Origin of the sequence: Microcoleus sp. S13_C5, assembly GCF_036700845.1 — a bacterium.
GTDB lineage: Bacteria > Cyanobacteriota > Cyanobacteriia > Cyanobacteriales > Microcoleaceae > Microcoleus.
Genome location: NZ_JAUBPR010000002.1, coordinates 6944 through 64614 on the forward strand (window position 1 = coordinate 6944; position 57671 = coordinate 64614).

At 45.3% G+C, this 57671-nt stretch carries 51 protein-coding genes and 2 pseudogenes (1 of these 53 cut by a window edge); 36 read left to right on the top strand and 17 right to left on the bottom strand.

Annotated features, from left to right (window positions below):
* On the bottom strand, nucleotides 1-1106 hold a 1106-nt coding region (locus QUA04_RS01045; RefSeq protein ID WP_333252934.1), incomplete at its 3' end, for a hypothetical protein.
* Nucleotides 1107-1942: 836 nt separating this feature from the next.
* Between QUA04_RS01045 and QUA04_RS01050 the strand changes: the two genes are divergently transcribed.
* The 7 genes from QUA04_RS01050 (at nucleotide 1943) to proB (ending at nucleotide 9508) form a co-directional block, all read left to right on the top strand.
* Nucleotides 1943-3124, top strand: a complete 1182-nt coding sequence (locus QUA04_RS01050; RefSeq protein ID WP_333253096.1) for a F420-0:Gamma-glutamyl ligase — start codon at nucleotides 1943-1945, stop codon at nucleotides 3122-3124.
* Between the two features lie 191 nt (nucleotides 3125-3315).
* On the top strand, nucleotides 3316-4647 hold the full coding sequence (locus QUA04_RS01055; protein WP_333252936.1) for a GNAT family N-acetyltransferase: 1332 nt from the start codon (nucleotides 3316-3318) through the stop codon (nucleotides 4645-4647).
* A gap of 248 nt (nucleotides 4648-4895) precedes the next feature.
* Nucleotides 4896-5357, top strand: coding sequence for a Holliday junction resolvase RuvX (gene ruvX, locus QUA04_RS01060; RefSeq protein ID WP_333252938.1), 462 nt, complete (start codon nucleotides 4896-4898; stop codon nucleotides 5355-5357).
* 313 nt (nucleotides 5358-5670) lie between these two features.
* A complete protein-coding gene (locus QUA04_RS01065; RefSeq protein ID WP_333252940.1) occupies nucleotides 5671-6249 on the top strand; it encodes a DUF3727 domain-containing protein in 579 nt (192 codons plus the stop codon).
* A 247-nt stretch (nucleotides 6250-6496) separates the two neighbouring features.
* Nucleotides 6497-7621: an endolytic transglycosylase MltG gene (gene mltG, locus QUA04_RS01070; protein ID WP_333252942.1), complete on the top strand. Its 1125-nt coding sequence runs from the start codon at nucleotides 6497-6499 to the stop codon at nucleotides 7619-7621.
* A 142-nt stretch (nucleotides 7622-7763) separates the two neighbouring features.
* A complete protein-coding gene (locus tag QUA04_RS01075; protein WP_333252944.1) occupies nucleotides 7764-8285 on the top strand; it encodes a YqeG family HAD IIIA-type phosphatase in 522 nt (173 codons plus the stop codon).
* Between the two features lie 71 nt (nucleotides 8286-8356).
* Nucleotides 8357-9508, top strand: coding sequence for a glutamate 5-kinase (gene proB, locus QUA04_RS01080; protein WP_333252946.1), 1152 nt, complete (start codon nucleotides 8357-8359; stop codon nucleotides 9506-9508).
* A 1-nt stretch (nucleotide 9509) separates the two neighbouring features.
* Here the strand turns inward: proB and QUA04_RS01085 are convergent, their stop codons facing one another.
* Nucleotides 9510-10268 (bottom strand): hypothetical protein, encoded by a 759-nt coding sequence (locus tag QUA04_RS01085; protein WP_333252948.1) that lies wholly within the window; start codon nucleotides 10266-10268, stop codon nucleotides 9510-9512.
* A gap of 639 nt (nucleotides 10269-10907) precedes the next feature.
* Here QUA04_RS01085 and ndk point away from each other — a divergent pair.
* A complete protein-coding gene (gene ndk / locus QUA04_RS01090) occupies nucleotides 10908-11357 on the top strand; it encodes a nucleoside-diphosphate kinase (protein WP_333252950.1) in 450 nt (149 codons plus the stop codon).
* Nucleotides 11358-11511: 154 nt separating this feature from the next.
* On the opposite strand, the gene QUA04_RS01095 is transcribed toward ndk, so the two are convergent.
* Nucleotides 11512-12258 carry a creatininase family protein gene (locus QUA04_RS01095; RefSeq protein ID WP_333252953.1) on the bottom strand — a complete coding sequence of 249 codons (747 nt, stop codon included), beginning with the start codon at nucleotides 12256-12258 and terminating at the stop codon, nucleotides 11512-11514.
* A gap of 262 nt (nucleotides 12259-12520) precedes the next feature.
* Here QUA04_RS01095 and QUA04_RS01100 point away from each other — a divergent pair, with 262 nt between their 5' ends.
* Together QUA04_RS01100 and QUA04_RS01105 are read left to right on the top strand one after the other, a co-directional pair.
* Nucleotides 12521-12679: a hypothetical protein gene (locus QUA04_RS01100; protein ID WP_333252955.1), complete on the top strand. Its 159-nt coding sequence runs from the start codon at nucleotides 12521-12523 to the stop codon at nucleotides 12677-12679.
* A 114-nt stretch (nucleotides 12680-12793) separates the two neighbouring features.
* Complete coding sequence (locus QUA04_RS01105; RefSeq protein ID WP_333252957.1) at nucleotides 12794-13534, top strand: response regulator transcription factor; 741 nt, start codon at nucleotides 12794-12796, stop codon at nucleotides 13532-13534.
* Between the two features lie 406 nt (nucleotides 13535-13940).
* Here QUA04_RS01105 and QUA04_RS01110 read toward each other — a convergent pair whose 3' ends face one another.
* The 3 genes from QUA04_RS01110 to QUA04_RS01120 form a co-directional block, all read right to left on the bottom strand.
* A complete protein-coding gene (locus QUA04_RS01110) occupies nucleotides 13941-14696 on the bottom strand; it encodes a 4'-phosphopantetheinyl transferase superfamily protein (protein WP_333252959.1) in 756 nt (251 codons plus the stop codon).
* A 133-nt stretch (nucleotides 14697-14829) separates the two neighbouring features.
* Nucleotides 14830-16143: a dihydroorotase gene (locus tag QUA04_RS01115; RefSeq protein ID WP_333252961.1), complete on the bottom strand. Its 1314-nt coding sequence runs from the start codon at nucleotides 16141-16143 to the stop codon at nucleotides 14830-14832.
* Between the two features lie 216 nt (nucleotides 16144-16359).
* Complete coding sequence (locus tag QUA04_RS01120; protein ID WP_333252963.1) at nucleotides 16360-17721, bottom strand: histidine phosphatase family protein; 1362 nt, start codon at nucleotides 17719-17721, stop codon at nucleotides 16360-16362.
* Nucleotides 17722-18043: 322 nt separating this feature from the next.
* Here QUA04_RS01120 and QUA04_RS01125 point away from each other — a divergent pair, with 322 nt between their 5' ends.
* The 7 genes and pseudogenes from QUA04_RS01125 (at nucleotide 18044) to QUA04_RS01155 (ending at nucleotide 26087) form a co-directional block, all read left to right on the top strand.
* On the top strand, nucleotides 18044-19636 hold the full coding sequence (locus tag QUA04_RS01125) for a type II CAAX endopeptidase family protein (RefSeq protein ID WP_333252965.1): 1593 nt from the start codon (nucleotides 18044-18046) through the stop codon (nucleotides 19634-19636).
* Nucleotides 19637-19989: 353 nt separating this feature from the next.
* The gene (locus QUA04_RS01130) at nucleotides 19990-20202 is read left to right on the top strand and encodes a hypothetical protein (protein WP_333222839.1); all 213 of its coding nucleotides are present in this window, start codon (nucleotides 19990-19992) and stop codon (nucleotides 20200-20202) included.
* Between the two features lie 95 nt (nucleotides 20203-20297).
* The gene (locus tag QUA04_RS01135; protein ID WP_333252967.1) at nucleotides 20298-20645 is read left to right on the top strand and encodes an NINE protein; all 348 of its coding nucleotides are present in this window, start codon (nucleotides 20298-20300) and stop codon (nucleotides 20643-20645) included.
* A gap of 136 nt (nucleotides 20646-20781) precedes the next feature.
* Nucleotides 20782-21486: a helix-hairpin-helix domain-containing protein gene (locus QUA04_RS01140; RefSeq protein ID WP_333252969.1), complete on the top strand. Its 705-nt coding sequence runs from the start codon at nucleotides 20782-20784 to the stop codon at nucleotides 21484-21486.
* Nucleotides 21487-21511: 25 nt separating this feature from the next.
* Nucleotides 21512-21994, top strand: a pseudogene (locus QUA04_RS01145) (DUF29 domain-containing protein).
* 290 nt (nucleotides 21995-22284) lie between these two features.
* A complete protein-coding gene (gene chlG / locus QUA04_RS01150) occupies nucleotides 22285-23295 on the top strand; it encodes a chlorophyll synthase ChlG (RefSeq protein ID WP_006633316.1) in 1011 nt (336 codons plus the stop codon).
* A 239-nt stretch (nucleotides 23296-23534) separates the two neighbouring features.
* A complete protein-coding gene (locus QUA04_RS01155) occupies nucleotides 23535-26087 on the top strand; it encodes a penicillin-binding protein 1A (RefSeq protein ID WP_333252971.1) in 2553 nt (850 codons plus the stop codon).
* Between the two features lie 23 nt (nucleotides 26088-26110).
* On the opposite strand, the gene QUA04_RS01160 is transcribed toward QUA04_RS01155, so the two are convergent.
* The 4 genes from QUA04_RS01160 to QUA04_RS01175 form a co-directional block, all read right to left on the bottom strand.
* Nucleotides 26111-27460, bottom strand: coding sequence for a 16S rRNA (cytosine(967)-C(5))-methyltransferase (locus QUA04_RS01160; protein WP_333252973.1), 1350 nt, complete (start codon nucleotides 27458-27460; stop codon nucleotides 26111-26113).
* Nucleotides 27461-27596: 136 nt separating this feature from the next.
* Nucleotides 27597-28313: a Uma2 family endonuclease gene (locus QUA04_RS01165; protein ID WP_333252975.1), complete on the bottom strand. Its 717-nt coding sequence runs from the start codon at nucleotides 28311-28313 to the stop codon at nucleotides 27597-27599.
* 167 nt (nucleotides 28314-28480) lie between these two features.
* Nucleotides 28481-31534, bottom strand: a complete 3054-nt coding sequence (locus tag QUA04_RS01170; RefSeq protein ID WP_333252977.1) for a tetratricopeptide repeat protein — start codon at nucleotides 31532-31534, stop codon at nucleotides 28481-28483.
* Between the two features lie 333 nt (nucleotides 31535-31867).
* Complete coding sequence (locus QUA04_RS01175) at nucleotides 31868-33013, bottom strand: hypothetical protein (RefSeq protein WP_333252979.1); 1146 nt, start codon at nucleotides 33011-33013, stop codon at nucleotides 31868-31870.
* Nucleotides 33014-33288: 275 nt separating this feature from the next.
* Here QUA04_RS01175 and QUA04_RS01180 point away from each other — a divergent pair, with 275 nt between their 5' ends.
* Nucleotides 33289-33993 (top strand): hypothetical protein, encoded by a 705-nt coding sequence (locus tag QUA04_RS01180; RefSeq protein WP_333252981.1) that lies wholly within the window; start codon nucleotides 33289-33291, stop codon nucleotides 33991-33993.
* Nucleotides 33994-34447: 454 nt separating this feature from the next.
* Here the strand turns inward: QUA04_RS01180 and QUA04_RS01185 are convergent, their stop codons facing one another.
* Nucleotides 34448-34894 carry an NADAR family protein gene (locus QUA04_RS01185; protein WP_333252983.1) on the bottom strand — a complete coding sequence of 149 codons (447 nt, stop codon included), beginning with the start codon at nucleotides 34892-34894 and terminating at the stop codon, nucleotides 34448-34450.
* Nucleotides 34895-35052: 158 nt separating this feature from the next.
* On the opposite strand from QUA04_RS01185, the gene QUA04_RS01190 reads away from it, so the two are divergent.
* The 9 genes from QUA04_RS01190 (at nucleotide 35053) to QUA04_RS01230 (ending at nucleotide 41953) form a co-directional block, all read left to right on the top strand.
* The gene (locus tag QUA04_RS01190; RefSeq protein ID WP_333252985.1) at nucleotides 35053-36132 is read left to right on the top strand and encodes a dipeptide epimerase; all 1080 of its coding nucleotides are present in this window, start codon (nucleotides 35053-35055) and stop codon (nucleotides 36130-36132) included.
* Nucleotides 36133-36166: 34 nt separating this feature from the next.
* Nucleotides 36167-36967, top strand: a complete 801-nt coding sequence (locus QUA04_RS01195) for a Uma2 family endonuclease (RefSeq protein ID WP_333253098.1) — start codon at nucleotides 36167-36169, stop codon at nucleotides 36965-36967.
* An 88-nt stretch (nucleotides 36968-37055) separates the two neighbouring features.
* A complete protein-coding gene (locus QUA04_RS01200; RefSeq protein ID WP_333252987.1) occupies nucleotides 37056-38105 on the top strand; it encodes a DUF1611 domain-containing protein in 1050 nt (349 codons plus the stop codon).
* Nucleotides 38106-38148: 43 nt separating this feature from the next.
* Complete coding sequence (locus QUA04_RS01205) at nucleotides 38149-38790, top strand: type I restriction endonuclease (protein ID WP_333252989.1); 642 nt, start codon at nucleotides 38149-38151, stop codon at nucleotides 38788-38790.
* 9 nt (nucleotides 38791-38799) lie between these two features.
* Complete coding sequence (locus QUA04_RS01210; protein ID WP_333252991.1) at nucleotides 38800-39315, top strand: cupin domain-containing protein; 516 nt, start codon at nucleotides 38800-38802, stop codon at nucleotides 39313-39315.
* The gene (locus QUA04_RS01215; RefSeq protein ID WP_333252994.1) at nucleotides 39312-39782 is read left to right on the top strand and encodes a GNAT family N-acetyltransferase; all 471 of its coding nucleotides are present in this window, start codon (nucleotides 39312-39314) and stop codon (nucleotides 39780-39782) included. The genes QUA04_RS01210 and QUA04_RS01215 overlap by 4 nt, the downstream gene beginning before the upstream one ends.
* A gap of 1077 nt (nucleotides 39783-40859) precedes the next feature.
* Nucleotides 40860-41147 (top strand): NfeD family protein, encoded by a 288-nt coding sequence (locus tag QUA04_RS01220; RefSeq protein ID WP_333252996.1) that lies wholly within the window; start codon nucleotides 40860-40862, stop codon nucleotides 41145-41147.
* Between the two features lie 118 nt (nucleotides 41148-41265).
* On the top strand, nucleotides 41266-41553 hold the full coding sequence (locus tag QUA04_RS01225; protein WP_333252998.1) for an NfeD family protein: 288 nt from the start codon (nucleotides 41266-41268) through the stop codon (nucleotides 41551-41553).
* Between the two features lie 112 nt (nucleotides 41554-41665).
* The gene (locus QUA04_RS01230; protein ID WP_333253000.1) at nucleotides 41666-41953 is read left to right on the top strand and encodes an NfeD family protein; all 288 of its coding nucleotides are present in this window, start codon (nucleotides 41666-41668) and stop codon (nucleotides 41951-41953) included.
* A gap of 174 nt (nucleotides 41954-42127) precedes the next feature.
* On the opposite strand, the gene QUA04_RS01235 is transcribed toward QUA04_RS01230, so the two are convergent.
* Together QUA04_RS01235 and QUA04_RS01240 are read right to left on the bottom strand one after the other, a co-directional pair.
* On the bottom strand, nucleotides 42128-43348 hold the full coding sequence (locus QUA04_RS01235; protein ID WP_333253001.1) for an Rpn family recombination-promoting nuclease/putative transposase: 1221 nt from the start codon (nucleotides 43346-43348) through the stop codon (nucleotides 42128-42130).
* A 79-nt stretch (nucleotides 43349-43427) separates the two neighbouring features.
* Nucleotides 43428-43598, bottom strand: coding sequence for a hypothetical protein (locus QUA04_RS01240; protein ID WP_333253002.1), 171 nt, complete (start codon nucleotides 43596-43598; stop codon nucleotides 43428-43430).
* Nucleotides 43599-43718: 120 nt separating this feature from the next.
* Here QUA04_RS01240 and QUA04_RS01245 point away from each other — a divergent pair, with 120 nt between their 5' ends.
* From QUA04_RS01245 to QUA04_RS01270, 6 genes are all read left to right on the top strand, one after another.
* Complete coding sequence (locus QUA04_RS01245; protein ID WP_333253005.1) at nucleotides 43719-45473, top strand: NACHT domain-containing protein; 1755 nt, start codon at nucleotides 43719-43721, stop codon at nucleotides 45471-45473.
* Complete coding sequence (locus QUA04_RS01250; RefSeq protein ID WP_333253007.1) at nucleotides 45466-46623, top strand: NACHT C-terminal helical domain 2-containing protein; 1158 nt, start codon at nucleotides 45466-45468, stop codon at nucleotides 46621-46623. The genes QUA04_RS01245 and QUA04_RS01250 overlap by 8 nt, the downstream gene beginning before the upstream one ends.
* 103 nt (nucleotides 46624-46726) lie before the next feature.
* Nucleotides 46727-47146 (top strand): XisH family protein, encoded by a 420-nt coding sequence (locus tag QUA04_RS01255; protein ID WP_333253009.1) that lies wholly within the window; start codon nucleotides 46727-46729, stop codon nucleotides 47144-47146.
* A complete protein-coding gene (locus QUA04_RS01260) occupies nucleotides 47131-47466 on the top strand; it encodes an element excision factor XisI family protein (RefSeq protein ID WP_333253011.1) in 336 nt (111 codons plus the stop codon). The genes QUA04_RS01255 and QUA04_RS01260 overlap by 16 nt, the downstream gene beginning before the upstream one ends.
* 184 nt (nucleotides 47467-47650) lie before the next feature.
* The gene (gene glyQ / locus QUA04_RS01265; protein WP_190660228.1) at nucleotides 47651-48529 is read left to right on the top strand and encodes a glycine--tRNA ligase subunit alpha; all 879 of its coding nucleotides are present in this window, start codon (nucleotides 47651-47653) and stop codon (nucleotides 48527-48529) included.
* Nucleotides 48530-48741: 212 nt separating this feature from the next.
* Nucleotides 48742-49509 carry an ATP-binding cassette domain-containing protein gene (locus QUA04_RS01270; protein WP_333253014.1) on the top strand — a complete coding sequence of 256 codons (768 nt, stop codon included), beginning with the start codon at nucleotides 48742-48744 and terminating at the stop codon, nucleotides 49507-49509.
* Nucleotides 49510-49614: 105 nt separating this feature from the next.
* On the opposite strand, the gene QUA04_RS01275 is transcribed toward QUA04_RS01270, so the two are convergent.
* The 3 genes from QUA04_RS01275 to QUA04_RS01285 form a co-directional block, all read right to left on the bottom strand.
* On the bottom strand, nucleotides 49615-51192 hold the full coding sequence (locus tag QUA04_RS01275; RefSeq protein WP_333253016.1) for an MDR family MFS transporter: 1578 nt from the start codon (nucleotides 51190-51192) through the stop codon (nucleotides 49615-49617).
* A 184-nt stretch (nucleotides 51193-51376) separates the two neighbouring features.
* A complete protein-coding gene (locus QUA04_RS01280) occupies nucleotides 51377-52648 on the bottom strand; it encodes an MFS transporter (protein WP_333253018.1) in 1272 nt (423 codons plus the stop codon).
* 290 nt (nucleotides 52649-52938) lie between these two features.
* A complete protein-coding gene (locus QUA04_RS01285) occupies nucleotides 52939-53451 on the bottom strand; it encodes a DUF2808 domain-containing protein (RefSeq protein ID WP_333253020.1) in 513 nt (170 codons plus the stop codon).
* Nucleotides 53452-53895: 444 nt separating this feature from the next.
* On the opposite strand from QUA04_RS01285, the gene QUA04_RS01290 reads away from it, so the two are divergent.
* From QUA04_RS01290 to QUA04_RS01300, 3 genes are all read left to right on the top strand, one after another.
* Nucleotides 53896-55044, top strand: coding sequence for a Re/Si-specific NAD(P)(+) transhydrogenase subunit alpha (locus QUA04_RS01290; RefSeq protein ID WP_333253022.1), 1149 nt, complete (start codon nucleotides 53896-53898; stop codon nucleotides 55042-55044).
* A 377-nt stretch (nucleotides 55045-55421) separates the two neighbouring features.
* Nucleotides 55422-55715, top strand: coding sequence for an NAD(P) transhydrogenase subunit alpha (locus tag QUA04_RS01295; RefSeq protein WP_106150865.1), 294 nt, complete (start codon nucleotides 55422-55424; stop codon nucleotides 55713-55715).
* Nucleotides 55712-57121 (top strand): NAD(P)(+) transhydrogenase (Re/Si-specific) subunit beta, encoded by a 1410-nt coding sequence (locus tag QUA04_RS01300; protein ID WP_333253024.1) that lies wholly within the window; start codon nucleotides 55712-55714, stop codon nucleotides 57119-57121. The genes QUA04_RS01295 and QUA04_RS01300 overlap by 4 nt, the downstream gene beginning before the upstream one ends.
* Before the next feature lie 143 nt (nucleotides 57122-57264).
* Here the strand turns inward: QUA04_RS01300 and QUA04_RS01305 are convergent.
* A pseudogene (locus QUA04_RS01305) lies at nucleotides 57265-57671 on the bottom strand (IS630 family transposase) (it continues 664 nt past the right edge of the window).

A 57671-nucleotide genomic window follows, 5' to 3' on the forward strand; every position in this document is an offset into this window, starting at 1 on the left:
GATTCGGCTGCATTTTGGGCAGATGATTTTAAATCATGCGCTGCACCTTGAGGATATGGGGTTGCATTTTGGGCAGAGGACCTAAAATCAGGCACTGGAGGTTTAGCAGATTCGGCTGCATTTTGGGCAGATGATTTTAAATCATGCGCTGCACCTTGAGGATATGGGGTTGCATTTTGGGCAGATGACTTAACATCCTGCTTAACATCCTGCGCTGCACCTTTAGCAGATTGGGCTGCATTTTGGGCAGATGACTTAACATCCTGCGCTGCACCTTTAGCAGATTCGGCTGCGCTTTGAGCAGATGACTTGATTGATTCGGCTGCACTCTTGCCAGATGACTGAAGCGATTCGGCTGCACTTTTTATAGATGGCTCAACTGCCTTGGCTGTATCTTTTACAGTCGATCTAAACTCCTTAGTTGCCCCCTCAATTTCTTGAGCTACAGCTTTGGCAGAAGGCTTAACTTCATCAGCCGTACTCTTAATAGAGTCCGCTGCACTTTGTATAGAAGGCTTAACACCTTCGACTGTCTGCTTGACTGAATCTTTTACTTCTCTAATCGTAGGTTTGACTTCCTCGGATGCACTCTTGACTGCATCTACTACAGAAGGCTTGGCTTCCCTAACTGTCTCATTGACAGATTCGGCTATACCTTTAATCGAAGGCTTAGTTTCCTCAACAGTCTCTTTGACTGCTTCTGCTGTAGCTTTGATAGATGGTTTAACTTCCTCAGCAGTTTCCTTTACTACTGTCCCTAGCTCTTCTACAGTGTGTGTAATACCGTCTGCTACAGCGTGTGCTGCATCCCCTAAATTATCTACAGCACGGTTAACAGTATCAGCAGTACCTTTACCAATCATAGCGCCAGCAACTGAGCCTGCTACAGCACCAACAATGCCTCCAGAGCGAGCACCGAGTATACCACCGACTGCTGCTCCAGCTATCCTCGCACCAAGGCCTGAGCCTGATGATTGATCTTCCTTTGATTCTGAATTTTCGTTAGTCTGAGCCTGAAGTTGCAGGTTCTCGCTATTGTCAACATTCTTTTCGTGGGAGTCACGATTGGCTTCAGGCTGGTTAAAAGGCTGCTTATTATCAGTCATAGATATGCTTGGGTATTACTACTACATTCACTAGACTAACTATTTACTTATCAGAAAATCTACTGCCTAAGAACTAGATTTTGACTGTTACTTAAGAAGTAGATTCTTAAAGGTACTGACCGCTAGCGCGGTAGCGGCTCGCAGGGTAAGCTCATCTAATTTGGTATAAATCGTACTTGACAAAAAGGGCAAGATATAAAGGAAGATCCTGTCAATAGCGGTTCTTTTGAACCCATTTGAGATATTTTGACGATTGACAGACAACGAGCGATGGATAGACAACGGACGATGGACAGACAACGGGCGAAAATAACTCATGTATACAGAGTTATTAAGATATTAGCTATTTATATCTACAACTAAGAAATGTTTATTAAATATCTTTTATAATTACAAATGTAAATGCTTAATAAGTAGTGGATTGTCAATTATAAATTAACGTTTAAAAACAATAAGAATATATTTTATATTTAAAAAATATCATAATAAATGATTTAATTAACTGATTTGTTTTGTAGACGTTGCTGATTTACGGTCTGAAAGGCTAAATATGCAAGTCATAGAAACCAGTATCCACAAAGCTTCGGGATTTTCAACTGATTTTTTCATACCCTGATTAAGCAACGCCAGATTTTGGAGTGATCTAACTCACGAGGAGAGCTCTTTGAACAGCAACTTGACCGCTTTAGCCACCAGAGGCGATCGCACTTACGTGTAATTGGGCATAAGTTTGATCGCCCCCAACAACCCCCAAAACTTCAATTACTACCGGATCGTCGCTCGAAGTGACAGAGATCGACTACAGTAAACACAAAATATTATTGGCGGTAATTAGAGTGATTGAGACTTTAGCAACAGGAATCGCAGCAGCCGGTTCGCTGCTAGCATTGGGCGGATTGGGCCTAGAGTTGAACTATCGCCGGACTGGGAGTGCAAATAAACTAGAACTAACAGCCGGAGAATGGCACTTAGCCATCTCGGAACCCAACCGCTATCTTTTGGTGGGGGAAATGGAGTTCCGCAACCTGACACAGCGCTTTGAGATTATGTTGCCGGAAGTGCGGGCACAGGTGAAACTGCTATCAGACGGAAGTTTGGATGGCGTTACCTCCGAGACAAAGGTGATTCCTTGCCACAAAGAGGCAGCAGCCAGAGCAGACGATTACTGGTTCGGCTATATTGTTAAAGCCCAAAAAACCACGAAAATTAAAGTTTCTGTAGACATTCAAGGGCAAGATTTAACCAAATTGCAGTCGGCTTGGGTGCAAGTACACTTCGTCACCTACGGCCCAAGTGGCCGCATCCCCAAAGTCCGTAACGTAGTAGTTCCCCTGCAATTTCCCAACTCGGACACCGTACCCATCGCCAGAAATGTCGGAGTTGCAGAAGTCTTGCCGATTCGCACTCACATACTGGCGGAATTGGACAATCCAGTCGAAATAGTCAAGCGGTACGTGCTGCCGCGCGCCCAGAAAGGCGATATTGTCGCCTTGGCAGAAACTCCCCTAGCTTTGATGCAGGGACGCTACCGCCATCCCAGCGAAGTCAAACCCGGATGGGCGGCAAAGCGAGTGTGTTTGTTTTTCTTGCCCACGTCGAGTTTGGCCACGGCTTGCGGAATGCAGACGTTGGTTGATGTAGTCGGCCCTTGGCGCGTAGTAACAGCTTTTGCGATCGGCGCTGTGGCCAAAATATTTGGCAAACCGGGAGTCTTTTACCAACTAGCAGGGGAACAAGCCAGGCTGATCGACGACGTTACCGGGACTTTGCCTCCCTTCGACCAATTTATTGTCCTAGGCCCGGACAATCCCCAGCAAGTTGTAGAAGAAATTCAACGAGAAACCGGACTTGCCGCGGCGATCGTAGACGCTAATGACTTGAAAGCAGTTAAGATATTAGCAGCGACCTCCGATTTATCGGTAACATTCTTAGAGCAAGCCTTGCGAAGCAACCCCGCCGGGAATGGTGACGAGCGCACACCGGTCGTTGTAATCCGACCTCTGCCACAAAAATCTTGAGTTGAAAACAGAAAATTAAAAATTCAAAAAGATGATTTGAAATTTTTAATTTTCGATCGCGCAAGAAAGGGAGAAGAATCAAAAGTTATAAGTTTTGAACTCAAAATTTACCCATTCACAACTCAAAACTTCTCTAACTCTTCCCCTTTCTGAATTTTTATTTTTAAATTTCCATTCTCCACTTTTATGCTATGACTTCATTTCCCTCCCAAAACCAAAACCAGGTTGTGATTCGCCCGTTTCAGTATCGCGACATCGAGGTGATGGAACAACTGTGCGCGGAAACAGCCGAAGAGCCAGAAAACAGCAAGGGCGGAAGCTGCGACGTGGTACTAGGTAGAAAGTTGCAGCAGATTCGTCGCTGGTACGGACTACTAAAGATTTTTAGCTTGTTTCCCAACCCTTGTCAGTCCCTGTTCCGTGCCCACGTTGCCGAAGAAGAGGGGAGCGTTAAGGGCATAATTCAGATTTCTCCTTTCAACCGCACCCGCAGCACTTGGCGGATCGATCGCATAGGAGTAGACCCGGAAGCCCGCAGCAAAGGAATTGGTTCCATGCTGCTGCGGTACTGCTTTGAGGCAGTCTGGGAGGCGCGGACGTGGCTGTTGGAAGTGAATGTCGGCGACAAAACTTCCTTGGCTTTGTATCGGCAAAACGGGTTTCAGCCTTTGGCCCAGATGACTTACTGGACGATCGCCCCAGAACGCCTGCAAGAAATGGCTTCCTCGACGCCAGATTTGCCCAACCTGCTGCCCGTCAGCAACGCAGACGCTCAGTTGCTCTACCAACTGGATACGGCGTCTATGCCGCCGCTGGTGCGCCAAGTATTCGATCGCCACCTTCAAGATTTCAAAACCAGTTTTTTGGGCGCTTTAGTCGAAGGTGTCAGACAGTGGCTGGGCAAAACCGAGGTAGTCAGCGGCTACGTGTTTGAACCGCAGCGCAAAGCCGCGATCGGCTATTTTCAGGTGCAGCTATCTCGCAACGGCCAGCAACCGCACGTCGCCCAGTTGACTGTACACCCGGCCTACACTTGGCTTTACCCAGAACTGCTGTCCCAGATGGCGCGCCTTGTTCAAGATTTCCCAGTTCAAAGCCTGCAACTGGCTTCCGCTGACTATCAGCCGGAACGCGAAGCTTATTTAGAGCAATGTGGAGCAGTGCGCGTGGAACACAGTTTGCTGATGTCTCGATCGGTGTGGCACAAATTGCGCGAGTCCAAGTTGGTCTCTCTCGAAGGACTCCAGCTATCAGAAATGCTGCAAAGCTTCCAGCCAACTCGCAAACCCGTACCGGGCCGGATGTCCTGGCTCGGCCCGATGGCTGGGGAAGCAGCAGCAGGGCCCGCATCCTCGGAGATAAAACCGCTCTTGACTGACTCAGGAAACAGCCAAACGAATCAAGTTAACCCCTTGAACTTCCCGAATTCCGAATCAGCAGCAACTGATGGCAGCAGCATTTTGCCTTTAAATCTGCCAGAGTTGCCTCTTGACGGTGGCTGGCCGGGAGAACTCAATTCTTAATAAGTGAAAGCAGAAGGTAAAAGGTAGAAGGCAGAAAAAAAGAGAATTAATTATCCAATAAATTACTTTTTTTCTGTCATCTTTCCCAAATATTTCTTCTGCTTTAGATTGATATCAACTTAAGATTACCTATTTTCTTCTTGATTTCTTCTCTTCTTTCTTCGCGTCTTCGCGGTTCGTTAAAAAAAGTCCGGTAACAAAGTAAGTAAATCTAAAATATAAAATCTAAAATCTAAAATTGATTGATAATGTCCAACGATAAATTATGGATTTCAGCTCTGGGATTAGATATCGGTCTCAAACGAGTCGGCATCGCCGGGTGTGACGGCACTGGTTTAATAGCTACGGGCATTACAACACTGGTACGATCGTCCTTCGAGCGAGACGTAGCTTATCTCCGAGAACTCGTGCGAGAGCGGAGAGTGGAAATTTTGGTGGCAGGCTTGCCCTACTCCCTGAGCGGAGAATTGGGTGCTCAAGCCCGACAGGTGCAGAAATATGCGAATCGCATCGCCGCAGCCTTAGAGCTCCCCCTAGAGTACGTGGACGAGCGCCTGACTTCGGTTGAGGCAGAGGAATTGATGAAAGCTTCAGGGATTTCGCCGTCGCAAAATAATAAGGGTTCGATTGATCGCAAAGCAGCGGCCCTGATTTTGCAGCAGTGGCTAGACGAGCGGAGGCAAAAAATCTCCGCCCTTCCCAATCCTTGATAGCTTGTAACAGAGGCGTGATATCCTGGTTGTGCAAGTTTGCTACGCACACCTGTAACCCTTGACAAACTGGAGAAAATTCTGCTGTACCCTCGGTAGTGAAGAAGCACAAAATCGTGATTTGTCCTCAGTGTCGGTTGCTGACTCGACTGAGATTTAAACGCTGCACTCCTCGCCTGTGAAAAAGGCAGCGAGTCTCGCGGTTTAAGCTTGTGGACTGGCGATCGCCCACTTAGCCAGAATATCGCCACGAAAATTCCCAATTGTCAAGCCAACGTTACTGAATTATTGACGGAAAACTAAGATACACGCGATGTCCTCATCCCCATACCGCAAAAAAGAGAATGGCAATTCCAACGAAGAGTCCGTCACCCTGACGGATGAAGTTGGGCGATCGCTGACTTGCAACATAGAATATTCTATGAACCTAGAAGGTCAAGAATACGCTTTGCTGCTTCCAATTGACTCGCCAGTAGAAATTTTTACCTGGCACGGAGACGATAACGACGAAGCAGCAATTCCTGTAGAAGACGAAACCGAAATTGACAAAATTTTTGATACCGCTAAAGTTGTTCTGCAAGAGCAGAACTTGACACTCCGACGCACGGCGGTGACGCTGACTGTCGTTGGCGAATTGCCGGAATTTCCCGAAGAGGATATGGCATCCGATGTCGATCCAGATGAGGAGTCCGAGTTTGAGGAACTGATGTGGCTGACCAGCTTCTATTACGAAGAACAGGAATATGCGATTTATACGCCTCTAGACCCGTTCTTTATCTTGGCTAGAATGAATGACGACGGCAAGCCAGAATTGCTCTCGGAAGAAGAGTTCCAAAGGCTGGAACCGATGTTACCTATGCTGGAAGACCAGTTCTTTGACGAGCTTGATTAGATATTAATTGCAGGCACAAGGCCTGATGGCAAAAAGCAGAATTTTTTACTATTTTATAAAAAAGTAAACTGCTCGCCCGATTAAACTTTTTCGAGATGGCTGCTTCTGCCTTCGCGATCGGGCTTTTGAATGGGGCCGCGTGAATTGGGTCTTTTAAAAGGCTTGTATTCGTAACTTTTCGGTCATCAATCGCAGGTCATCAGTCATTAGTCGCTAGTTAACCGCCGCTTATCCAGGACAACGGACTATGAATAAAGAACAAATGACAAAAGGCAGCGCGCGCGAGGGCCGAAAAGGAACTCCGCAAGTCTCTAAATGGTTGTTTTATCTGGCGTTGTTGCCGGCAATCTGGGGGGTTTGCGCTTGGCAGGGCTGGGCTTGGTGGAGCTGGGCTTCGGCGCCGCCTAAAATCACATCCTCATCGGGGAATCCGCCAGAGGATGCTGCTGTTTTGATCCAAATCCCGGAGGGTACTCCCAGTCAAAAAATCGGGCGGGATTTAGAGGCTGCGGGGTTGATTCGATCGAGCTCGGCATGGAATATGTGGGCCCGCTGGCTGACTATGCAAAATCGCGAGGGAGGTTTTCAAGCAGGAACTTACCAACTGTCGCCGACTCAGCCTCTGAGTGCAGTTGCTGACAAAATTTGGAAGGGCGAAGTCGTACAGCAGAGTTTCACGATTCCAGAAGGATGGTCGCTGCAACAAATGAGCGCTTATTTTGAAGCGCAAGGTTTTTTCCCCGCTAAGGAGTTTATGGCGGCCGCGAGTCAAATTCCTTACGCTCAATACCCTTGGCTGCCGAGCGGATTGCCTCATTTGGAAGGTTTTTTGTACCCGGATACTTATCAGCTAGACGGCGATAGAATTACTCCTCAAGCTGCGATCACACAAATGCTCACCCGTTTCGAGCAGACAGCTTTGCCGATATATCAAAAAAATCAGAATAATACGAAGCTTTCTCTCAAAGAATGGGTGACTTTGGCGAGTATTGTAGAAAAAGAAGCTGTGGTTGCTTCCGAGCGGAACCGCATTTCTGGAGTGTTCAACAACCGTCTGAAAAAGGGTATGCCCTTGGGTTCTGACCCGACAGTTGAATACGCCCTCGGCATTAGGCAAACTAAGGAAAAGCCTCTGACTTTTAAGCAAGTAGAAACGCCTTCTCCTTACAATACTTATATAAATCCAGGGCTACCCCCAACTCCGATCGCATCTCCGGGAATAGCAAGTCTGGAAGCGGCTGTGACTCCGGAAAAGACAGAATATCTGTATTTTATGGCTCGATACGACGGCACTCACATTTTTAGCCGCACGCAGGCGGAACACGATGCTGCGATTGCTAAAGTTGACCGACAAGTGCGATCGAATCCATAGATTGGCAATGACTAATAAAAAAGTAAAAAGTCAAAAGTAACAAAGGACAAGCAATAATTATTCACTTTTGATTTTTTACTTTTTTAATTTTTAACTTCCAATTTCTTATTTCTCAATCTAAAACCTAAAATCTAAAATCATTATGACTTGGGGTAAAATACTACAGCCTGACTTAGTTCTAGGCGATTCAGTCATGAAATTAACGGTTGATATTCTTCACCAATATAATATTAAAGGATTAGTTTTGGATGTGGACGAAACTCTCGTTCCCATTACAGCAATGAATGCTTCTCCTGAACTCACCCTGTGGGTGGAAGAAATTAAACCCGTAGTATCGCTATGGTTGGCAAGCAATAATTTAAGTCAAACTCGGATCGGTCGGATTGCTGAGTCTTTGAATCTACCATACATTACGGGTGCGGCTAAGCCGTCGCGCCGCAAGTTGCGAAAGGCTATTAATGCGATGAATTTGCCTGTGGAACAAGTGGCGATGGTGGGCGATCGGCTTTTTACTGATGTTTTAGCAGGCAATCGTTTGGGTATGTTCACTATTTTAGTGGAACCAATGGTAGATGCTGGGTATGCGCTTCGCAAGTATCCGGTGCGCTCTTTTGAAGTTTGGGTTTCTCAAGCTTTGGGGGCTTCTCTGAAAATTAAAGATTAAAAATGGGCATCGGGAATTGGGCATGGGGCATGGGGCATTGGGAATTGGTAATTAGGGGGAATTGGTAACTAATGGCAACAGACAACAGTCAACAGTCAACAGTCAACAAACAACAGACTAAAACTATTGTTGTTAAAATAGGAACTTCGACTCTGACTCGATCGACTACAGGAAACTTAGCTCTTTCAACTATTGCTGCATTGGTCGAAATTTTAGCTGATTTGCGGCAGCAAGGTCATCGAGTAGTTTTGGTTTCTTCGGGTGCGGTTGGGGTTGGCTGCGCGCGCTTGGGTTTGACGGAACGCCCGCGAAACATTGCTCTGAAACAGGCGGTGGCGGCTGTGGGCCAAGGGCGGCTGATGCGGGTGTACGATGACTTGTTTACTACTTTGCAACAGCCGATCGCTCAAGTATTGCTCACCAGGGGTGATTTAGTGCAGCGTAATGGTTATGTTAACGCCTGCAATACTTTTGGGCAACTGCTCAGGTTGGGCGTGATTCCGATCGTCAATGAAAACGATACAGTAGCGGTAGACGAGCTCAAATTTGGCGATAACGACACGCTTTCGGCGCTGGTGGCGAGTTTGGTAGAAGCAGATTGGTTGTTTGTGCTCACAGATGTCGATCGGCTGTATTCCGCCGATCCGCGCAGCAATCCCGACGCCCAGCCGATCACCCTAGTCCAAAGTATGGCACAGCTAACAGAATTTCAGGTGCAAACAGGAGATTCCCGCAGTGGTTGGGGAACCGGCGGTATGGTGACCAAAATAGAAGCGGCGAGAATAGCAACTGCATCGGGAGTGCGGACAGTGATCACTGACGGCTGCTTTCCTGGTAATATCGAGAAAATACTTAACGGAGAGTCGATCGGCACTCAATTCGAGCCTCAACCGCGCCCTGTAAACGCTCGCAAACACTGGATAGCTAACGTGCTAATTCCGGCAGGAAAACTATATTTAGATGCGGGTGCTGTCAAGGCAATTTCCCACGGGGGAAAATCGCTTTTAGCGGCGGGTATTGCTCAAGTAGAAGGAGAATTTCAAGCTGATGATTCCGTGCAGTTGTGCGACGCAGCCGGTAAGCAAATTGCTAGAGGACTTGTGAATTATAGCAGTTTAGAATTGAGACAAATCCAGGGCTGCAAGTCAGAGAAAATTGCTGAGATTTTAGGCTATGCAGGCGTAGAAACGGCGGTACACCGAGATAATTTAGTGATTGTTTAAACTAACAAATATCGAGACAGTCGATCGGGCAATGAGCGAAGGCAGAAATTGAGGATATTTGCAGCACAGTCTTGCAAGAATGTGTTTGGCTGTGTCGGAACAGCTCGTTCATCGCTTCTGTAAACAGTTCAAATACATTTTGTGCTAATTCTAAAGCTGCTTGGCATTCCGCATTAGTAAGTTTGATCTCTGCTAAAACTTCCAACATCTCTGGCGTGTTTAAAAGGTGATAATTGTCTAAACCCCCATAACCTCCTCCAAAATAAACATATTCTTTTTCGGTAACTTGCTGTAATTCCATTACCACTGCAAGCGCCGCTTCAAAAAAAACTTTTGCCGTTCCTTCGAGGACTTCCACTAACACCAGTTTCTCAATGGGAGAGGCTTTCCAAGCGTAGCGTTCAAGCACTGAACAGAGCGATCGAGTTTTTTTAGTTTCTTCACCCCAAAGCAGTCTGAAGTCGCCGTAACTCATTAATTGGTTTAAGCCTAGTTCCTCTAGGTATTCTAGATAGTCGTGCCAGTAATAGTTTTTTTTATAAGTATATTTATTAATTAGTTCCTGAACTTTGCTATTACTAGAAGATTCTCGCAATACATATTTATTTAAATCGCTCAATCCCACAGCCAAAGGAGCCAGTACAGGTGCAAAAATTAGTCGTTGATTCGCGTGAATGTGTTTCTTGGCTAGAAAGTCAAACAATGGCAATTTTGCAAACTCTTGCTTTTTGTGTTCAATGAATGCTACAATGGATTTCATACTTTTTTCGCCTGAATCGTTGTTGTCAAGATAGTCTTCATATCTCTGTTAATTATCTATATTTTCGAGCCTAAATTATTGTGTTTATTATCATACATATTTGTATTTTATATCATAGGTAAGAGTGTTTGCAGTCACAGGAAATTGTGACTTGTATCATATTGTCCCAGAAGTTCGATCATCTTGTTCCCTATAGATAAAATGTTCTACATTTAAATTGCATATTTCGGGCCTTGCTCAAAGCGGCCCCACAAGAGTGTAATTATTTGTTTACAGGTAATTTAAAGGCAGATTAACTTAATATAGGCAAATGAGCATTCTGCTCGAACTGCTAAAAAATGCTGTTTACAAAATCGCGATGCTCCCTGCAAATCAGTCCTAGACGCATAGGAGTCTCGAAACCAGGTTTCTTCGGAGATTCATAGCTGCTCAACAAAAATTTTTATGAGAAACCCGGTTTCTTTAACCCTTGCTTTTATTGGTTATTCCCTCTTTTCTCTTCCCTCTTCTTATTCCTTCTTTCTTCTTCCTGCGACCATAAGTCTCCAAATGACAATTTCCCATTCTCAGAATTGCCTTTAGGTGCGTTCTGAGTTACTCTATCTTTTGGATCAGTTAACACAATTATAGGAGTTAATCTTGGAACGGACTTTTTTAGCGATTAAGCCCGACGGCGTACAGCGCGGACTCGTCGGCGAAATTATCGGTCGTTTTGAAGCCAAGGGCTTTAAGCTAGTTGGTATGAAGCTAATGACGGCGAGTCGCGAACTTGCCGAACAGCATTATGGCGTACACAAAGAAAGACCCTTTTTTGCGGGGCTAGTAGACTTCATCACTTCCGGGCCGATTGTGGCGATGGTGTGGGAAGGCGACGGCGTTGTGGCCTCGGCGAGGAAAATGATTGGCGCAACAAATCCTCTGAATTCAGAACCGGGGACAATTCGCGGCGATTTGGCTGTGAATGTCGGCCGCAATATTATTCATGGTTCTGATGCTGTGGAAACTGCCCAGCAGGAAATTAGTCTCTGGTTCAAGGAAGAAGAATTGAGTGCTTGGACACCTTCTTTAACTCCTTGGATTTTGGAATAGTTTTGATATTCTCCCGATTGATTAATCGGGAGATATAGCCTTTCTCAGACAGATGAAATATCATGTTTCTGACTCACTCATAATCGTAAAATATAGAAGAGCTTGAGATTTATTCTCATTACCAGGAAGAGCCTGGTAACGAGAATAAAAAATGTTAATCGGAACTTAAAAACTCCAGATAATTATTAGTCAATTCTTTGACTGCTAATTCGTAAAACTGCTGACCGTGTTCGGGGGTTGCTAAGCCCGGATTTGAACCCATTCTGCCGTCGGGAAATCGGCGGCGGAAGTCAGCAGCACCGAAAATTTTGTGCCCGGAAGCGACTTCTTCCGAAAGCGGAGCTTGCTTGATTGCTTCTGGATAAAGGTACTGGGTTAAGGCGACTTCGCTGGGGGTGGCGTGGGAACCTTCTTGGTTTCCGTATAATTCTTTTGCTAGTTTGTAGACTGAACCGCACATGAACCAGTTGCCGATTTGACACTGGATTCGATCGGCATTCGGTAAATTTAAGTCAGACAAATGCGCGTAAGTCTCGGAAAATGCTGCTTTCATGGTAGCAATGTTGCCCCCGTGACCGTTGATGAAGAAATATTTCTCAAATCCCGCTTTTGCCAAAGATGTGATATAATCTCTGATTACGAGTATCAGCGTCTGCGGTCGGAGGCTGATTGTGCCGGGAAAGCTGGTGTGGTGCAAGGCCATCCCTACATTAATTGTCGGGCCGATTAAGGCATTGGCAGCTTCGCCGACACCGCGGGCGATCGCCTTGGCAGCAATGGCGTCAGTCCCGATCAAGCCGGTGGGCCCATGCTGTTCGGTGGAGCCGATCGGGATAATTATGCCTCGGGAGCTTTCGAGATAAGCTTCTACCTCGGCCCAGGTACTCAAATGCAGCAACATGATAGGCAGTCTACAGAATTTTTACTTGCTATCGTCGATCGTAGCCGACAGGGAAAAAAAGGAATTTGGACAAACTTATTATTGTATTCTTAAAAAAAGCTCTACAGTGCGATCGCAACTTTACCGTTATATTACTTAACGTTAATAATTTAACCACTTGATGGCCAAAACTTTACCTTTTCATAACCTTTTAAGAGTAGTATAACAAGCATATCCCTCTAGATTGGGTGTTACGTGGTCAATTAACAGCGGGCAATGTTTTATGAAATTAACACCGACCCCGAAAAATGACCAGACTTCTGTGGCCTGGACGCAGGCAGACAGCGCGGTTCCGGCAACTGCTCTACGGCTGTATTCCTTGCATGAGCAAGTAGCAAAGGTCGAGCGCGTGTCTGTGGGATGGGCTGGCGAAAGATTCTAAGCGATCGAACAAATGGCGATCCTTCGTACAAGCGATCGCAGCGCGAGAGTACCTCAGCTACTGAAGAAGGTACCTCGCGCTAGCCACATACAAACATCACTCCCACTGATATTTATGTCTTCTGCTGAATTAAGCGAAAGTCCTTCAAGGTTGGCTGTTGGACAAGCCGGCCGCATCTTGTTATTGGAAGGTGAAGACCTGTTGCGGGAAATGCTAGCTTTAGCCCTTAAAGAACAGGGCTACGAGGTGGTGGTTACTAACGACGGGCGCAACGCTCTGCCTTCTGTACAGGCTTCTTCGTCATACCACGGTGAATTTGCCTTCAACCTGTTAATTATGGATTCAATTAACGGTTTGGATCTGTGTCGAATGTTACGGCATCAAGGAAATCCGGTCCCTATTTTGATTATCGGTGCTAGAGGAAGTGCCAACAATTGCGCTTTTTACCTAGAAGCCGGATCGGATGATTATCTGACAAAGCCTTTTGGAATGCGGGAGTTTATCGCTAGGTGTCGGGCGCTGATGCGACGCCAGCGTCTGGGTAGGTTACCGGAACCGAGGATGCTGCAATATAAGAGCATAAGTCTGTATCCTGAAGAGTGCCGGGTGTTGGTTCGCGGTCTGGAAGTGAAATTTTCTCCTAAACAGTTTCGCTTACTAGAACTATTTATGAGTTATCCCCGGCGAGTTTGGTCTCGCGATCAGTTGCTGGAAAAAATTTGGGGTCAAGATTTTATCGGAGACAGCAAAACAGTTGACGTTCACATCCGCTGGCTACGCGAAAAGTTGGAAATAGATCCGGGCCAACCGGAATATATCATTACGGTACGCGGCTTCGGCTATCGATTTGGTTGAATTTTTAAATCAGTTGTAGGGTGGCAAGTTGCAGTCGAATAAACGTAGGGACACAACATTGTTGTGTCCTGATTGGTCTATGTAGGGTTTGCAATGCAAGAGCTTGAAGGCTCAACCAGTAGACCTATTGTAGCGACCGTTGCCGTTATCTTTTACCTTTGGCGATCGGTATAAACTCACATCTTGCAACATTCTCGCTTAACAGGCAAGATGCCTGTTCCACAAAGAGTGAATTTTCTTGTGGAACAGGCATCTTGCCTGTTCATAAAAAGCTTAAGCTGTCGCGCATTTAAATTGTATATTCAGGGCGGGCGGGACGCCCACCCCACAAGACATTGATTGTTTTTTAACAGACAATTTAAATGTAGAACAGCTTATTGAGAATGCTGCAACATCTCAGTATAAATCAAAACTCCGCTGTCCACTCCCAACAATGAAGTTTCCAGCAATCTCCTGCAACCGCAACAGCCGCCACCATATCTGAACTGGGAATTAATTCAATTAAAGACCATCTCGATGCTTCTTCGGGGTTTTCTTCAACATTTAACAGCGCTGCTGGTTCTCCTGGTGCGAGGCTGACATCAAACTGATTCAGGGGAATAGAAAGTCCTTTCCCGACTGCTTTAATGTAGGCTTCTTTGCGAGTCCAGCAGGTAAAAAAAGCGCGGGGTTGGAGATGTTCTGGGAGCGAACGCAACACAGAGTGTTCTAAGGGTGAAAAAAACTTTTCAGCAATTTCTAGGCTAGGAAATTTGGGATTTATGCCTTCAATATCGACACCAATATCTCGATTTTTGGTAATCGCAATTAGAGCCATGTTCCCTGAGTGAGACAAATTGAAACGGAGCGTATTTCCACCTTGGGCGGCGATGAGAGAAGGTTTGCCGTAGGGATTGTAGTCAAAGCGCAAAATGTGAGAATTTATGTTAAGATAGCGACTCAGAATTGCTCTCAGCGCGCCACGACTTACAATAAATTGCGATCGATCTTTTGGAAAGTGAAAACCCTCCGCTTTTGTCCGCTCGTCGGTAGAGAGAGTCTCTTGTAAACTCTGCAAGCAAGATTCTGTTTGAGCCAGAGAGACGCGCCAAACATGAATTTCGCCCTGCTCCAATGTCAAGTCTAGCGGTGGGGAATTCCACGAATCAAAAGCAGCAATCATGTATTTATCTTGTCTTATGAGTCACCTCATGCAGCAGTCCCAGAAACAGGCAAGATGCCTGTTCTACTTTTGTTCTACTTTGAGAAACAGGCAAGATGCCTGTTCTACAACAGATGAATTTCAATCGCAAGAATCAATTAATCCAGGTTTGTACAACTTTTCCTGCTAATTGCTGTCCCAACCAAGGCGTATTTGCCGATCGCGACTTCAGACTTTGCCCGTCAACAGTCCAACTCATATCCGGGTCGAACAAAATCAGCTCAGCAGAGACTCCCGCTGCAACCGTGGCGGGCGTTTGCCCCAGACAAACGGCCGGCCTGGTACTCAAAACTCGCCACAGTTCCAAAGCCGAAAACTCGCCAGTTTCTACTAGTCCGTGCCACAGTAAAGGCAAAGCTAATTCCAAGCCGATCGCCCCGGGGGGACTATCAGCAAAAGCCACAGTTTTCTCCTCATAAGTATGCGACTTGTGGTCGATCGCGATCGCATCAATTACGCCATCTTTCACAGCTTGAATCAACGCTAATTGGTCGCTGAGATTGCCCAACGGCGGTTCTAGGTGTAAATTCGGATCGTAGGCCAACGAAGCAGTCAGAGCATTTCTGCCGCTGGAATCTTTAGAGTTTCCTGAAATTGCCCCGACATTCAACAGCAAGTGCATCCAAGTCACACTCGCAGTCACCGGCAAACCCCGCGCCTTCGCATCTCGAATCAATTCCACGCTGCGCGCTGTAGAAACGCGCATAATGTGTACCGGAGTGCCCGCAGATGCCACCAACTCCAGGATTGCCGCCAAAGCCGAAGTTTCCGCACTCGCCGGAATTCCTGGTAAACCCAACCGCACCGACACCGCACCCTCCCGCGCCGCGCCCTTTCCTGCCAAAGTTCGATCGCACGGCCACAAAGCCACAGACTTGCCCAAAGGCTTGATATACTCCAGCAAACGCCTCACCAGAGCCGGATTAGAAAGTGGCAAACCGTCCGCAAAACCTACCACTGCATAGGAGGCCAGCTCGCCCAACTCGGCCATCTGCTGCCCTTTAACGCCCGCTGTCAGCGCGCCCCAAACATACAAGCGGGGCAGCCCCGGCGACAAATTGCGGATATGTTGCTGCAACAAAGCTAAACCGGCCAAATTGTCAACAGGCGGCGACGTATCCGGCAAAATCGCCAGCCGCGTAAAACCGCCAGCCGCCGCAGCCTGTATCAAGGATTCCAGGGTTTCCCGATCCTCAAAACCCGGTTCTCCGCTGTGACTGTAGATATCAGTTAACCCCGGCCCCAAAATCAGTCCCTGGCAATCCCGCACTTCCGTGTCAGCGGGAAACTCAGCAATTTTTTCCTCAACTGCTTTGATATTACCTTCAGCAATCAGAATATCAGCGATGCGATCGCTCCCTGAAACTGGATCTAGCACTCGTACATTTTGTAGCAGTTCGCGGCTCATATAACAGAAGGAAGAAGGAAGTTCGGCAACGGATTATGTAACGGATGTAACGGATGTCAGGAAGAAGGAAGAAGCAATCCACCGCATTAGTTTCAGGAATTAAGAACTTCCTAAGCGTCGGGCGCGGTTGTTATCAAAATGCAAAGATTTTTCAGGCGCGAACCCGTAGCGGTGGGCGTTCCTTCCGCTACGGGTTCGCGCTCAGCACTTTACTAATTAGAGTGCTCCGGCTGCTGTTTTGTCAAAAACGCCGTCGCTCAAATGAGTGGTGACATTCATCGCTTGTAATACCGGCAAACCATCGGGGCCGTGAGGATAATCAATCACGCTAACGGCTCCGTTTCCTTGTTTGAACTTCCAGAAATGTTCTGGTTCCAAACCGAATAGGTGGCAGAGAATAGCTTTGTTAATGGCATCGTGAGCAACGACAATCCCAGTACCAGAAACAGAATGTACAATTTCTTGCCAAGATGCGATCGCCCGAGTCCAAACTTGCTGCAAATTCTCTCCTTCGGGCATTTGGACTGTTTCAGGAGATTTTTTCCATTCTTCTAGCAAACCCGGATAGGATTGTTCGATTTCTGATTCAAACTTTCCTTCCCAAAGTCCGTGGCTGATTTCTCTCAACTCGTCGCGGAGTTCTAGTTGCAAACCGCCGTGATATTGGAGAATAATTTCCGCAGTTTCTTTCGGGCGCAGCATCGAACTGCTAATCGCAAAATCTAATTTTACATCCTTGAGAAATTCTGCCGCCCGCCGAGACTGTTCGCGGCCGTTATCGTTGAGAGGTACGTCAATTTGCCCCTGAAATTTACCGGCTTTATTCCAGTCGGTTTCGCCGTGACGTACCAGCAACAATCGCGGGCCTTGGTGTCCGTCCCTCGGTTTGGGAAATATTTCTCCGGTATGGGAAGTTAAATTGATCGATTCTAATTGAACGGCAACTTGCTTTTTGGGTTCTCCGAGTTCGTCGTTGGTGACAGGGGAAGTTCCAAAATTAATGACGCTAATTCCGCAATTTGACTGTTGAATTGATTGATAGTAATCCGGGGTAATTTCCGACGCCGTGGCGATGAGAGCGCGGTTGATTCCGTTGTGACCTACTACTAGAATTGTGCCGTCCTGGTGGCGCGATAAAAGTTCTTGCCAAAAATGACGGGCGTTAGCAAAAATTGCCAATACGGGAAAGTGTTCGATTTCTCCGTCAGCAGATGGCAGTTTCATGGAAAATTTGTCTGGCTGTTTTTGCCACTGCTGATATGCTGCGGGGAATTTGTCGATCGCATCTTGGCGGAGCATTCCTTCCCACAGAGGCAAATCGATTTCCATCAAATTATCAGTTGGCTGGAGTTGTGGCGGATTTGTCAAGCGCGATAGGATGATTTCGGCTGTTTCTTTGGCTCGTTTCAGGGGACTTGTATAGGCGGCATCAAAGGCGATACTGCTGAGTGTGTCGCCTACTTGCAGGGCGGCGCTGCGGCCTGCTTCTGTCAAAATCGATTTATCGAGGCGGCCTTGGATGCGGCGTTCTTGATTGTAGGTGCTTTTGCCGTGACGGACTAAGATAATGCGAGTCATTCGATTTTAGATTTTAGATTTTAGATTTTAGATTTAGCCTGCTACCCCGCTGCGGTTGCGCCGTGCGGATATTACCTCATACATCGCGGGTGCTTATGCCGCACTACTCCTGTAGGGTGCACCATAAGCACCGTTGGGCTAAGGTTTGAACCTTACGCATACATGGCAGAGCGAGGATTTGTGGCGTAAGTCTTGTTGAGGAGAGTCAAAAAGATGAGCCAGTGAAATTTTACCAGTTGTCGGGATACTCTCGTCTGCAACAACCTATGATTAAAGACGGAAAAGATTTAGCCACGGATTCGCGCGGGACGGAAAAGCAGGAATGACACTGAAGCGGGTTATTTTAGGTATTTTAACGGCGATCGCGATCGCCATGGTCGGTTTATCTTTACTTGCTAGTTGGAATCAGCCGCAAATTCAAAGCCGGCTGGAACTCTACCAAACAAATTTGCTGCTGCACGCCTCGGAGTGGCAGGCAGAAAATAATCAGAGTGTTAATTTAAGTTCGGCGCGCAACAATATTGTCGGTGCAGATCCTTTAAATACGGCTTTGACGCAATATCAAGAAGCGCGAGACTCGACTCGCAAAACTCTCGAAACAACTCAATCACAATTTAAAGGAATTCAGTCTGCCATCGCCTCCAAGTCTGCTGATAATACTCTGAACTTGGCTCAAAACAAGGCTTTGTCTGAGTCGATCGAGCAACAGTCAGCGCTGCTCAACGAGCTTGACTTGCGATTGGGAATTTTGCAGGTAAGCAGTGGTAAAACTGAGGCTGCACTCCAAACTTGGAAAAATTTAGTTGAGCGCTACAAAACTAAAATTGATGACGATTCTTCGGTGGTAACTGCTCAAGTTTTAACGGGAATTTGGAGCAATCCGGCTAAACTTTTGCCGGATGCCGAGCCGCGCATTCAAAAGTCTTTGGATGGGTGGTTTCGCTATCGCGCTCTAGCTCAACTTTACAAGCTGCAAGAACGTTCTAAAGAGCTGGTGGCGCTGCAAGCTGCAGAGCAAGCAACGGCTGAGCAAGCTGTAGAAAAGTTGGCAATTATAGTTGGGGTTCCGGCGATCGCACTTTGTATTGGCACGGTTTTGCTGGTTGGTTTGACCGCGCAGTGGTTGTTGCAGCGGAAGCAGTTAGATAAAGCAGGTTCCGGCCCGGTGTTAGCGCGAAATGCGAACTTGACTTGGGATGTGCCTTGGGACGGCGAGATTGTTTGGCAGGTGCTTGTGGTCGGCTTTTTCTTTGTCGGGCAAATCTTGATTCCCTATTTGTTGCTGCCTGTTTCTCTGGCTGTTTTAAAACTCAATCCTGCTACTTTTGACCCGCGCGAAAAGGCTTTTTATATCTTTGCTACTTATTTGTTGCTGTCGGCTGGGGGGCTTTCGGTACTGTATTTTTCGGTCAAGTCTTTTTTGCCTTTGCCGGAAGGTTGGTTTCGGATTAATTGGCGGGGAAGTTGGTTTTTGTGGGGTTTTGGCGGCTATTTTGTTGCTTTGCCTTTGGTAGTTTTGGTGTCGCTGATCAATCAGCAATTTTGGCAGGGACAAGGCGGCAGCAATCCGATTTTGCCGATCGTTCTCGAAGGTAGGGACAGCGTGGCTGTGGCGGTGTTTTTCGGCACTGCTGCGATCGCCGCTCCGGTTTTTGAGGAAATTGTGTTTCGGGGCTTTCTGCTGCCTTCTCTGACTCGCTATTTGCCTGTTTGGGGAGCGATCGCAGCTTCTGCTTTCTTGTTTGCGGTGGCTCACTTGAGCGTCTCGGAGATTCTGCCTTTGGCGACTTTGGGTGCGGTTTTGGGGTTTGTGTATACGCGATCGCGCAATCTCCTTGCTCCTATGCTTCTCCACAGTCTTTGGAACAGCGGTACTCTCCTGAGTCTGTTTCTTTTGGGTGGCGGCGCGAGTTAATTCGGGGGGTTGTTAATAATTGTGAATTAATCGAGGTTTTTTGAGAGCGATCGTCACGGCGATCGACTTTTACCAAAAACAGCACTAGGGTGTTCGGTGCGCCCCTTATATCTAGCCCGGTAAAATAACCCGAATTCCTAGAGGGGCGGGTTCACCCTAATCTGTAATATCAGCAACAGCTCCAAATCTCCCCGCCCGGGCCCCTCACTTTAGCGGAAAAATAGGGTTTAACATGGAAGTAATATCTTGTCGGCTGATGATTGAGAAACTGACCCGGGCGATCGTACCAAAAGGAAGTTGACAATCCGGCTAATTTATAGGTAAATTTTAATTTAGGATGAGGCTTAAACCCAATGAGCAATTTGAACAGCCACAAGTTAGAGGGAACGCCGAGTTGGATGCGTTTCGCACCCTACGCAGCCTTGGGCATTTTAATATTTTCTCTCAATTCAGGCAGCGAACTCAATTATTTCTTGAGAGGCTACTTGGTCATTCTACAAGCTCAAGCCGGTATAGTTCTGCTGTATTTTGCGATGTCTAAGTTTCGCAAAAACCCAAATAAATGAGTAAAAATTAGTAAGATTACTTAGCTCGATAGTTAAAGGTCGATACTTAAAGGTCGATCGCGGAAGTGAAAATAAAAAAACTGGGGAAAGGAAAAATGGTAAAAGATAAAACCGTAGCAGTTGCGTTAGCTTTCTTTGTAGGAGGTTTCGGAGTTCACAAATTTTATTTGGGCAACAACTTAGCAGGGGTATTATACTTGCTATTTTCTTGGACGTTAATTCCGTCACTGATCGCATTTTTCGATTTTATCGGCCTGCTGCTGATGTCCGAACAAGCTTTTCAGGTTCAGTACAATGGCGGCACGTTGCCGTCGGGGTATGCCCTCAGAGCGGCAAAAGATGTAACCGGGGCGATCGGCGAATTGAAGAAACTTTACGATATGGGCGCAATTACCGCCGAAGAATATGAAGAAAAACGCCAAAAACTGTTGCGAGAATTGTAATTAAGAAAGAAGTTCGGCAACGAGCAATGTACGGGATGTAACTGATGTAACGGATGTCAGGAAGAAGAAAGCCCTCTATTAAAAAAGTGGGATTGAAATAAGTGTGAGATTACAGCTATTTAAGGATAAAATTAAAGTGTCTCAAGATTTATACTGGTTGCGTCAAACTCCCAACTGGGTGTGGTATGCTTTTATTCCCTACTTCGGCGGATTGGCGATCGCCTATGCAGGCCAAAAGTCAAATATTCGTAGTTGGATGGGATGGGGTGTTGCCATTACTTTAGCAGCACTAGCGGTATCTTCTTCAACTAATTTGGGTACGATCGTGTGGATTGCTCAAATTGTCACTGCTTTTAGTTTGAAAAAGCGCTATCTGATCAAAACCGCACCCAGAGGTATACTGGTTCCTGCAACTGCGACGAATGCCGAAGAACTGGCAAACGTGCGCGGCAAAATAGATATTAACGAGTGTACCAAAGACGATATGGTCAGAATCTTGGGTTTGCCGATCGTCTACGCCAACGATATTGAATCTTTGCAAAACGAAGGCTACATTTTTACCCACGCCGAAGAGTTATCAGAAATAGCCGGAGTTCCCGAAAGTCACGTCAGACGCATCGCCCCGATGATTTGCTTCAGCTACAATTATCAAAAAGAATCGCAGTTTACTTGGAAACGATTAAATATTCTTTCACCGGAAGAGTTAATTTCCAGCGGTTTAGATCGATATGTTGCGGAAAAAATAGTTAGAGAAAGGCAGAGAAAAGGCGCTTACAAATCAGTTGTCGAAGTCAAGCGGCGGACGGGACTGCCTTTTGATTCCTATCGCCATATTTGTTAATTTCAGTTGTTAGCACGAACAGCTTATGACAACAAAATTAGAAGTTGAACGACAAAAATTGTATGATACAGATTACCTGAGATGGATTGAAACCACTGTGGAAAAGTTGCGGGTTCGCGACTATTCAAACATCGACTGGGAAAATCTGATTGCAGAAATAGAAGACTTGGGGCGAAGTGAACGCCGGAGTTGAGAGAGTAATCTGGTGGTAATTCTCCTGCACTTGCTCAAGTGGCAATTTCAACCGGATCAAAGAAGCGGTAGTTGGAAAGGCAGCATTGTCGAACATCGCAGACGCATTCGCAAAGCTCTGAAAGATTCCCCCAGTCTCAAACCATATCTTGAAGAGGTATTGGCTCAATGCTATGCGGATGCAGCAGAACAAGCAAGTGCTGAAACTGGATTGCTTGTAGAGACGTTTCCGAAATTATGTATCTACACTGCTGTCGAGGTTCTAGATTCTGAATTTTTGCCAGATTTTCTGCCAGATGAGATGATTCAAGCGTAGTATGGCAAAAAACTCGATCGCCTCCTGCTAATTGACATTAAATGCACCTGCTGGCAAAAATCTCCCCCAGAAGGCGGGCTCAGCGAGATTATAAAAAAAAGTATTTATCCTCTTGACATTTACAAAAAATAATGATATTTAAATATTGTGAAACTCCTACTTTTCCCTAGCATCAACTCCAAGCCCGGGTAAGTTTTCAAGAATATACCTTAAATATCAGTGGTAAGCTATCTGAATTATTATTGAAATGCAAAACGACACAATAGTAGCAGTACCGCTAACATCAAATTATGTCTGACTCTCCTCCATCCCAAATCTCCCCAGAAGCTGCACCGGAAAGTGCTGCTACCGAAAACCGCAGTGCCAAAACTAGGCAACTGTTGGGCATGAAAGGGGCCGCTAGCGGGGAAACTTCTATCTGGAAGATTCGCTTGCAATTGATGAAACCGATTACCTGGATTCCCTTAATTTGGGGTGTGGTGTGCGGGGCGGCGTCTTCTGGAAACTATGTTTGGAACCTAGAGAATTTCTTGATCGCAGCAGCTTGTATGTTGATGTCAGGGCCGTTGCTGGCCGGGTACACTCAAACTTTGAACGATTTTTACGATCGCGACATCGACGCCATTAACGAGCCCTACCGTCCAATTCCCTCCGGTATCATCTCGATTCCCCAAGTAGTAACGCAAATTTTGGTATTATTAGCCGCTGGGATTGGGGTGGCTTATGCTTTAGACTTGTGGGCGGGTCATGAATTCCCGATAATGACTGTTTTGACTCTCGGCGGCGCGTTTCTAGCTTATATCTACTCTGCGCCCCCGCTGAAACTCAAGCAGAATGGCTGGTTGGGAAATTATGCCCTGGGTGCTAGCTACATTGCCCTGCCTTGGTGGGCTGGTCAAGCTTTGTTTGGTACACTAGATCCCACCATTATGATTTTGACCCTGTTTTACAGTTTGGCAGGGCTGGGAATTGCGATCGTCAACGATTTCAAAAGTGTCGAAGGCGATCGGCAATTAGGGTTAAAATCTTTGCCAGTGATGTTTGGCATCAGCACAGCAGCTTGGATTTGCGTGTTAATGATCGACATCTTTCAAGCTGGGATTGCAGGCTACCTGATCAGCATCCACCAAAACCTTTACGCTGTCATTCTGCTGCTGCTGATAATTCCCCAAATTACTTTTCAGGATATGTACTTTTTGCGTAATCCCCTGGAAAATGATGTTAAATATCAGGCAAGTGCTCAGCCTTTCCTGGTTTTGGGTATGCTGGTAGCAGCCTTGGCACTGGGTCATGCGAGTTAAGCAGAGTTTTGAGGTTTGAGTTAAAAAATTTTGAATTCAAAAAATCTAATTCACTTCTCAAAAAAATACCAAGCTCTGCAGCTTTAAGAAAAGTTTTGAATTAAGAGTTGTGAATTAAAAAGTTTTTAATTCAAAAAAACTAATTCAAGGCAGCGTGTTATTCAAGAAAAAATGTCGAATTAAAAATTAAGAATTTAAAAAGGCTAGCTTTTTTAAATTTTAATTTTTAATCGGACTTGATGAGGTTTGAAGGTCTGAACGTGGCAGAATTTTTCTCAAATATCAAAGATACATTGAGCAAAGTCACTAACGCAATAAGCGGTAATTCCGATCGAGAACCGCCGCAGGCTGCGAACGACAATAAGCTCAACTCGCCGGAATCCGAGGCGGAATTTTATACAGGGATAAGGGAGGAGCGATCGGAGTATGTGGTATCAGAAGATGGTGCGCCTCTAGAAGAGTTAGAATATTTAGACTCAGAATATTTAGATTCACAATATTTAGAGCCAGAATACGCTCGATATCCAATAGTCAAGCGCGATTGGGAAGGCTTGAAGCGCTTAATCGCTTGGTTGGAAATTGAACATCAAGTTACTAGCTTGCAAACCAAGGGAAAAGAATTGCTGCGGCCGGGATTAAGTTTGCGGGGAACTAAATCACCCCAAAAATTCGATAGTAGCGAATTTCGGGAAAATAGCGAATCGCAGAACACCCAACTGCAGATAAATACCGCTCTACAGGAAAATAGCGCACCGCAGGAAAATACTAAAAAACGGATCTCCCGCCGCCCTAGATTTTGGATAAGTTTAGGTGTTGCCAGTATAGGCGGGGGCGCTTTAATCTACGGTTTATGGATTTTGTACACTTTAGACAAAGGTTTGCCGGATGTTAACGATTTGTCTGCCTTTAACCGCGACGGGACACTGACAATTAAGGCGGCAGATAATACGATTTTGTTGCAGTCGGGGCCTGCAACTAGAGAGAAACTGAAACTTCAAGAAATTCCCGAACGGTTGGTTAAAGCTTTTATTGCCATAGAAGACCGCCGTTTTTATAAACATCACGGGGTGGATTATCAAGGTATTGTGCGATCGATTGTTTCTAATTTGATAGAAAGAGATTTAGTCCAAGGCGGCAGTACAATTACGCAACAATTGGCTCGCGTTGTTTTTCTCAATCAGGAAAGAAGTATTAGGCGGAAAGTCCGGGAAGCTCTTTTAGCTCAGAAAATAGAGCGAGAGTTGAGTAAAGACCAAGTTTTAGAACGGTATTTAAATCTGGTTTATTTGGGTTCGGATGCTTACGGGGTGGCAGATGCGGCTTGGGTTTTCTTTAGCAAAACAGTAGATAAATTAACTTTGGCAGAGATGGCAACTTTGGCGGGTTTGCCACCGGCACCGAGCGAATATTCGCCTTTGGTTAATCCCGATATGGCTAAGAAACGCCGCAATCTTGTGCTGCAACAAATGCAGGAAGCGAAGGTAATTACAGAGGCTGAGGCGAAGGATGCGATGGCGGAACCTATGGCCGTTAAACCAAGTGCGCCGAAGCGATTTAAAGTAGTCGCGCCTTATTTTGCTAGTTATATTCGGAAGGAATTGCCGCGCTATGTTTCTCAGGATGCTTTGGAATCTGGCGGTTTGACTGTTGAGACGACGGTGGATTTGAGGTGGCAGAAAATAGCGGAACAGGTTGTTAAAAATGCGATCGAAGTTGATGGCCGCAGTCAGGGTTTTGAACAGGCGGCTTTAGTTTCTATGGACACTAAAACTGGGGAAGTTAAGGCCCTGGTGGGCGGCGGAAATTTTAAGGACAGTCAGTTTAATCGTGCTACGCAGGCTTTGCGGCAGCCCGGATCAACGTTTAAAGGGTTGGTTTATGCCGCGGCGATAGGGGCTGGTTTTTCTCCCTATGACGGTTACGAAGACGAACCAATTATTATCGATGGCTATCAACCAAATAATTATGGCAAAAAATTTAGCGGTTGGCGATCGATGTCTGATGCTTTGACGCGTTCGGTGAATGTCGTAGCTGTGAAGGTGTTGATGGATGTGGGGTTTGAACCGGCTATCAAATTAGCCCACGATATGGGAATTAAGTCTAAATTGAGTCCTATTTATTCCTTGGCTTTGGGTTCTTCGGAGGTTAATTTGCTGGAGTTAACCAATGCTTACGGTACATTAGCATCGCAAGGGAATTTTATTGAAGCCCACGGAATTACTCGGGTGATTAATCAGCGGGGAGATGTGATTTATCAGGCTAATTTTAAACCGAAGCGGGTTTTGGATAAGGATAGTGCTGCGATTACTACTTGGATGTTGGAGGGCGTTGTGCAAGACGGTACGGGGGGACCTGCTGCTTTAAATGATCGCGCTGTAGCGGGCAAAACCGGTACTTCGGAAAATGTCAGGGATTTGTGGTTTATTGGTTACATTCCACAGGTTGTGACTGGGATTTGGCTGGGGAATGATGATAATTATCCCACTTGGGGAACTAGCGGTACGGCGGCATATAATTGGCGGGATTTTATGAGTCAAGCTGTTAAGGGAATGCCGGTTGAAAAGTTTCCGAAGTTGCCGAAGTTGGAGGGCCGCAAAGGCAGTATTAAGGCAAAACCGGTGCAGCCTCATAAGATTATTCGGGGGATGATTGTGAATGAGGATGGTGCGATCGTACCTTATAATCCTAATCCTCAACCCAAGTATTACCCACCGCAAGAGCCGGCTTATCAAGAACCGGCTTATCAAGAGCCTGCTTATCAAGAGCCTGCTTATCAAGAACCGAGATATTAAACTATCGGTTTGTAGTAAGGACTTTACTCCTTTTTCAATTGCTTTAGCCTCATCATAAAAAAGCCGTCCATCTGATGTCTGTGCGGCCAAACTTTTACCCATCCTTCCGGTGATGGTTGTACGGGTAAATCAATAGTTGGCGGTTCGATTTGCCAGTTAGGATTGCTGTCCAAGAACGATCGAATAACTGTTTCATTTTCCAAGGGATGAATTGTGCAAGTTGCATAAACTAATACGCCGCCGGGCTTGACAAATGTCGCTGCATTTGCTAACAATTCCGATTGCAGTTGAGATTGTTGTTGAATGTTTTCGGGCGTGTGGCGCCAGCGGGCGTCGGCGCGACGGTGGAGGGTTCCGAGGCCGGAACAAGGTGCGTCTAGTAAAACTCTGTCTGCGAGATTAACAAACTCTGGGAAATGGCGGCTGTCTCCGGTATGAATTTTAATGGATTTCATCTGGAGTCTGTCTGCATTTTCTTTAAGTTTTTTGAGTCTGCTGGCGGTTTTGTCGCAGGCATAAATTGTGCCTTCATCCTGCATTAATTCCGCGCTGTGGGTGGTTTTTCCCCCGGGCGCGGCGCAGGCGTCGATGATTGTTTCCCCTGGCTGGGGCCCTAGTAAATGGGTGACTAATTGAGCGCTGCTGTCTTGGATTGTCCACCAACCTTCACTGTATCCGGGGAGGTTTTGAATTGCGCCAATGGTGCCATTTAGTCTTAATGCTTGCGGCAAGTGTGGGATTCTGCTAACGCTGATATTTTGGGATTTGAAGGCAGCTTCGATTTGGGCGATCGAGCTTTTTAAGGGATTGATTCTCAGGTCAATTGTGGGGGATTGGTTGAACCATTCACAGAGTTGTTCAGTTTCGGTTTCGCCTATTTGTTCGATCCACAATTTTACCAGCCATTCGGGGAAGCTGTGCAGAATTCCTAGGCGTTCGACGGTTGATTTATAATTAGTAAATGTTAAGGGATTTAAGTCGTTATCTGTTAAACGGATGTATTGGCGCAACAAACCGTTGACAAAACTGCTGAGTCCTGAAAATCCGTTTTCTTTTGCTAGTTGAACAGTGGTGTTGACGGCGGCGGAGGGGGGAATTTGGTTGAGATATTCGAGTTGATATAACCCTAAATGTAGGATGGTGCGGAGTTCGGGCGGTTGTTGGGAGGATTTCTTTGTGGCTAGTTTGTCGATGATAAAGTCGATCGATCGCATTCTCCTGACGCTACCGTAAACTAATTCTGTCACTAAACGCCGATCGAGGTCGTTGAGTTGAGAATTGCTGAAAGCACGATCGAGTGCGGCATCTGCGAATGCACCGCGGCGGTGGACTTCGCGGAGTGCGAGAAAAGCTATTTGGCGGGGATTTGGCATTGGGAATTGTTGATATGTCAAGTTATTATAGGTGATTCAAATACCCGACGGTTGAAACCGCGTCTACACAGACAAAACTCGCCTTCGCTAGTTGAAGAAACCTAACGGTTTAAACCGCCGGTGGTCTCTAAAAGTTTCAAATTTCCTCTGGATTGATGCCCATTTCTCGCAATTTCTCGGATAGGCGATCGGCTTTTTGCTGTGCTAACTCTTTATCTTGCCGTTCTTGTTCCATTTGTTGCTGTGTTAGTTCCATTTGTCGCTGTGCTGATTCTTGTTGTCTTGACAACTCCACATAAGACAAAAACTTCTGTCCATCAGGCCGATAAATTTCCAAGTCTCCCGATTCAGTTTGAAAACGGATCTGCAAACGCGGACTCACCCAACCATCCATTAATTCAATATAGTTGAGTTTTCCATCAGAACGCAGCCAACCAATTAATTCATTATCCTCTGGACTGTAGACATAATATTCTTCGACTCCATAATCCTGGTAGAAATTAAACAGCTTAAACAGTGCTCCGATTCGATTTCCGGGCGAGAGGATTTCAAAGACTACTTGCGGGGCGATATTATCTTCAAGCCACTGTTGGTAGGAACCTCTGTAACCTTTCGGCCTGCCAAACACTACCATCGTATCAGGTGCTTGGCGAGTTTTGTTATCTCCTTCCACGGGATACCACAGCAAATCACCTGCTACAAAGACATTTTCGTTGTCTTTGTATAAGGCATCTATTCCACCTTGAATGGTGACAATTAGTTCAAACTGTTTGGTATTGTCTGACATGGGTTTGCCGTCGCTGTCTGGGTAGATGATTTCTGCTGAGGTTTTAGTTGGAATTGTTGCGGTCATGGGGATGAGTCCTTTACTAGTATCATCAATTTCTATTTTATACCTATTTTATAGGACTTACCCACGGGGCCCAGAAACCTGTTTTTTTTACGAAAATACTTGGTTCGTACTCGAAGATTAGGTAAAAAACCCGGTTTCTTTGTCGGAGTGCGTAAGCCTTGTTTTACTTATTCTGGTTTTGTTGACACCAATGGTTCTAATAAATTGCGTTCTTCTATGGCAAGTTCTAGCAAAACTCGTCTGTCGCCCTTTGTTTCCTTATAGCGGACAGCCGCATTCAGCAGGCGGATGGGAATTTTGAATTCTTCGTAGTTGCTGGTTGGTTCTTGCCATAATTCTAACCAAGTGCGTGCGGCTTTGTCGCTTACCATTTCTGACATTAGCGCGGGGATGCTTCGCACAATTGCCTGTCCTAAGATTGAGAGATATTTGTGTTTTTCATAAACGGCTATCAGGCTGGTGATGCGAGTTTGAGATATCGCTAGATCGTGCGTGTTGATGAATAGCTTGCGGATAATTAAATCGGCATCTTCAGAACTAACTTTATCGTCTGATTCAATGCGTTGGAATGCGTCGTCTAAGGCGGCGAGGCCTTCATCCCAACGATTTAATCCGAGAATGGCAATGGCGCGATTGAAGAATACAGGTGCACCTTCCTTACCAAGTTCGATTGCTTTGTCGCAAGATATTAAAGCTTCTTCATAGCGGTCGAGATTATCCAGCGTCCAGCCTCGGCTAAACCAAGCCCACTTATTATTGGGGTCAAGTTTGATCGCCAGATCGTAAGATTCTAAAGCTTCTTCATAGCGTTTGAGGTTGTTTAGTACATAGCCTCGCCTACGCCAAGCCCACTGATAATTGGCATCTAGTTCGATCGCCCTATCAAAGGATTCTAAAGCTTCTTCATAGCGTTTGAGCTTGTTGAGTATATTGCCTCGATTAGCCCAAGCCCACTGATAATTGGCATCTAGTTCGATCGCCCGATCGTAAGATACTAAGGCTTCTTCATAGCGTTTGAGGTTGTCGAGTACATCGCCTCGCTTAGCCCAATCCCACTTATCATTGGGGTCAAGTTTGATCGCCCGATCGTAAGATACTAAGGCTTCTTCATAGCGTTTGAGGTTGTTGAGTACATAGCTTCGCCACCTCCAAGCAGACTGATAATTGGCATCAAGTTCGATTGCCCGATCGTAAGATACTAAGGCTTCTTCATAACGTTTGAGTGTGTTTAGTAAAAAACCTCGAAGAAACCACGCCCACTTATAATTGGCATCAAGTTCGATCACCCGATCGTAAGATACTAAGGCTTCTTCATAACGTTTGAGTGTGTTTAGTAAAAAACCTCGAAGAAACCACGCCCACTTATAATTGGCATCAAGTTCGATCACCCGATCGTAAGATACTAAGGCTTCTTCATAGCGTTCGAGGTTTTCGAGTACATTACCTCTGTTAGACGACGCCCACTTATAATTGGCATCAAGTTCGATCGCCCGATCGTAAGATTCTAAGGCTTCTTCATAGCGTTCGAGGTTTTTGAGTACATAACCTCTGTTAGACCACGCCCACTTATAATTGGCATCAAGTTCGATCGCTTTATCTAAAAATACTAAGGCTTCATCATAGCGTTTGAGGTTGCCGAGTACATAGCCTCGATTCGCCCAAGCCCTCGCATAATTGGAGTCACTTTCAATAGCCTTATCTAAACATTCCAAAGCTTCATCGTAGCGTTCCAGGCTATTTAAACAGTGTCCCTTTTCTACCCAATCCCTTGCCTCGCCGCGACTTGCTACCAATTTTTCCGCATATGCTAAAGCAGAAACATCATCTTCTTGTTCGCGACAATATTTAATTTCATCAAAATAAGCCTTCAGACGCGGGTCTTCCTCATTTCTCTCAATAGCCTCAAGCGCCCGCGTATAATATTCTCGTTCCATCACAGCATCAGGTGGAATCGGTGTCCAACCTTGCCGATACATAAAATGACTTTCTTTCTCCGCCAAATCAACATCCGCCATCCTCAATCCCAATCGCTGCTGCAATTCTTTCCGCGTATACCAAACCCGAATAAAATCCACAATTAATCGAATCGGTTGATTTCGCTGCTTCTTTACCTCCAGACAAAAACGCATCAATGGTTCCCGCAATTCATACCACGATTCCCGTCCTATTTCCTCAGTTTTGACATAACCTTTATCTCGCAAATCTTTAAGTTGGCTAGATACAGTTCGCTGCTCGATAAAACAGCGTTTAGCAATTTCTTTTACTGGTGCGGCACCACCTCGATCGCACAAAAAGTCAACTATCTTTCGCTGCTGATTTGAGAGATATTTCATCCGATCCTGATAGTAGGGCGTGAGGCTATCCAGCATTTCCATGAACGGTTCTACCAATTTATCTAGCGATTCAGGAGTCATCAGAAAAGCCGAAAAAACAATATAGACGCGAGGACTGCCACCAGAAAGGTAATGCACAACTTTAATGCGATCGCGGCCGGTTGGAGTTTGAATAAAAGATGCTAAATCATTATTCCCTTCTAACTTAGCAATGTGATTTAATAAATCTACAGCATCATCGACCTTAAACTCATTTAATATATGTGAAGAGAAAAAACCATAAAAAGGATTATCATAGAGTTTGACTCCATCAAACAAACTTTGTGATGTTGCCAAAATTGTCAAAAATGAATAATTTTGAATGTATGCCCTCAACTGCTTCTGCCCGAAATCCCCCAACCCGCTAAACACGTCCTCTAAATTTTCGACAATCAACAACAGCACCCGCTTGCCAACAAAGTCTCTCAGTAATTCTGCCGCCTTAAATTCAGCTTGTTCCAGCGATAAATCATAAAGCTTTTCAACCTCATCATGTAACTGAGCTTGATATACTTCTGGATATTCTTTAGCAATTGCCCGGAATATTCCCCGCAATAAATCTAAAAAAGACGCAATCCCCCACTCCTCCTCCCTGAGCCACGCAATTAGCAATTTATCCTGCAAATCTTCCATCTTAGCAACGCGATGATAAATCAGTGAAACCAAGTGCGTTTTGCCAATGCCGCGCGGTCCAATTAGCAATTGAAAATGCTTGTTATCTGTTAGGGCGCTCACCTGAATTAGCTCTACTAAACGTTCTGCTAGTGTGTGACGTTGTACTAAGATAGCTTCCAGGGTTTCTGGTGCCATTAAGCTAGGAGTAAATCGAGAGATAAATGTATTTTTCATGGATTGATTCGGTTGGTTATTTAGTCCGCCAGGGAATGAATTCCCTGGCTAATAGCTAAAGTCCTCTGAAGAGGACTAATGAGTACAGTCCTGGACGCACTCCGACCACAGAAACTGAAGGGAGCAGGTTTTTCACCAAATCTGTGCGCTGTAACCAAGTATTATCGTAAAAAAAACGGTTTCTGACCACCCGTGCGTAAGTCCTAGAGTAGTTCTTCAGTCCTCTTCAGAGGACTTTAGCTTTGAGGCAGGGAATTCATTCCCTGTCGGACTGCCGGACTGTCGGACTGTCGGAGTTTCGGTTTAAAGTTAAGCCGGGGAACTAGGAGAATATCAACATCTCAAGGATTTCCAGTATTTTTGAATCAGCGGGTAGCGAAATTGAAATCCCAAATCACCCTTTTGGATATAATAATCCTGCTGCAAAAGCCTTAACACATCCCTCGCTATTTCCTTGTCTTGAGTTTCTGACTCTTGCTTGAGACGATTAAACAATTCATCAAATACCACAGGCTGGTCTGCAACTGCCAAAATATCCAGCAAATTCACAGCATAAAGATACTGCGAATCTTTATAATATGTCTTAATTCGATCGCCATAATGTTGCATCATCCACGGATTCAGGGGATCGTTCAAAGACTCAGCAATAATTGCTTTAATCGCTGGTATATCCACCAAGCCGCCGAGCTGTTTTACTTTAGCAATTATGTGGTGAATGTAGAACGGAATATAATTCACTTCGTCTGCGATAAAAACGGCTGTTCCTTGAATATCAGGTGTAGAAATGTTCTCACCTTCAAGCAACCGTCGGGCTAAATTAGTGGCAGTTGTAGGAGACAGTGGCGGCACATCTTGGACGTACATATCATTAGTAGGATCGTTCGCATAGCCAGATTTTTTGAGAGAACCAATGACATGATGCAAGCCAATTGAACCTGTATAAACCATTCTCACAGCAGGGTACATCTGGCGGATTGAGCGCAAAGTATCCAGCAATTCCATTGCCGATTCGTCGCCGATCTTACCGAGCATATACGGCACTTCATCCCAAAAAAAGATGATAGTGGGCTCTTGATTCTCTACCAAATCTGCGATCGTTTGAGTCAGCAATGCTTTCCAGTGAGGGGCGGCAATTTCGGGTAACTTGAAACCGCTAAATTCTGTACCTCCCAGTTGAGTTAGCAATGCGCGAGTCTTCTTAGCATTGCGGTTAAAACCTGTTAAATATTCTTCGACATCCTTAAAGACTGTCTCGACAAATTCTAAGGGCGATCGAACAAATTCTAAGTCATGATAAATAGGCAATTTGTTTGAGCGAGGCTCCGCGCACATCTTTTGAATTACCGAAGTTTTTCCCATCCTGCGCTCTGCACTCAAAATCAGGCTTTGCTGCTCTAACCTCTCCCACAAACCTGAAATTAGCTCACCCCTGCCGATGACTTCCGCCGGAGCAATTTTTCCCCCTGGATTCGCTTTCATATTCTCTCCTTAATTATATTTGTGAAATCTACTTTTTTTATTGTACGTCAAATTTGACGTATATCAGGAATCGACAGACAAAATCAATTAACTGGTTCCCCGGCTCTGCCTGGGAATCGATATCCAGAGGCTCTGCCTCCCGCGAGTCTAAGACTTGCGAGGCAGAGCCTCCAAATCTGCGTCGCAAGTCTTAGACTCGGAACAATAAAAAATATAAAAAATATTCCTTAAGACTTGTTACAATACACAAAACTTCATACTTTCCCCAACACTGGATGACCTTTTTCAACGCCTCCGAACCCCTAATCCGCTGCAAACAGGAACATCTCGACGTACAAGACCGCGCAGGCCTGTTGCAACTCCGCTGGCAAATTGGAAATATTACTCTTTTCTCAGGACTTTATACCCGCATCGACCAAACTTTTCTGCTTTGGGGCTTGGTGACAGGAGGGATTTTTTTTACGGCTCAGTTTTTCCCCATCAGTTGGAGCTTTCAGGCGATTCTGTGGTCAACTTTGACTTTAGTTGGCACTGCGGGAATGGCTGTTTTGACTTTGTTTTGGGTAAGAGTTGAGCGAGTTAGCTGGATTCTTTACTCTTGGGCGATTTTGATGATAACTGGTTTGGTTTTGACCGATTGCAGTATTTTTGCCGGTTGGGGAAGTTTGTTGCTGCACCTTTGCGATTTGTGGTTGGGGTTGAGCGCGATCGGCTATTTTTGTACGGGACTCGGTTTGCGATCGCGCACTTTTATCCTGATTGGACTAACTCATTTATTTAGCATCCCTCTATTAACTTTTGTTGCACCTTGGCAATATCTAACCACAGGAATAATTATGGCTGGCTGTTTGTTGTTATTGTCCGAATTGCAGTGGGATATGCGATCGCCGATCGACAATACTTTGCTAAGCGAAGAACAGAAAGAATTTAACCGAATTCAACAGCAAATGCGGCAGAGTGGCGCAATTATATCCAAATAAATCACAATTGTAAAGAATTCTGTACAATAGCCAACACTTTCCCCAAATCCCACACAATAGAAAGATACAGCATCAATAAAAAAACAAACTTTAACCAGAACAGGAGTTTTGCTGTTTGACTTGTGAATCGCCAACCTAAGGAGAACGGTGTCCGGGAGGCGACTGGCGAACAAATGCTGTACTTGCGACGATAAAAGTTAATTCGGGTTGACAGTAGTTGTGGAAATCAAAATGTGGTGCAGGGTTTTTACCGTTTCCCCTGCTTTGCAGTCTTCTCGGAGAGGCTAAACCCTCTACCAGAACAGCCTGAGGAGATTGGCACAAAATTCGACAGTTTGTCAGGCGGATTTTTGAGTCAGCGTGTTTAAGAAAATTGGGAAAATGCTCGCTTAGAGCTTTGCAGGACTTACGATTAAACAAGTCCTGCTTTATGATGGGAAATTTAAATTATGTTTTACTCGGGCGTGCGTTTTCGCAATATTTCCCTTACTTCCATTAAAATCTGGCCCAACATATTTTTGCCGCTGCCATCTTTACCGCAACCCCAATAGTAATCACTAGGAGAATTTTCGACTATTTCCTCATCGCCCGTAGCTAGTAAAATTTCTCTAATTTCGGGATGAGTTTCAAATTTGCGGAGTACGGCTTTTCTCATGATATCATCTTTTACTTTTTCCCAATCTTTGCGGAGGGGACGGGAGCGATCGCGTCCCATTTTTGCTGCATCTTTCGGTGTTTTTGCTTGGCGAATTTGGTCGCAGTGAACTGTTGCGAGAAACTTTTGTGCTTGAAAATAATGTTCGGTAGTTGCCCAATATTCTCCGTCTAAGTCGAATCCATGACTGGAAAAATTAGAAAAACAGCCGTATTCGCTGCGAGTGCTGTAGAAGTAGATTGTCATAATATTTTATTGCTAATGCAGGCTGTGTACTACGCACATTTTCCTGCTTATAATTAGGCCACAACATACAATTAGCAGTTGAGTTTATCACACATTTTTAGTAAAATGTCAAAAGTAAAATAAGTTTTTTTAACCCAATTCACTACTTATAACTAATCATGCACCTTCAAATTGAAACCTTCATTGTCCGCAAGCGGTTTGCCCTAACCATCAGCCGTGGTACAACAGCCCAAAGTACCAATTTATGGGTGAAGCTAGAACACGAAGGCATCGAAGGCTGGGGAGAAGCTTCGCCGTTTTCCACAGGTTCTCGGCCCCAAAGTACCGAAATTCTGCTAGCCGCATTGCAGGAAGTTGCACCGCTGCTAGAAAAGTTTACTCCGTTCGATCGCCAAAAAATCGAACAAGTATTAACAGAGGTCAACTTACCCTCAGCCGCCCGCGCTGGCATCGACATGGCAATGCACGACTGGCTGGGCAAAAAAGCAGGCTTGCCGCTGTGGAAAATGTGGGGATTAGATCGATCGCGCATCGTCCCCACCTCGGTCACAATCGGCATTAATTCGCCGGGGAGTGCAAGAGAAAGAGTGCGCGATTGGTTTGGTAAAGATGCGACAGATCCAGGAAGCATCAAATACCGCGCCGTTAAGGTTAAATTAGGAAATCCAGCCGGAATCGAAGCCGACAAAGATATGTTAATAGCAGTGCTAGACGAAGCACCAGCTAATATTAAAATCAGTGTAGATGCTAACGGCGGTTGGAGTTTAAAAGATGCAGCAGAGATGTGTCGCTGGCTGGAAAAATACCAGATAAATTATGTCGAACAGCCGCTTTCACCCCTCGCAGATATGGAGGAATTCTCAGAACTGTACCGTCAATCTCCTCTGCCAATTTTTGCTGATGAAAGTTGCTTTAATAGTTCCGATATACCAAAGTTAGCGCACTGCGTCCACGGCATCAATATTAAAATGATGAAGTCAGGCGGATTGACCGAAGCAATGCGGATGATTAATACAGCAAAAGCCTGCAATTTGCAAGTAATGTTCGGCTGCTATTCAGATAGCGCGATCGCAAATACAGCAGCAGCACAACTTTCACCGCTAGCTGATTATTTGGATTTGGACAGTCACTTAAATTTATTAGACGATCCTTTCATCGGTGCGATCGTTGAAAATGGGTGTTTGCTGCCAAACGAGCGATCGGGATTGGGAGTGCAGCGAATGGACATTGTAGAATAGAAGTATCGCTCAAGACAAATCTGGAGATACTATGATGCCAGTGGAATCAATAGGAGAGCAAATTGATAGAGAAGCCAAGCTTTTCTTTGAAGAACACAAGCCACCGACTGATTTAATTTTTGATGATGGTGCAGAAATGGAAAGCAACCGCCACCGTATAGCAATGACCGTTTTAATCCGTTCCTTAGAACAAGGTTTAGCTAACCGGAACGATTTTTTTGTCGGTGGCAATATGTTTATTTATTACAGCGCTAAACAGATTCGGAATCAGGATTTCCGAGGCCCGGATTTTTTCGCTGTGTTGGGTGTTGACAGCAATCCTTCCCGACAAGGCTGGGTAGTTTGGGAAGAAAACGGACGTTACCCGGATGTCATTGTGGAACTGCTGTCGCCGTCAACGGCAAATCAGGATACAGGTAAAAAAAAGGATATTTACGAGCAGGTTTTTAGAACTCCTGATTACTTTGTTTTCGATCCTTTCGATCCGAATTCTTTGCAAGGATGGCGTTTAGATGCCACCCTGCGTTATCAGCCGTTAGTGCCCAACGAGCGGGGTTGGTTGTGGTGCGAAACGTTAGGTTTTTGGTTGGGTACTTGGGAAGGAATTGTCGATCGAGAAACAGCGACTTGGGTGCGTTTTTTCGATGAATCTGGCAATTTAGTTTTGTTGCCGGAGGAAGCCGCTCAACAGCAAGCCGAAGCCGCTCAACAACAAGCCGAAGCCGCTCAACAGCAAGCGGAACAGGAACGCCAGCGAGCCTCGCGACTAGAGGCCAGATTGCGAGAATTGGGAGAAGATCCGAATGATCTTACCCTGAACCCAAATCACAGCTAACACCCAATCGATTTTAGATTTTAGATTTTAGATTTTAGATTTTAGATTGAAGCTAAAATCTAAAATCGCCCGTCTCAAAAGTGAACCAATGACTAAAAACTATCCGATCAAAAATGGTAAAGTTGCAATCCTGCTGCACGAGGGAATTCTCGGTTCTTCCGGCAAAACAGGTTTAGCATTTTTGCGCTACAGCGAAGCACAAATTGTAGCAGTAATAGACAGCCAATCTGCCGGACAATCTTTACCTGAATTAACTCGCCTTCCTCAACAAGTACCGATAGTTGCTTCGGTTGCAGAAGCACTGCAATTTGCGCCGGATATTCTGCTAATTGGTATCGCTCCTTCCGGCGGTGTTTTGCCTGCGGAATGGCTGCCAGAAATTAATCAAGCGGTAGCAGCAGGTTTGTCAGTTGTCAACGGTTTGCACGCAAAACTTGCACCTTTGATAACAGTTCCGTTAACCGAAAATCAATGGATTTGGGACGTGCGCCAGGAACCGAAATCTGTCGGTGCGATCGCCTCTGCTGCTGCTGCTCAATTAAGCTGCCGCCGCGTGTTAACTGTCGGCACAGATATGAGCGTTGGCAAAATGTCAACCAGTTTAGAACTCAATCGCATTTGCTTGCAGCGGGGTTTGCGTTCCAACTTTTTGGCAACCGGGCAAACGGGTTTAATGATCGGAAATGAAGGCCTTCCTTTGGATGCAGTGCGAGTTGATTTCGCGGCTGGTGCTGTCGAACAAATGGTGATAAAATTGGGTTCTGAATGCGATATTCTGCACGTAGAAGGGCAAGGTTCGCTATTGCATCCGGGTTCAACGGCGACTCTGCCGCTGCTGCGAGGTTCGCAGCCAACTCACTTAATTTTAGCGCACAGAGCCGGACAAGCTAACATTCGCAATCACCCGCACGTATCGATTCCAACTTTATCAAAAGTGGTCGAACTGTATGAAATGTTGGCCGCTGCTGCGGGTGCTTTTTCTGGGGGAAAAGTGAGCGCGATCGCCCTCAACACTCATCACTTAAATGAGGCAGATGCGCTGTTAGCAATAGCTGAAGTTCAAGCAGAAACGGGATTGCCTTGTACCGATCCGGTAAGGTTTGGTGCGGAGGTTTTGTGGGATGCGATCGACATTTGATATGCTACAATTAACACCAACCAGCAAATAGCTACATAAAACTATGACACAAAGCATTCAAGCAAAAACACTGACACTGCGCGATGTCAAAACAAAATTTAACTGCCAACTTGCAGAAGAGGAGCAATTCTTTCGGGAGTGGATTGACGATTTACCTGAAATTACTGATGAAGAAAAGCGATATTTAGACAAAGTAAAGGCTGGCTATGCTAACAGTGCCGACTACCCCATGATAGAAGATACCGTAAAAATGGTGGTACTGGCTCCCTTGCTATTTTTAGCAGATTTATACTTGAATCCCTTTCACATAGAAACAGAAAAATCAGTAGAACTCACCATTGAAGATGAAGATACAATTGTCAGGGGCAGCATTGATGTCCTGCTATTGCTGCAATCTTTTTGGGTAGTGGCGATCGAAGCCAAGCGAGCGCAATATTCTGTTGAAGCTGGACTTCCCCAGTTACTATTTTATATGCTGAATGACCCTAGTCCAGAACAAGTAACATTTGGGCTTCTGACCAATGGCAGCAGCTTTCGATTTATCAAAATGACCAAAGGAGAGACACCGCAGTATGCCGTCTCTCAACTTTTCGATATTGCGAATCCCGGAAACGAACTTTACGAAGTCTTTCGCATTTTGAAGCGGCTAGCGGGTATAATTTCTAGTAACACTTCTTCTACTTAAATACATAATATGGAACTAGATTCTGAAAGTAACAATAAATTTACTAAAGCTCACTTTGACTTTAACAATTTGCCCCAACTCACCAACCCTTGGCGACAGCTAAATCTGCAAGAAGTAGCTTTAGGTTTGATTCGCTTGCCTGCTGGCGATGGCTACACATTTACTCACAGCCACGCAGAACAAGAAGAAGTTTATATTGTAGTTGAAGGCAAAGGCCTGATGGTTGTAGATGGGGAACTATTGACACTTGAGGGCGGGGATATTGTGAGAGTTTCTCCCGCAGAAAATAGAGCATTAAAAGCTGCTGATAATACAGATTTATTTGTTATATGTACTGGAGGATTAGCCGCCGGTTATCCCAAGCAGCCCAACGCGCGCTATCTGATAGATGATGGAATTCCAGATTATGACGATGTTCCGCCTTGGTATGAGGGAAATGCCGAAATTGCCGAGAGAAATGCGCGGTTAAAAGAAAGGATGTTGAAAGCTCAATCCAAACGAGACAGTCAACAGGAATCACAATGAATGAAAGTTCTTTTTCGTTGCCACCACAATGCGCCACCCGCCCGGCTTGTGCTCAAGACATCAAATCAATTAGAATGTTAGTGTGGAGCGCCAAACTCGATCCTACTCAGTTGCGCTGGCAGCAATTCTGGGTGATAGAATGCAGCGGGGATTTGGTAGCTTGCGGACAGTTGCGGAACTTTACCGGCGCGCAAGAATTGGGCAGTTTGGTGGTGGCGAAAGATTGGCGCGATCGAGGTTTGGGAACTTACCTCGCAAAATATTTAATTCAACAAGCAACAGAACCGCTATATTTAGAATGTTTGGGAAAGCGACTCGCATCATTTTATACTCGCTTTGGCTTCCTAGAAGCTGCATGGCAAGAATTGCCGCAGTCGCTTAAATTAAAATTCGGCTTGTCTCAGTTAGCTAAAACTTTATTCAGAATTCCTGTAACAATTATGCAGTATCAAAAAATTTTTCTATAATTATGAGTTTTATGAATTTAAGATTGTGAATTTATGAATGGATTTTAAGTTCGACCTGTTCAATAATTGGATAACAGGGTGCGATCGATATCTGCGTGAATCTGCGTCAATCCCTTGTCATCTGCGGTTAAAAAATTCTCTTGTTTAGACCGCAGATACAGGCAGATAAACACAGATTAACGCAGATGAATTAGATCGAGTCCGGTTGCACGATCGGTGATTGTTGACTGTTGACTGGATTTTACGCCCGACGATGCTACCGGATTTGATATCAGTCTCGATCGCCTATGTTCTATGCCTAAGTAGGTAGGTACAAATCAACATCGCATGGGGAGGGCAGTGAGTGCCCTAGTAAAGTGGCTTAGATCGTATATCTGCGCGCTTGCGGGCCCGTAATGGCGCACAGGGTGTCACAAACTGGGTTTTTAGCCGTTTAGTGCGTAAGTCACGGACTAGATATTTATGGATATTCCGGATTGGGCGATTGAGACTGCGTAAGTTCATAATTCACCGTTTGCGGTAGTCCAGTTGGCTAAATTGGCACAGACAGTCGCCTGATATTTAGGCAAAAACCTTTGGAATACCGTTGTTTGCTGGTTTCTGAGTGTCATGTGCCAGTACCAGACTCGGGAAGTGGACTGGCGATCGCACCAAAGATATTGGACTCCTGGCAAATTAGTAAGTGTAAAGCAAGTGAGTCACAACCCAATCAAAAAGCTAAACCCAAAAATTCAACCCAAAAATAAAACATTTTCACAGCAGCAGTAATGCGGAATCAGACAATCTCTAATGTAGCTAACAACATCTACCCGTGAGGCAAATCCCACCAACTGCTCAACCCTAAAATCCTTAATTCAATGCCTCGGAATTACTGGATTTATACTCCCCGCAACCGCTTCTCAAATCCCTTCAACATTTCAAAAATTCTTTTCCTTTTATCCCGATAGAACGACGGAAGGTAAGAACAATGAAATATCAGGACAATAAATCAATCTTAACCGAGGAAATGCAGCCTCTCAAATAGCATAAACAGACAATTACACATCCATATATTTTAGCACAACAGGAGTAAATATCATGTTCAACGTAGTAAAAGCTTTCGGCTCGATTTTTTCCAACCAAGGATACAGCACAGCTAACAATATGCTGATCAGAAATTACGTCAACACGAATTTTAACTACTTCAACGAAGAAGCTGTCGTGGATGAATCTATTTACCCTAATCAAACAGGTCGCGTCCGCTTCCAAGGTAGCTGGTGGCCCGCACGGTGCGATCGCCAAATCACCCTCACACCGGGAGACACGGTTTATGTCATCGGCGTTGACAACATCACTCTGTTAGTTTCCCTGGCTCCTGCAGACTAAATCAGAGATTGAAATACAACGGCAACAAATAAATCTCAATCCGGGAAATGCAACCTATTAAATAGCATAAATAGGCGATTAAACTTCGATATATATTAGCACAAAAGGAGTCAGGAAAATGTTCAACGTAGTAAAAGCTTTCGGCTCGATTTTCTCCACCCAAGGATACAGCACAGCTAACAATATGCTAATCAGAAATTACGTCAACACCAGTTTTAACTACTTCAACGAAGAAGCTGTCGTGGATGAATCGATTTACCCGAATCAAACAGGTCGCGTCCGCTTCCAAGGTAGCTGGTGGCCCGCACGGTGCGATCGCCAAATCACTCTCACACCGGGAGACACGGTTTATGTCATCGGTGTTGACAACATCACTCTGTTAGTTTCTCTCGCTCCCGCAGACTAAATCAGAGCATGAACGACCAGGTAATCAATTTCAACCAGGAAATGCTACTTTTCAAAGAGTATAAATAGGCGATTAAACTTCGATATATATTAACACAAAAGGAGTCAGGAAAATGTTCAACGTAGTAAAAGCTTTCGGTTCTATTTTTTCTACTCACACCTACAGCACAGAAAAGAATATCTTAATGGATAACTACATCAACACGAATTTTAACTACTTCAACGAAGAAGCTGTTGTCGATGAATCTATTTACCCGAATCAAACAGGTCGCGTCCGCTTCCAAGGTAGCTGGTGGCCCGCACGGTGCGATCGCCAAATCACCCTGACACCGGGAGACACGGTTTATGTCATCGGCGTTGACAGCATCACTCTGTTAGTTTCCCTGGCTCCTGCAGACTAAACTAGAAAGTAATCTCAACTTTTTTACTGTCAGAACCCCGACTTATTCAAGAAGTCGGGGTTCTGACTATTCTGTTTTTTAGTGGCAATTTGGCGATCGCTTCGACTCAACACGTGATGCAAGAGAGCAAGATCTGCCTCTGTTTATTTGCCAGTAGAAATATGGCAGATCGCGCTACAATAAAATGGCATTTTTGAGAGCTTGTTTGTTGAGGCGATCGCCGAGTTGAGATTCGCTAGTTTCTCGGGTGACTGCTGCTTTTTCTGATGCTTTAGCGATCGGCGGTAGCGGTTCGAGGAGTTGGGCTTGAGCTTCCTTAATTGAAGGGTAATTTTCCGCCCAGGATGAAATCGCTTCTGAAAGGACATCGATCTCATCGGATAAGGGTTCAATTAGCTGGGCTAGTTCGGTTAATTGTTCGGCCCCGAAGAGCGATCGCTGCTGAGTTAATAGTTCGATAAATGAGTCGATCTTTTGTTCGGGGAGTGACATCGATTCCCGTTGGATTTTGTTAATTGTTTGCCGAACAAATTCGAGAGACAAATCTAATAATTGGGCGATCGTCTCTAAATTTATCCCCAACCCGATCGTGCGACGAATGGCTTCTAACTTCGCCTGCCGCTCACCTTGTTCGAGTCCTTCTTCTAAACCTTCTTGCTTGACTTCCTGGTAAAATCGAGTTTGTCTGAGTTCGCTTAAATTCAACATGGCGGCAATTTCCTCGCGGCTTTTCTGGGGGAGTTTGTAGACGATAATTGTTTCGATGAGGTTAATTAAATCGCGTAGAACGGTTGGATCGGATAACTGTTGTCGGGCCATTGCGATCGACTGCCGTGCTTGTTCTGCTGCTGTCTCTGCTGGCTCGATTACCAGTTTAACAACTTTCACTCCGAGCGATCGATCTGCGGCTTCTGGCAATTCATCGAGGTAAATCCGTTGGACGCGCTGGCTCGTTAAGAGTTCCTGAAATTGCAGCATCTGTTCGTGTTCGATGCGGCGATTGGGATAGATGACAACCACACGCCAAGGATTGAGGGGTTTGTATTGTCGCAGATAGAGAAAGAGTTCGCCAAAGATGCGGTAGTACAAGTCGGCATCGGGTTGAAACTGAACTTCAGCTAAGTAAAATGGTTTTTCAGGTTCTTCGGTTTTGGGGAGAAATAACCCGTCGATGCGGAATGCCAGTTGTTTGATTTCGCGGGAGGTGAATTCATAGGCGGTGGCTTCGTCTGGGGAACGATCGATCAGTTCAAAGAAGAAGCGGGGAAATTCCTGAAACAGGCTGTAGAAAATGGTGTCTGTTTTCATGAGTTGTCGATGCGAATCGAAGATGGGTACTATACCATGCCAAGATTGGTAAATGCGATCGCTCGATAGTTTGAGTAGCGATCGCATCCACTAATTTTTCAGATTTTCGCTTGTCGATTTCGGCGATCGGCAACGACAATTTTTTCTCAATCTACTCGTTTAGCATTTAGCTTTTATCGATTTCACTATCCTCATCTTTCTGCAACGCAGCCAAGATTTGAAAGCACAGCCGAAGCAGAAAGAGCAGAAATCCTGCTTGGGGATTGAGCCAGGTGGCAACACCCACTACAATAAACTCGATTATTTTCAGCAGTTTCTTCTTGTTATAAGGTTTCATCTGTCACTCTCAAGTGTAAAATGTTGACACCTTTAAGAATAAAAGTTGTCAAATAGAAAAAAAACTGTTAAAAAATAGAAATGCAAATAGAAATAAATAGATAATGGAGCTTAGTGAAAGGTGGATTCTCAGATCAAATCCGCAGAAGAAGAACAGTTTTTAGAAGCGATCGCCCGGGCACTCAACCTGATAGGCGATCCACGAGCCGCATTCTTGGCACGTTTTAATCCCAAAAATGCTAATAAAAAAAATTCTAATTTGGTAAGTTGTATTACATGGAACAACGAACTGGACAATAAGTCTCAGAAACTTCAAGAGGAATTACAAAATATTTGCAAAATCTTGGAGGATAATGGTTGCCCACTTAAGGAACCCAAACTAGGGAGAGCGCCTAAAGGTCAAAGTCCGTGGGAGCAAGGGTATAAATGGCTTTGGGAATCTCGTTTTCCAGAATGGCAACGGGAAAATAATCAGCGATTATCCGTGCCAGGAGAGATATGTATCAATGGTCAAGCGAATATTGATGCGTTAGTTCAGCAGGTACGATCGCGCCTCCACGATGACATTCAACGGTTGCACGGCACCATGCCACTTTGGGGTGTCGATCGTTGTGTACCTTTGGGTGACTTGTTTGTGGATGTCAATATTCTGGAGAAGCTGAGCAGTAGCGACAAGTCGGAATACGATGATTTGTGCCAAGATTTCATGAACAATCCCAGCCATCGAGGTTTAGATCGCATTGGCTTGGGCAAGGAACAAAAACGAGTGCCGGGGTTAGAAGTGCTGGCGAAGAATACAAACCTAATGGTGGTGGGCAAACCGGGTTCGGGGAAAACCACGTATTTGCAACGAGTGGTGACTGAGTGCAATGCAGGGAATTTACAAGCGCACCGGATTCCGGTTTTGATTAGGCTGCGGGATTTTGTGAGAGATGGACGTAAGCTTATTTATTCACTAAAGCCTTATCTAGAGAAGTGTTGGCAGTTATCTGATGCAGAAACGCTACTGAAGCAAGGTCGGGTACTGGTTCTGTTGGATGGGTTGGACGAGGTGACGGGAGAGGATGGAAAGAATATCACTGAGGAAATGAAGAAGTTTGCTCGTGACTATCCGCAGGTGCAAGTAATTGTGACGTGTCGAACGCAGAGTTTTACTGGCGAAATGGACTGGAAATCTCTACGCTTTCAGTTTGTGGAAGTGGCGGATTTTAATGAAGGCCAGGTGCGATCGTTTTCAGAACATTGGTTTAAGACGGTTATGGGGGATGAGTCAGGAGGATTGGCGAAAGCGCGAGAGTTTTTAGAACAACTATTTTTAGAGGCAAATAAGCCGATTCGGGAGTTAACGATTACGCCGATTTTGCTGAGTTTGACTTGTGGAGTGTTTCACCAGACGGGGAAGTTTTACTCGAAGCGTTCCAAGCTTTATGAAGAAGGGTTGGAGTTATTGCTAGAGCAGTGGGACAAGTCGCGGGAGATTGAGCGAGATGAGATTTATCGGGATTTGTCGGTAGAGCGAAAGCTGGAGTTATTGAGCTTTCTGGCAGTGAAGAAGTTTGAGCAAGAGCAATATGTGTTGTTTGAGCAGGCGGAGATTGAGGGTTATATTGCCGAGTTTTTGGGGATTGAGCAGCGGGATAGTCGCTCGGTGTTGAGGGCAATGGAAGCACAGCATGGGTTGTTAATTGAGAGGGCACAGAAGGTTTGGTCATTTTCACACCTGACGTTTCATGAATATTTCGTCGCCCAAAAAATTCTCAAATTCAATGGGCAAGCTACTGATTTAGAAATCAAGCAATTATTGAAGCGTCATATCCTCGACAATAATTGGCATGAAGTATTTCGTTTGATTGAGGAGCGGAACGGCAATGAATAATGATGAGTATCTGCGATTGATGAAGCAGGCAATTGATGAATCGATTAAAGAAGATGATAAAATTCAACAATTTCTAGTATGGTTGCATGAAAAAACAGCATCACTTGGAGCTCATTATCAAGAAGCTGCCTTGAGAGCATTCTATTGTGTAGTGGTTGAAAAGACGTGGGGAAAAAGTGCTAACCGTGAAATATCGTCAATAATCGACATTAATCTTGATAAAGATATACATGAAGTCCGAGCAATAGCTGAACAGCTAATGGAGTTTGAATATAATGGGTTTGGCTATAGAAATACAAGAGAAAAAATACTAATAGGTCAGTCGTTAGGTAAAGTAAAAAGACTACCTGCTCTCAACATAGTGGTTGATAGAGACCTTGCTCTTTTCTGTGGTTCATATGAGACAGAAAATTCAATATATTTACGTCGAGTGACAGCTTTGTTAGTTGGAATATCTAGTAAGCTGTTTCAGGAACAAAGTAAAATAATTGGCTTTGTTTTTCAGAAATATGACGAAGAGTTTCTGAGAGAATTGATGTCTTTGACAAGAATATTTTCCGATCGAGACGAACAGGCAGATTGTCCTTCTATTATAAATCTGGAAAACTGGAAGAAGAACTTAAGCTCACTTCTACTTCAGTATCGAAATCTAAAGCTTGATTGGCAGTTTAGTGATGAACAACAACAACTGCTGAATAAATACTATGCCGCCAATAAGCTATTAGTAGATTTACTTCAAGAAAATCGTGCCAGCCCAGAAGTGCAAAAGGAAATTCAAGATACGTTGTTGTTGCCTATTGTTGAAATCGAAAGGCGTAAAAGCAATATTAAGAAAAAAATAATATTAGATTGCCCACAAGAAATTCATGCCATTCCAGAAGTAAAAGAGACTCAAGAGACGTTGCTTTTACCCACTGTTGAAATTGAAGAATCTAGTAGCAATGAAGTACAGCCGCAGGCTCAAAAGATGCTACCATACCCTATTGATAAAATTGCACAGTCTCGACAAGCATACAACCAAGGTAGACCTAAATCCTCAATAAAGATCGATTTTTACACAAAAACTCTGTTGTACTCTTCCTTATTAATAGCTTTAATCTTGTACATAGTTTTCATTACTGTCTTCAAGCATTATATATGGATTTCCTAAACAGGATAGTTAATGATTATATAAATTCTTGTCGCTCATCAAGCTGGGGCAAATTCTGTCAACTTGTGCTAAAATATAACGAGATATCAACCTTTCATAACTAATGTCTAGACGCGATAATTTACATCTATCCCTGCGCCATACTCTCGAAAAAGATGGGTGGACAATTACGGATGACCCCTTAATCTTAGTGTTAGAAAAAACGATCTTGAAACCTGATTTAGGAGCAGAAAAGTTTTTCGCAGCAGAAAAAGAAGAACGGAAAATAGCTGTGGAAATCAAAGACTTCGACTCTCCTTCAGTAATTAATGAACTGGAAAAAACGATGGGACAGCTTCAGCTTTACCAATGGGCCTTGGAGGAGCAAGATCCCAAACGGGAGTTATTTCTAGCGATCGCTCAAACCATCTATATTCGACACTTCCAAAAACCAATTTTTCAGCTAGCCGTTCAACGGAATAGAATTAACTTATTAGTTTACGAACCAGAGCAGGAGGCTATTGTTCAATGGATCGCTCACTAAATTATGCAGATATCCTGAAACAAACGCTACAAGAAGCAACACGATCGCAACCTCGTTTACAAGCGATTCAGCTTTATCCTGTCTGCGATACGGATTCAGGTCATTTCCTGATTATCGCTACAGGCTGGGACAAGCAACGCTGGATCGACACGATTCTGTTTCACGCTCGCTTGGTCGATCGCCATGTCATCATTGAAGAAGATAACTTTGAGGAAGGGTTAACCGCTGCGCTGATTGCCGCAGGTATCCAACCAGAGCATATTATGACTGGCCTCGATTATCAAAATAGTGCTAGCCCAGTCGTGTTTCAGGCGGTGTAGCGATCGCCATTACACAGAGAGGGATCGCAATAAATAGATCGATACAATATACCTGAAAAAAGAACTTAAATATCCAGCGATACGTTCAGCATCTCTTATCTAATTTCGGCAGGGTTTATTTCAATCAACCCTGCCTTGAGTATGCTTAAATAAGTTGAGACACATACTAGCCATATTTAAACCAGTGAACTTTCAATCAGTCATTGCCACCTTAAACAAATTCTGGAGCGATCGAGGATGCCTGATCGCCCAATCCTACGACACAGAAAAAGGTGCAGGAACCATGAATCCCCACACCTTCCTTAGAGCAATCGGTCCCGAACCTTGGTCAGTCGCCTACATCGAACCCTGTCGCCGCCCCACCGACGGACGCTACGGCGAAAATCCCAACCGCTTCCAACATTACTATCAATATCAAGTTTTAATTAAACCCTCACCTCCCAACATCCAAGACATCTATTTAGACTCGCTCAGAGCATTAGGAATTAGCCCAGAAGACCACGACATTCGCTTCGTAGAAGACAACTGGGAATCGCCCACCCTCGGAGCTTGGGGCGTGGGCTGGGAAGTCTGGCTCGACGGCATGGAAATCACCCAATTTACCTACTTTCAACAGTGCGGTAGCATTGACTGTCGCCCCGTCTCCATTGAAATTACCTACGGACTAGAACGCCTCGCAATGTATCTCCAAGAAGTCGATGCGATGACAAAAATTCAGTGGAAAGATGGCATCACTTACGGCGACGTTCACCTGCAAGGAGAAATAGAACAGTGTACTTATAACTTTGAAGCTTCCAATCCCGAATTGCTGTTTACTCTATTTGGATTGTACGAGCAAGAAGCCGAACAATTGACAAAAAAAGGATTGGTTTTGCCTAGTCTTGATTATGTGTTAAAATGTTCTCACACTTTCAATTTGCTCGATGCTAGAGGCGTGATTTCGGTAACGGAAAGAACCCGCTACATTACCAAAATTCGGAATTTGGCGCGGCGAGTTGCTCAGCTTTATTTGGAACAGCGCGAAAAACTGGGTTTTCCTTTAGAAAAAGCTGTAAAAGTTTGAGAAGGAAAAGGATAACGACAGGGATACACGGATGAATTTAGTTGCGATCGTCCTCGACTCATACCAATTTTATAGGTCGTTGCAGAGAATTCCGATCCCCCCTAACCCCCCTTAATAAGGGGGGGACAAGATTCCGATCAAAGTCCCCCTTCTTAAGGGGGATTTAGGGGGATCGAAATATGTGCAACTTTTGGGAATTTTTAATTAATTAAATGCCTAATTATTCGGAAAATAATACAGAAACAAATCCTCAACTGCGAATTGACGGTGTAAGCTTGAAAACACCGATCGCCTCAAGTTATTTGTTGGAAAATATATCATTTGAGGTACACAAGGGCTCTCGCGTGGCAATTGTTGGCCCTTCAGGTGCCGGCAAAACAACGCTGTTGCGACTGCTAAATCGGCTCAGCAGTCCCACCAGCGGCTCGATTTATCTGGAAAATACAGAATATCGCCAAATACCTGCGATCGAACTCCGCAAACAAATCACCCTCATCCAGCAAGAATCCAAGCTTTTGGGAATGTCGGTGCGAGAAGCATTGGCTTATCCTTTAAAGCTGCGGGGCGTCAATTCATCAAACATTGCTGAGAGAATTAGCGGGGCGATCGAACAACTGCACATACCCCAAGAATGGCTCGATCGCAGCGAATTCCAGCTTTCCACAGGCCAAAAACAGCTCGTGGCGATCGCCCGCGGCATCATCCTACAACCAAAAATCTTGCTTTTAGACGAGCCAACATCCGCCCTAGACGCAGGAAAAGCCGCCCACCTTTTGCAAGTATTGATACAACTAACAAACGGCCAAACCACAATTGTAATGGTCAACCACCAATTAGAATTATCCGAGCAATTTAGCACGCGAATTCTGCATTTACAGCGCGGAAAGCTCATCGAAGATTTGCCCTCTCATCAAATAAATTGGGTGCAACTGCGGCAAAATTTAATTCAAGCAGAAGCAGAAGCTCAACAAGAATGGTGAATAAGCTAAAAAACATTTAGTTTGCATTTTGAAAACTCTTAAAATTATTGTGGGGTGGGCATCCTGCCCGTCCCAAAGATGCAGCGCACTCGGCGCCCTACAGAATCAATGAGCTCCCCCACCACCCGCACCCGCTTTCACCTTTTTAAAACCCAAAACAGCAATCCCACTTAACAGTAAAGCAATTCCCACAAAATAAAAACAATCATTAAAAGCCATTACATAAGCTTCACGGCGGACAATATTATCAATTACCTTAGTTGCCTGGTCTTTCGCCACGCTTAAATCAGCACCGCGACTCACAAAATACTGAGTCATTTGATTAATTCGCTCCTGTGTTGCTGGATTGTACAAAGAAACAGATTCCCCCAATCGATTCGAGTGAAATTGCTCGCGTTGCGTGACCAAAGTTCCTAACGCGGCAATCCCCATCGAACCTCCCATATTTCGCATCATATTAAACAAACCCGAAGCCGAACCAGCCTCGTGTTTCTCCATACCAGCAGTGGCAATAGTTGACAGTGGCACCATAATTAAAGGCTGTCCCAATGCCCTTACTAATTGCGACCAACGCAACTGATCGATACCCGTCTCGTGAGTCATGCTGGCATTCATAAAACAACTTACCGCAAACAAACTCACACCGATACCAATCATCAGCCGCATATCGATTCGCTGCATCAATTTCGGCACCATCGGCACGATGAATAACTGCGGCACCCCACCCCACATAATCACCTCGCCAATTTGCATGGCATTGTACTGCTGAATTTGACCTAAATACAGCGGCAAAATAAACACTGAACCGTACAATCCCACCCCCAAGGATACATTGACAATAGTAGCTAAACCGAAATTGCGGCGAGTCAGCAACCGCAAGTTAATAAACGGTCGATCGCGAGTCAGTTCAATCCAGAAAAAAGCGCTGATAAATATTGCGGCAACTATGCTTAAACGCACAATAAAATCCGAGCTCAACCAGTCCTTGCGGCTTCCTTCTTCTAAGACAACTTGCAGGGAACCTAAGCCGATCGCCATTGAGACAATTCCCCACCAGTCGCCCCCTTTTAGAAGTTCGAGTTTCAGCGGTGCGGGGGCGACGGCGTACCACACAGCAGCTAGCAGCAGCAGCCCTGGAACCAAATTGAGATAAAAGACATATTGCCAGCCGTAATTCTCAGTCAGCCACCCTCCCAATGTCGGCCCGATGGATGGTGCAAAAGTAGCTGTCATTGCAAACATCGCCATGCCGATTGGCTGCTTTTTGGGCGGCAAATTAGTCAGCAAAAATGTAAAAGACATCGGAATTAAAATGCCGCCTGACAACCCCTGAAAAGCCCGAAATACAATCATTGAATTCAAATTCCACGCCCAAGCGCAGCACATGGAAAAGAAGATAAAGAAAGCGGCATTTACCAAGAGGTAGCGACGGAATGAAAACACTTGTGACAGCCAACCACTAATCGGAATTACTACAATTTCTGCGACTAGATAGGCGGTGGAAATCCAAGAACCTTCTTCTAAAGTTGCGCCTAAAGATGCTTGAATATCTTTCAGAGAAGCGTTGGTGATTTGGATGTCCAAAACCGCCATGAAAGCGCCGATAATTGTTCCCATGACGCCGATCCAGGTTTTTAAGGGAACTCGATCACTCTGCTGTGGAATTGCACTTGTATTTGCCATTAGTTTAACCTCTGGTTGCGTAAGTTATTTATTGGATTTTTTAACCGCAGAGGGCGCAGAGGGCGCAGAGAAAGAGAAGAGAAGAGAGAAGTTTACAAATTGTTGAGAATTGCTAGAGATACAGTCATATCTTAGCTTTGGCAATCTTATTTAATGTTGGCTTTTGTAATTGGACGCTAAATCCTTAGTGCGAAATTAAACCCATTTTTTGATAAAGTGGTCGGACTAAGTTTTTTAAAGCGGGCAACTGTTTGGTAAAAACTGCTGATCCGAAAACACAAATTATACCTCCAATGATGACTGTATTGGGAGCGCCGATATAATTTGCCAATCCCCCGGCAACTAAATTCCCAAAGGGTGTCACTCCAAAAAATGCCATCGTGTATATGCTCATAACTCTTCCGCGTTTGTCGTCTTCCACAATTGTTTGCAAAAATGTGTTTCCTCCTGCAAATTGCAAAATGAAACCCAACCCCACAAACAACATCATGATTAATGACAGCCATAAGATCCGGGACAAACCAAAACCTATCAGCCCGAATCCCATAATTGCGGGTGAAATCGCAATCCATTTGCCGAGGCCAACTACACTTTTGCGCGAAATCAAATAAATCGCCCCCGCAAATGCTCCGACTCCCGAAGCAGCCATCAAAAAGCCGAGAGTTTGGGCGTCGCCGTGCAGGATTTTGGTGGCAAAAATTGGAACTAATACTGTGTGCGACATTCCTGCGAAGCTGACTAATGCTAATAGCAATAAAATTGCTCGAATCGGGGGAAAGCCGAAGGCATACACGAATCCTTCTTGTAATCTTTGTAAGGGTTTGGTATTAGTTGCTGCAATTTTACGGGGTTTGATTTGCATCGCTAATAAGCCTGCAATTACAGCGATGTAGCTGAGTCCGTCAATAAGAAAGCAATAACTTGAGCCGACTGTAGCTATCAGCAAACCTGCCATTGCTGGGCCGATTAGTCTGGCTGCGTTGAACATCGAAGCATTAATGGCGATCGCATTTGCTAAATCTTCTTTCTTTTCTACAAGTTCCGGTACAAAAGCTTGTCGTGCCGGCGCGTCAAAGGCGTTAATTGCGCCTTGAAAGAAACTCAGCACCAGGATCTGCCAAATGTTAACGACTCCTGTTAGCGCTAAAAATGCTAGCGCTAATGATTGAACCATCGCTAATATTTGAGTGGCAATTAGGACTCGGTGGCGGTTCCAGCGATCGATTAAAACTCCTGCAAAAGGCAGTAAAATTAATGTAGGGATTTGACTTGTAAATCCCACCACGCCGAGCATCCAAGGTGAATCGCTCAAATTGTAGACAAGCCAAACCGTAGCGACTTGCGTCATCCAATTGCCAATCAGGGAGATGCCTTGTCCTGCAAAAAACAAGCGATAATTTCTCGATCGCAGCGCTGGAGGAATTTGTATTGTTTTGATTTTTGCTAGTAGATTCATGCGAGAGTACGGCTAGAGCAATCCTATTTGATTGGTAAACATTTTGTAGGGGTAGCGCCCCTGGGCTTACCCCTAATTAGCGAAGGGCAACCATCGGGGGACTGCCCCTAGACTCATTATTACGAATCATTGAGAATTGCGATATGAGCCGAAGGTTCTATTTTGCAACTCCCGAAAACCCGGATTTGAGTAGTGTTAAATTTTTCGCCCAATGAAAAAATATCGCCACAGAAAAATTTAACTGTGGCGATCGCTGGGCTAAGGAGAAATTCCTTTCCCGAACCCTTCCCTCAATTAATGCTCAACAGCCAAGTACCGAGGTAACGCAGCAAGGGAACGTCACCGGGGGTGCGGATGCGGACGTTGAAATTGTACATTCCGCCGGGAGATGGGTTTCTGACGTTCGAGAGTACAACCTCAACATTGTTGCCGGCAGCAATTGGCTCTTTGGGATAAATTTCTATGAAACGATTTTCTTTGTCCCAGATTACTTCTTGCAATTCTATTGTTTTGTCTTTGACGCGCACTTTAATGTCTTTTTGGTCAAATTCGCCTTTGTAGTAGTCTGGATAGGATATGTTCAGTTGGGCGATCGCCAAACTTACTTTCTTGGAAGGAATTCGCAGCCGATATCTATCGCCGCTCATCCCGGCTGTACCGTAATCCAAGCGATAGCTTAATTGGTTGGCGCGCTCGGGGCCGCCGAAAATCGTGAATCCTGGCATGGACTGGGCTAAACTGATGGCGGGTAATCCAGCCACCAAGCAACCTGTAACCGCTAGTGCTGAAAATAATCGTCGCATAACAACTCCTCTAATTAAACTCTTCGTGAACCTTAAATATTGCTCGCCCGAAATTTGCGATCGTGGCTACAATATATCGCACGTCTCAGCAATTTGATGAGGGCGATCGCTCGCCGGCTGAGGTCACTTTTTTTTGCGTAATTTTTGCGTAATACTGATAACTGACATTCAAACTACAGAATTAGGCGACATAAAATTATATCATAATCGGTGGCCAACTTAACAATTTAGCGAATTTGAATGTATAAGATAAGTTAAAGATACGGGTCGAATTTGGGCGATCGGCTTTAGTATCAACGAGAGAAGTTGAGGGGAACGGCTGCTTCAATGTAAAGCAAGGCATCGGGCGATTAAAAATCGCACTTAAAGAAACCTGCGGAGGCAGGTTTTGTCTGTGTAGGCGCGGTTTCAACCGCCCTGAGAAGGCTTAAATAAGGAGAGTTCATGAAATTAGCGATCGCAAAAGAAATAGCAGCAGGGGAACGCCGGGTGGCTTTAGTACCCGACGCTGTAGCCCGATTAGTCAAACAGGGCGTCGAAGTTTGGGTTGAGGCCGGTGCCGGCGCACAATCCTTTTTCTCGGATCTTGCTTACGAAGAAGCGGGAGCTCAGGTTGTCGCCGATACCGCTAGGCTGTGGGGCGAAGCCGATGTCGTCGTGAAAATCGGGGCATTGCAAGAATCAGAAGTTCATCAACTCCCCGAAGGAGCAGTTTTCATCGGATTTTTGAATCCTCTGGGAGATCCAGCTTTAGTGCAGCGTTTAGCCGATCGCAAAGTAACGGCATTCAGCATGGAAATGATCCCGCGCACCAGCCGCGCTCAAAGCATGGATGCACTGTCATCTCAGGGCAACGTTGCCGGTTACAAAGCGGTATTGATCGCAGCAGCCGCTTTGCCGAAATATTTTCCGATGCTGACAACGGCGGCGGGTACGATTCGCCCCGCGAAAATATTGGTAATGGGTGTGGGCGTTGCCGGGTTGCAGGCGATCGCCACGGCGCGCCGTTTGGGTGCGGTAGTCGAAGCTTTCGACATCCGCCCGGAAACAAAAGAACAAGTGCAAAGTTTGGGCGCTAAATTCCTTGATGTCGAACTCAAGGAAGAAACCGTCGCCGCCGGAGGCTATGCTAAAGAACTATCAGAAGCGGCCAAAGAATACACCCGCCAAGTGCTCACCCAACACGTCAGCGCTTCCGATGCAGTGATTACAACCGCTCAAGTTCCCGGCAGAAAAGCACCTATTTTAGTTACTAGAGAAATGGTTTCTCAAATGAAGCCCGGATCGGTAATTGTTGACCTCGCGGCCGAACAAGGCGGCAATTGCGAATGCACGGAAGCGGGGAAAGATGTTGAATGGAACGGCGTTAATGTCATCGGCCCGATTAATGTGCCCTCGTCGATGCCGGTACACGCTAGCGAAACTTACTCGAAGAATATCTCGGCTTTAGTTCAGTTGATGGTGAAAGATAAGGAACTCAATTTGAATTTTGAAGACGATATCATTGCTGGTGCTTGCGTTGCCCGCGACGGTGAAATTAGTAATCAGCGAGTGCGCGATGCTTTGACGGCTGAGGCTTCAGCAGTCAGTTAACAGGTTTGTAGTAAGGACTTTAGTCTTTTCTCTCGTTACAATGCTCTGCATTGTAATGTACTCCAGGAGGCTCTGCCTCCAGTCTATATCGAAGGCTCTGCCTCCGATGAATGCGTTAAGAGCATCGGGGATCTTAACGAGTCATTACCAATTAGCCCTTGGTGTCAACAAACAGGTCAAACGCAGTCACAGAATGTTGTTTGGTGACTAGGGCCAGATCCCCCCTAGCCCCCCTTAAGAAGGGGGGAACAAGAAGTATTCAAAGTCCCCCTTCTTAAGGGGGATTTAGGGGGATCGAGACTCGGCAACAAACGAGAGATATAAAGGACTTTAGCGTTAATTTCACACCAATTACCAATTACCAATTACCAATTGTCATGGCAGAAGGATTGATTGCAGGTTTAGTGGTGTTTACTCTGGCGTCGTTTGTGGGATTTGAAGTAATTAATAAAGTCCCGCCGACGCTGCACACACCTTTGATGTCGGGATCGAATGCTATTTCTGGAATTGCGGTTTTAGGTGCAATTCTGATTTCTGGCCAAGGCAATGTGACTGTTACTTCGATTTTGGGGACGATCGCGATCGCCCTGGCCACAATTAACGTTGTCGCCGGTTTCTTAGTAACCGATCGAATGCTGCAAATGTTCAAGAAAAAAGAGGTTAAAGCGTGAGCGATTTTCTGCCCAGTGGCATTCAACTAGGTTATTTAGTTGCCGCATCTTTGTTTATTATCGGTTTGAAACAGTTGGGTTCCCCTGCAACCGCGCGTCAAGGGAATGTGTTAGCTGCGATCGGGATGTTAATTGCGATCGTCGGTACGTTGCTGGAAAAGCAAGTAGTCAGCTACGAATTGATTGCTGTCGGAATTATCATCGGTTCCATTTTGGGAACAATTATGGCAAAAACCGTCGCGATGACGGATATGCCGCAGATGGTGGGTTTGCTTAACGGTTTTGGGGGCGCGGCTTCTGCACTTGTTGCTGTGGGCGAATTCTGGCGCTATCTCAGCATCCCGCAATCGCCGACGCCTGACGCGACAATCACGATCCTTTTGGGTGTGTTGATTGGCGGAATTACTTTCACTGGTAGCCTTGTGGCGTTTGCGAAACTGCAAGAATTGCTACCTGGTGCGCCCATGACGTTTCCGCTGCAACAGCCGTTTAATGCCATGCTGGCGATCGCACTTTTAGCCGGCAGCGGTTATATGCTGACGAATCCCGAAAATGTGCCGGTATTCCTGGCTTTGGTGGCGATTTCCAATATTCTGGGAATCATGTTTGTGCTTCCGATTGGCGGTGGCGATATGCCCGTGGTGGTGTCGCTGCTTAACTCTTATTCGGGGATTGCGGCGAGTGTGGCTGGGTTCATTTTGATGAACAATATGCTGATTATCGCTGGTGCATTGGTGGGCGCGTCGGGGATTATTTTGACGCAAATCATGTGCAAGGCGATGAATCGATCCTTGGGTAGTGTGCTGTTTAGCGCCTTTGGCAGCGGTGGCGGTGGTGCTGCGGGTGCTGCTGGGGCTGCTGGTGCTACTGACAAAACTGTTCGCAGCATCAATCTCGAAGAAAGTGCGATGATGTTGGGTTATGCGCGATCGGTTGTAATTATTCCCGGTTACGGGATGGCTGTAGCCCAAGCACAGCACGCGGTGCGCGAGTTAGCCGACGGTTTGGAAAAAATGGGTGTTGACGTGAAATACGCGATTCACCCCGTGGCTGGGCGGATGCCGGGGCACATGAATGTGCTGCTGGCGGAAGCAAACGTGCCTTATCCGCAGTTGTACGATATGGACGACATCAATCCGCAGTTTGAAGAAACGGATGTGGCGTTGGTGATTGGTGCGAATGATGTGGTGAATCCGGCGGCGCGTCACGATACGGCGAGCCCGATTTATGGGATGCCGATTTTGGAGGTTGATAAGGCTAAGCATACGATCGTAATCAAGCGCGGGATGAGTGCTGGTTTTTCCGGTGTAGATAATGAGTTGTTCTACAAGGATAAGACGATGATGTTGTTTGGTAGCGCTAAGGATGTGGTTGCCAAATTGGTTTCTGAGGTTAAGCAGTTGTAGGATTTTGCAACCGCAGATGAACGCGGATTCACGCAGATGATTAAACCCGGTTTCTTGGAGAAACCGGGTTTTTGTTGGGGTTTTGTTTTGATATCAATATTCTTCAGTCTCAAGCGAGAGGGACTTCGTTTTATACCATTTTTTTAAAGATGTGATAGAGATAAAGAATGTAAAATCCAAGACCATCCGGTGAGAAAACCAATGACGCGATCGGTGAAAGATGCCAAAATTTCCTGGACTTTTGTGCGGAGTTCGTCAAGATTACTAAACACCGACCAAGCTAAAGAATCTTTGAGATATTCCCACACTCTTTCTGTGGGATTTACTTCGGGACAAGCCGGAGGCTGAAATAGTAAAATAACATTGTCTGGTAACTCAGATGAGCCTAAATTATGAGCGGGTGCGTTATCAACTTGAACGATGTGTAATTCAGCAGGATATTGGATTGACAAAAGTTGTAGATATGTTTCAAAACAAACTTTGTCTAAATGGGAAAACTCCCAAAAAAACTTTTTCCATTAGCGATCGATACGGCCCCATACAACCAAAA

Excerpts from the sequence above, each read along its gene's own strand:
- QUA04_RS01170 (WP_333252977.1), bottom strand. The coding sequence starts at position 31,534 with ATGAAAAATACATTTATCTCTCGATTTACTCCTAGCTTAATGGCACCA.
- QUA04_RS01055 (WP_333252936.1), top strand. The coding sequence starts at position 3,316 with ATGACTTCATTTCCCTCCCAAAACCAAAACCAGGTTGTGATTCGCCCG.
- QUA04_RS01110 (WP_333252959.1), bottom strand. The coding sequence starts at position 14,696 with ATGATTGCTGCTTTTGATTCGTGGAATTCCCCACCGCTAGACTTGACA.
- QUA04_RS01135 (WP_333252967.1), top strand. The coding sequence starts at position 20,298 with ATGGTAAAAGATAAAACCGTAGCAGTTGCGTTAGCTTTCTTTGTAGGA.
- QUA04_RS01205 (WP_333252989.1), top strand. The coding sequence starts at position 38,149 with ATGACACAAAGCATTCAAGCAAAAACACTGACACTGCGCGATGTCAAA.
- mltG (WP_333252942.1), top strand. The coding sequence starts at position 6,497 with ATGAATAAAGAACAAATGACAAAAGGCAGCGCGCGCGAGGGCCGAAAA.
- QUA04_RS01295 (WP_106150865.1), top strand. The coding sequence starts at position 55,422 with ATGGCAGAAGGATTGATTGCAGGTTTAGTGGTGTTTACTCTGGCGTCG.
- QUA04_RS01180 (WP_333252981.1), top strand. The coding sequence starts at position 33,289 with ATGACCTTTTTCAACGCCTCCGAACCCCTAATCCGCTGCAAACAGGAA.
- QUA04_RS01225 (WP_333252998.1), top strand. The coding sequence starts at position 41,266 with ATGTTCAACGTAGTAAAAGCTTTCGGCTCGATTTTCTCCACCCAAGGA.
- QUA04_RS01260 (WP_333253011.1), top strand. The coding sequence starts at position 47,131 with ATGGATCGCTCACTAAATTATGCAGATATCCTGAAACAAACGCTACAA.
- QUA04_RS01125 (WP_333252965.1), top strand. The coding sequence starts at position 18,044 with ATGACACTGAAGCGGGTTATTTTAGGTATTTTAACGGCGATCGCGATC.
- ruvX (WP_333252938.1), top strand. The coding sequence starts at position 4,896 with ATGTCCAACGATAAATTATGGATTTCAGCTCTGGGATTAGATATCGGT.
- QUA04_RS01195 (WP_333253098.1), top strand. The coding sequence starts at position 36,167 with ATGCCAGTGGAATCAATAGGAGAGCAAATTGATAGAGAAGCCAAGCTT.
- QUA04_RS01130 (WP_333222839.1), top strand. The coding sequence starts at position 19,990 with ATGAGCAATTTGAACAGCCACAAGTTAGAGGGAACGCCGAGTTGGATG.
- QUA04_RS01255 (WP_333253009.1), top strand. The coding sequence starts at position 46,727 with ATGTCTAGACGCGATAATTTACATCTATCCCTGCGCCATACTCTCGAA.
- QUA04_RS01290 (WP_333253022.1), top strand. The coding sequence starts at position 53,896 with ATGAAATTAGCGATCGCAAAAGAAATAGCAGCAGGGGAACGCCGGGTG.
- QUA04_RS01085 (WP_333252948.1), bottom strand. The coding sequence starts at position 10,268 with ATGAAATCCATTGTAGCATTCATTGAACACAAAAAGCAAGAGTTTGCA.
- QUA04_RS01250 (WP_333253007.1), top strand. The coding sequence starts at position 45,466 with ATGAATAATGATGAGTATCTGCGATTGATGAAGCAGGCAATTGATGAA.
- QUA04_RS01215 (WP_333252994.1), top strand. The coding sequence starts at position 39,312 with ATGAATGAAAGTTCTTTTTCGTTGCCACCACAATGCGCCACCCGCCCG.
- QUA04_RS01220 (WP_333252996.1), top strand. The coding sequence starts at position 40,860 with ATGTTCAACGTAGTAAAAGCTTTCGGCTCGATTTTTTCCAACCAAGGA.
- QUA04_RS01240 (WP_333253002.1), bottom strand. The coding sequence starts at position 43,598 with ATGAAACCTTATAACAAGAAGAAACTGCTGAAAATAATCGAGTTTATT.
- QUA04_RS01270 (WP_333253014.1), top strand. The coding sequence starts at position 48,742 with ATGCCTAATTATTCGGAAAATAATACAGAAACAAATCCTCAACTGCGA.
- QUA04_RS01185 (WP_333252983.1), bottom strand. The coding sequence starts at position 34,894 with ATGACAATCTACTTCTACAGCACTCGCAGCGAATACGGCTGTTTTTCT.
- QUA04_RS01280 (WP_333253018.1), bottom strand. The coding sequence starts at position 52,648 with ATGAATCTACTAGCAAAAATCAAAACAATACAAATTCCTCCAGCGCTG.
- QUA04_RS01210 (WP_333252991.1), top strand. The coding sequence starts at position 38,800 with ATGGAACTAGATTCTGAAAGTAACAATAAATTTACTAAAGCTCACTTT.
- chlG (WP_006633316.1), top strand. The coding sequence starts at position 22,285 with ATGTCTGACTCTCCTCCATCCCAAATCTCCCCAGAAGCTGCACCGGAA.
- QUA04_RS01285 (WP_333253020.1), bottom strand. The coding sequence starts at position 53,451 with ATGCGACGATTATTTTCAGCACTAGCGGTTACAGGTTGCTTGGTGGCT.
- QUA04_RS01165 (WP_333252975.1), bottom strand. The coding sequence starts at position 28,313 with ATGACCGCAACAATTCCAACTAAAACCTCAGCAGAAATCATCTACCCA.
- QUA04_RS01120 (WP_333252963.1), bottom strand. The coding sequence starts at position 17,721 with ATGACTCGCATTATCTTAGTCCGTCACGGCAAAAGCACCTACAATCAA.
- proB (WP_333252946.1), top strand. The coding sequence starts at position 8,357 with ATGGCAACAGACAACAGTCAACAGTCAACAGTCAACAAACAACAGACT.
- QUA04_RS01190 (WP_333252985.1), top strand. The coding sequence starts at position 35,053 with ATGCACCTTCAAATTGAAACCTTCATTGTCCGCAAGCGGTTTGCCCTA.
- QUA04_RS01100 (WP_333252955.1), top strand. The coding sequence starts at position 12,521 with ATGAAATTAACACCGACCCCGAAAAATGACCAGACTTCTGTGGCCTGG.
- QUA04_RS01155 (WP_333252971.1), top strand. The coding sequence starts at position 23,535 with ATGAGGTTTGAAGGTCTGAACGTGGCAGAATTTTTCTCAAATATCAAA.
- QUA04_RS01075 (WP_333252944.1), top strand. The coding sequence starts at position 7,764 with ATGACTTGGGGTAAAATACTACAGCCTGACTTAGTTCTAGGCGATTCA.
- QUA04_RS01105 (WP_333252957.1), top strand. The coding sequence starts at position 12,794 with ATGTCTTCTGCTGAATTAAGCGAAAGTCCTTCAAGGTTGGCTGTTGGA.
- QUA04_RS01275 (WP_333253016.1), bottom strand. The coding sequence starts at position 51,192 with ATGGCAAATACAAGTGCAATTCCACAGCAGAGTGATCGAGTTCCCTTA.
- QUA04_RS01095 (WP_333252953.1), bottom strand. The coding sequence starts at position 12,258 with ATGTTGCTGCATTTGAGTACCTGGGCCGAGGTAGAAGCTTATCTCGAA.
- QUA04_RS01200 (WP_333252987.1), top strand. The coding sequence starts at position 37,056 with ATGACTAAAAACTATCCGATCAAAAATGGTAAAGTTGCAATCCTGCTG.
- QUA04_RS01235 (WP_333253001.1), bottom strand. The coding sequence starts at position 43,348 with ATGCGATCGCTACTCAAACTATCGAGCGATCGCATTTACCAATCTTGG.
- QUA04_RS01230 (WP_333253000.1), top strand. The coding sequence starts at position 41,666 with ATGTTCAACGTAGTAAAAGCTTTCGGTTCTATTTTTTCTACTCACACC.
- QUA04_RS01160 (WP_333252973.1), bottom strand. The coding sequence starts at position 27,460 with ATGCCAAATCCCCGCCAAATAGCTTTTCTCGCACTCCGCGAAGTCCAC.
- QUA04_RS01065 (WP_333252940.1), top strand. The coding sequence starts at position 5,671 with ATGTCCTCATCCCCATACCGCAAAAAAGAGAATGGCAATTCCAACGAA.
- QUA04_RS01175 (WP_333252979.1), bottom strand. The coding sequence starts at position 33,013 with ATGAAAGCGAATCCAGGGGGAAAAATTGCTCCGGCGGAAGTCATCGGC.
- QUA04_RS01115 (WP_333252961.1), bottom strand. The coding sequence starts at position 16,143 with ATGAGCCGCGAACTGCTACAAAATGTACGAGTGCTAGATCCAGTTTCA.